Consider the following 57671-nt stretch of genomic DNA (forward strand, 5'->3'; position numbering starts at 1 on the left):
CCAACACCCCGTCCATCGAAGCCTTGACCGCATTCAGCGCCTGTGCGGACAAGCCCTGTTCGACGGCATCGGCGCCTACGCCTTTGGCCAGTCGTTTGTTCATTTCCTGAACGCCGATATGGTAGATACGGTAGATGGATGAACCGGCGAAGGCCGCATGGTTACCGGTCAACGACAGCAGCAACGGTGATTCGTCGAAGTCCGCTTGATCTTCCTCGTCGTGATGATCGAGGTTGGTAAGGTTTTTGGAACCGAGCTGACTGAAGGCTTCCTCGAACTTTTTATTTTCGCTGCGGGTACGGTTCAGAATAATCGCCTTGCTGACGATCACCAGAAAACTAATGATGAACATCACCGCCAGAATGCCGATGATGACCCAACCGTCCAACGTGACGTTGTCCAGCGTCGCTATCAGATAGGATTCGCCGCCCTCTTCGCTGTCCGGCGTGCTGTCCTCGCCGTAGTTCAACAACGCCGAAGACTGGCCCTGCATCAACGCGGCGAATTGCAAATAATTCTGGTCGCGGGCGACTTTGGCGATGCCGAATTCGTCGATCGCGCCGGCAAAGCCGCGGGAACCGTCCACCGCCGCGCCGATGCTGCTGTCGCCGAGTAGAGTCGGCACGCTGGCCGGTAACACGCCCATCGGCTTGCCGTCGACGTATAAGGTAAAACCTTCTTTGGTGGCGCTGACCGCCAGGAATTGCCAGGTCGCCAGATTCAGATCGGTCGGGCTGACCAGTTCCTTACGGTTAAGGTCCAAGACCGGGGTCTGACCTCTAACGGACAATGTCAGGCCGTCGCGCTGAAAAATCACGCCGTCGGGTTGGGCTTGGTCGATCTTGACCCAGGCCGACACGGTCCAGCCGAATTCGACCGCCATTTGCACGGCCGGCGTCGCGGCGATCTTCAGCGACTGACTACCGTTGAATGCACCGGCGTCGCCGACGGCACCGCCTTCGATTCGGGTCGAGGTCGCCGCAGACGGTTGATTGGCGTAAGCCGTGGCGTCTTTCACCGCATCGGCGTCGAAGTGGTAAGCCACAGCCTGGGCCACGTCGAAAATGCCGGCGCCGTCCTGGGCGTCTACCGCCTTCGGGTTACCGTAATACATCCAGAACATGGCCTCGTCGGCGCTTGCGATGTCTTTTGGTAGTTTGACCCAGATCAGGGCCATCTCGTTGACGGTATCGATTTTCTCGATGAAATATTTCAGCGGTGTCTTGTCGTCGGCCGCCAAAAACCGCAAATCCTTGCCGTTCTCGGCCAGATCGGCAAAGAAGCCGAAATTGCCGGTATGCAACCGCACCGGCACCAAGCCCTCGGCCACCGGCTTAACGCCGTTTTGCTGCAACTGCTGCGCGTCGATGGTGATTTTCTTCCGATAGCCCCAGTCGTCGTTCCACCAGGCTTGCGCCAATCCGGGCATCATCGACAAGGCCAACATTAACAAGGCAATCCGCTTCATTTTCTCTCTCAAAACAAGGTACTTAGCGAATTATCCCGACTTTTCTTTACATTTTTATGACATTTTCGTGAAATTTACTGACCAATCCGGTTGCGACCGGATTCCCCTCGTTCCGACGTTACGGCGTGGGAATACCTGCGGGCCGGTCAACTCGGTACGGGTTTCCAAGGGGGACCGTGGGCACCAGCGAAGTGCCGTCATGCCGGCAGGACTCGGGCATCCAACACCATGGAAGGTAGCTTCGAGCTATCCTTGCAGCCTGGATTCCGGCGCCCCCTGCCGGAATGACGGTCACCAAACAAACATGCGTATAACAATGAGCGAAAAATCGTTGGAACCGGCCAATTCCGCCGGCTTCGGCTAGTCGCCGAAGCCCAACAATTCAACACTGAGCATGCCCAATATCGCCTTGGCGATGGAGTTGCCGTTGTCCTTGCCGACGCTGTTGTTGACCGAGCTTTCCGCCATCTGGCTGACGCCGGCGTTCAGGTTGCTGGTTCCGGTCAAACCGGCGGCGACGCTGCCGGTGGCCGCGACCGGGACGCCGGTGCCGACGCCGCTGACCTGAATGTTTTGCGCGCCGAGTACTGCTGTCGCGGCGATGAACACGTTTTTGCCGCCGATCCCGGCTTCGCCGGCGTCGACCACGCCTTTCGGCGCGAACAGGAACACGTCGCCAGCTTCCATACCCTCCGAACTTGCAGCCGTCCGAATACCACTACCGGAAACGACGGGCGGAAACTCGATTTTCATATTACCTTTATCATCGAAACTGATTACCGGAGGCGGCGCGGCGATTGCCGACTTCGCGCCTCGTCCCGCGTCGATATTTCCATTTGATGACCAAACCATAATATCGCCGCCATCCAGAGAGAACACGCGCGAGGTATTCACCATGAAATCTCCGTCGACCATGACGTTAACATTGCCTTGCCGTTGCACCACAATCCCTAGCTCCGACGGTGGCTTTGCTCCCGCGAAAGAAGTAGCCAAACCTACGTTGACGAATCCACCGGGCACAACCAAGTTGACGTTACCGCCATCGACAGTTTGAATTTTGCTGAAGAACATACTCAAATCGCCGCGCCAATCGCTGTCCGAAAATAAATGGCTTATCGCGTCGTAACCTCGTTGGCTGTTGGTACTAGTCTTTCCGGCGGATGCTTTACCCGACTCTTTAATTTCGTTAAAGAACACCGGCAACAAAATGGCATTAAGCTTGGGCTGAATCTCAACAAAATCCGACGACTTCAATTTGGCAAACTCGGCCAACGCAGTTTCGTCGGTTACGGATTCGTCATTCAGGCGTTGACGCATAAATCCTGTAATCAGCGATTTCAACTGCGTATTTGCTTGGGCATACAGTGGATTTCCAGTCAAATAGGTCTCGATAAAGCCGCCATAATCCAATTCGCCGTTGGCACCGGTTAAGATTGTCAAGTTGGCGCCATGCTCGGCCAAACTGGTATTGACTAGGTTACCTACCGTCGAAATACCGCCGGATGCGCCGAGATCGACGTTGCGACCGGCTTTTACCAACAGCTCACCCGGACCGCCCACTGCGATTTTTGCAGAATTATCTAGCAGACCACCCGTTTTGGGGTCGCGATCGCTGGTATAACGCACGTCGCGGCCGGCTTCGATTAGCGTAGTGTCATCGTCGTTAACATGTTGCAGCGATAACGATAAGTTGACTATATCGTGCCCCGCCTTCACCAGGGTTTTCTTCGGAAAATTGAACTCGACGTTTTTGATATCGCCTTGCAAACTTACCAAGCGTGCCGCCTGATCATCAGCGAGATGAACCGGAATTGTGGCGTGCAACAATTTAGGCTGCGCGCCGAAAGGACTGACCCGGCCTACAACATCGGCCATATTATTCCGAGCCACCGGTGTTTCAGCGTCAGGCAACAAACTCCGATCAGCATCGGACATACCGAATCGAATACCCACCTCGCCGCTGATATCCTGCTTCGCGAATAAATTCAAATTGCCTTGCGCCGACGGAAACAAGACAATTTCATTTGCAATCCGCAAACTACCACCGTGGGCAACCGCATTCAGCGACGCCGGATAAATAGGCGTCAACGCTTGCTGGTTCGAATTAGGGTTGGTTCTTGGGAAAATAGTACCGTCCGCACCCAATACCACGTCGCCTGACAACGAACTTACGTTTAACCTACTGGATTCGCTGTAGCTGAAGAAATTGACATCGGCCTTGTGCGAAATCATCGGGTCAGATGCACCGGTAATGCTGACCCCGTTTCCGGCACTGACGTTGAAACCGGAGTCGCCCATCAAAAGTGCCGGACCGTTTTTGAAACGGTCACCACCGGTGATTTGGCCGCCTGCCGTCAAGCTGCCGTCGCCTTTACCCAAGAAATAGCTACCGCCGGCGATGTTGCCACCGGCCACAACTGTCATCGTGCCGCCGCCATTGACCTGAACCTGATTGGATAAGAAGTCGAAACTGCCGGCGGAACTATTGTCCGCGATGCCGACTTGTTTGCCGGTGGTCGGCATCATCACATCCAGATTGCTAATATTGCCACCCGCTGAAACTTTGACATTGCCGCCGCCGAACGAGCCGACGTTTTGCTGGAAGAACGATTTTGTGCCTTTGGCCGCGTTTAGAGTATTGCTGGTGATGTAACCAATGGTTACACCCCAGGCTGTCGGCCGCTGCCCACTATGGTCGGCGGTGTCGGCTTTCCAGTTACCGATACGGAACAACCAGTCGTTGAAGTCGTTATTCTTGACGACCGCCCCGTCGATATTACCGCCAGCTTTCAACGTCAAATCGCCCCCGGCCACCGGATATTCGCTATAAAACAACTGACCGACGAAACGATCTTTCAGCGTGCCGTAAGGCGAATCCTGAGTCGGCCGACCGGCGTTGTAAATCGACGACGAACCATCGGTGAAGGTAATATCCTTGCCCGCCACAACATGCATATCGCCGCTGCCGGTCCTGATCACGGCACCGGAGCTCAGTTTCATCGTGCCCGTGCTGCCGGTAGCATTGATATCCGCGCTGGTTTTATCGGCTCCCGCCACCAAATGGTAGGACCACGATTCGCCACCCTGCAATTTATCGACGATGGTTGCCGAACCGCCGCTATAGGTGAAGGTTACGTTTTTAAAGCCGTCGGACAGTGATTTTTCCACGTTAAAATCGCCCGTGGTTTTAATCACCAAACCGCCGGCAACATCGTCCCAGAGGTCGGTATCGGCCACGTCGTCGTAACGCCATCCCATCAAATCCCATTTATCCTTGAGCGCCAGATCACCGGTGTAATTGATTTCAACGCCGGCTACCAAACGCAAACCGTCGGCCAAATCCGCGACGTTGTGCATGTTCGCAGCCGTCATGTAAGCGGAAGTCTGGTTTTGAATCTTGGTAATATCGGCTGCATTGATTTGGCCATCGTTGCCTAAATCAGCATTGGCGTATTTTTTGACCCCTTCGGCGTAGAACTTGCTGAAGCCTTCCACCTTGCCGGCAACCGGTTGCACATTGATGCCGTTAGCAGTACGCAAGGCCCGCAATACTACCGAACCGCCCTCAGCGCCGTTGCCCCACACCGAAATGTTCGAACCAGCCTGAATCTCGATGCCGCTGATATTGTCGCCATCGGCGTCCACAGCCGACAGCAACACCTTACCGCCCTTGGCACCAACCTGGCTACCGTTTGCGGTTAGATCGGCACCGGTCGCCAGTACGATCCGGTCACCGGCATACAGGTTGACATTGCCGCCCTGACCGGTGCCATCGGCATGAACCCCAGCATCCAGATTGATCGAGCCACGATCGGCGACCAACGTAATTTCCTTGGCATTAATCGCCACACCCTTTTGCAGAATATCATCGCCGCGCGAACGCAGATAAATCGACTGGTTTACCCCGGCGCCGGCCACTACCGACATCAACTGATCGAAACGGATCGCAGGGTCGAATCCGCCGACATCGAACGCCGCACTACCCTCCTTGGCTTGCAATTTACCCAGCAATACCACCGATTTTTCGGCAGCGGCAAACTCCACGCTGCCGCCAGCCGCGCCATTGCCGCCGCTGTTGACATTAACCAGCGAATCCGCCCCGGTCTTGACGATACCGTGATCGGCGACGGCCCGGAAATGGCCGCCCGACGTATAAACCGCCTTATCGGCAAAAACGACCTTGCGTCCGGCCAAATCGATACTGGCCTGGTTACCCAAAATCACGTCACCTTTCAACGCTGTAAGCCCCAAACTACCGGAAGGCAACAAAGCCTTGGCATTGAAGCTTATCGTATCCGCTGTAAATTCGATCGCCCCGCCGAAACCGTTGGCGGCGGTCGCGCCGCCGCTCAAACCGATGACATTCGCTTGGCCGCCGACATTGACCGTCAACTTGCTGCCGCCGTCCGCCGTCAACAGGCCGGCATTCAGGTTCAAATCCTTGCCGACTTGCAACGAACCGACGTTGCTGGCGGTGAAGACTTTATTGGCAGTCAGGTTGGCTTTATCGAACCCGGCCAACGTGAACAGGCCTTTACCCATCACCACGGTATCGGCGCTGAGATCCAGATGACCGTTACCGTCGGCGGTTTGGTGGTTGCCGGCGCCGGCCAGATTATGCAAATCCAGCCTGCCGGCCGCCAATTTTGCATGGTTGGTGCCGCTGCCGTAACCGGCAAGACCTGCAGCGTTGATCGCCAAATGGTCAAAGTAAATCGCCCGCATATCGCCGTTATCGTCTCGTTGAAATTCGCCGTCCGCCGCCAATCGGCCAACGTTACCGTACACCCCGATACTATCGCGCGCGGTCAAAATCAGTTCGTCGACGGTCAGGTCGGTCAATTTGCGATTGGATAAATTCAACGCATTGCCGGTCAATCCGCCAACTTCGCCGATATTGATGACGTTGGCCGCCAAATTTAACGAGCCGCCGGTCATATCGATGTCGCCAAGCAATTGCGACGACTGGCTGGCATCCAAAAGAATCGAACCCTTATCCGTTTTCAATACGGAACCTTCTGCCAGATTCAACTGGCCGGCCGTTCCGTCCGTACCTGTGCGATTCAGGGCCACTTGCCCGCTGCTGGAAACCCTTAACAACGCGCCATTGCCGCTGACGTTGAATACACTATCGCTGCTGCTTAGGGCCCGATCTGCAATCAATTTGGCACCACTTTGCAATTCGACGTTTTCGGTCGCGGCCACGGCAAATTCGCTACCGTGAATCTCGGTATCTGCGTCGAACACTACTTCCTGTGCCGTAACAGCCAAATCGGTTTCGTTGGCGTTGCCCTTGTTGCGGCTACGCGCGCCGCCCAACAACAAGCTACCGACGCGTAATTTGTTCAAATTCTCGGCCAGAATTTCCAACGTTCCGGAAATCGGCGTATCGCTGAGTTGGTTGGTCACAACGATACGATTCGCGGCAATATCCATTTTCGAACCGCGCCCGCCGGCCAGCGCGTCGCTGATGAAAAGGCCATCCATGACCAGACGGGTCTGCGCCACCAAAGAGATTTGGCCGGCATCAATCGACAACCCGGGACGCGGCGCATCTTTCTTCAAGGCGTTCCGGGTGAAAAACTGATCCCCCCGATTGATGTCATAGCTGGAATTTTGCCGGACATCCGCGCCGTTTTCGATTTTGAAGCCACCGGTCCTGGCATCAGCCGCACGGCTACCGGCATGAATAAAGTAACCGGACACGACGGATAGGCCATCAACAGTGGACTGTCTGACAGTCAGGTCTTGGGTTCCAGCTTGCGGTGTAACCAGGAACGCACCAGGCAACAAGGCGTAATGGCTTGGCAAAATCGCGTATTCACCTGCCGGCAACTCGTCACTACCGCTCAAGTAAATAGTGGAACCTGGCGCATACGGAAAATTTTGCGACTCGTAATGGTCGTAGGGCGCCAACTGGCTACCCAAAGTCGGCAAAATCGCAAAACCGCCTTGGTAAGAGGAACTGCCCGGCTGCAGATAATCAAACGAACCGCCCGCGCCGGGCTGGAATTCATAAGCCTGAAGATCGCCGCCACCCGACACGTCAATGCGGCTGCCGGTTTTGATATCAATTTCCGGAGCATCGAAAATCACCCGTTTTTCCGGCGCGGCTTCGAACACCAGATTACGTAAATCGTCCAACGGGTAAAGCCAATCCAGGCCGCCCTGTGTCGCGCCAAACGGAATCACCATGCCCTTGGCGGATACCGAGGTCACGCTGTTGTCGCCCACTGTCAATTTCGATGTGGCTTGCAGGTTGATAGTCCCCAACGGCGCCTTCAATACGCCGTTCTGGTTGATCTGCGCCGCCTTAAAAGTCAAGTTACCGCCGGCAGACAACGGCGGTGCGTCGGTATTGCTACCGGAAATCGTGATTGTGCCTTCAGGATTATTAACGACCGCAAACGTGAAATCGCTCAACGTGGTCGGATAAATCTGCGTCGCCCGCAAATCCAAATTCGCTGCGGTCACCAAGCCGCCGACAAAATCGCGTTGCTCGTCGCCGTTACGCAAACCGACGCCCCGAATATCGTGAGCGCTATTCAACGCAATCCGGTTAAAACCGTTCCACTGGGTAGCGCCGTTCAGTTGAATCCAACGCGCGTTGGCAGTGAAACGACCTTCGCCCGCATCGGCGTTGCTTGCCAAGTTGCGATCCAGACTGGAGCCGATTTGCAAGAAACCGGTGTCCAGACGGATAGTACCGGCGGCACCGCCATCGATGCCCACGGCATTGATGGCCGAGGCATCAATCCTAATGCGCTCGGCGGCTTTAAGCTGCACGTCCCCCAAAAATCCGACGCTGCCGATACTGCTCAAGGACACGTCAGCAAAACCGGCGGCATCCACCAAATCCGCCCGCAACAGGGCTTTGCCGAGTAGATCACCCGCAAAATCGTCGCCGAATTTAGCCGTTCTGGACAATGATCTTGGCGCCGACTGTACGATATTTATCACCAATGGATCGGTCGGAAACGGTATATTCGGTTGGTCAGGCAAAAACCGCCGGGAGCGGTTCAGTGAAACCGCCAGCGAACCGCCCAACAGCTCCGGCGAGCCGGCCCGTGCCGACATCGAACCGTCCATGACCACCCCCTCGGCGGCGGCGATTTTTATCGAACCGGCGTTGGAACCGACGATTTTTTTGGCGTACGTGAAACCCAACCGGGTTGAAGGTTGCAAAATATCAACGGGCGCTCTAGTGCCGGACACGTTGAGCTTCGAGCCTTCTTCCAGGACCACCGCGCCGCGCTCGGCATAGAAATTGATCACACCGCCGTCCAGTACTTGGCCGCTTTGATAGCCGAATTGGTCGACCGGATTCAGGCGTGTCGTGCCGGCAACGGATAAGTTGGCGTTGCCGCCAACCCATATCGCCTGACTCGCCGAATACTCTTGAGCTATGGTTGGACGTATTTCCAGGGAAATTCGCCCGGCCAGGGCTTGCAATAGACCATCGACAAAAATGTTGCCGCTGTTACTCAGCAAGGTTATTGACGAACCTTTGTCGGCGATGACCGCGCTGCCGGTTTCGATGCGGGTATCCAACTGGGAGCTCAACTCCAAATTGAAAGCTTGCCGCAGGTTTTCCGGCAATAACTCTAAATGGGAAAAATCCCGAAGACTATGGCCGGACGACCGGCTCAGGTACGAGGCATCCAGTACCAGATTTTTGTTTTTTAAATCCAATTGAGTTCCGGCAGCGACCGTCAACCCGGCAAAATTACTATTCAGCTTAATTTCCGAGAACCCTGATTCCTGATCGAAAGCAAAACCGCCGTTAGTGACCGTCAGACGCATAGGATCTGTCAAAGCCGATACGAGTACATCTCCAATCAGTATTTCACCGCTGCTGATCGATAAACTACCACCTTTAGTCAACGACGCCGCACGCACTAGACCATCGAGGTGTACGGTCGAAGCTTGCCCCACTGGCCCTTTGGCGCTCAAACCGATACTGCCGCCCTTACCGGCAACAATATCGCCATCCAATTTCAGTTGAGCACCGCCATCCGCAGATATCGAGGAACCGGCCTTCACATAAAGATTACCGACCGCGCTAAGTTTGATGCTGCCGCCGTCCAAGTAAAGCGGATCCGTCTGCGCCGCATCGAAACCAGCCTGAAGATCGTTAACCCAGCGCCCCGATACGTCCAGAACCGCCTTCGAACCGATATGCAAGTCGCTGGGCAACTCCAGCACCTTATTCCCTTCGCTGTCCGTTAGCAGGCCGCTGTTCAAGGTTATCGAGCCTCCGGCCGCATGAACTTGTCCGAGCACGTTAATTGCCGCGCCGTCGCCGTTGGCGGACATGGGGTGACCACTGCCAAGCGCCTGCACAGAAAACTCTGCACCCGGCACCATTCGAATATTGGCGTCCTCAGCGACCGTCGCGCTGCCGTTTACTCTGACAACGACATGCTGCACATTGGAACGATTGGTTAAATCGGTAGAAAGCACCAGATCAACTGGTTTGCCCTTGTCATTCGTCGGAAACAATTGATTCAGGCCAATGCTTACCGGGTCTTTGCCGGTTTGGAAACGCACGTTCGAAAACGAGTTGGCAAATGCCGCTGAATCGAAAATAAAAGTTCCACCGTCAGGACGCGCGCTTGGCGAACGCTGGTACAAGCCGGCGTCGCTACCGGCGATCAAACGCCCATTCCAAGCCATATTTGGCGATTTAATATTCAATGATCCGGCGGCATTGGCTTCACGATAACCCTGCTCATACGTACCTTGACCCAATTGTCCGAGCGAATTCCAAATCTTTTCCACCCCCCACTTCTTGTGGGTCTGGGTGACTTGGCCGATTATGGCAATGTAGGTCTCTTTGGGATCGGCGTCACTGATATCCACAATCCGCCCATAGTCGGTCATCAGTTTGGTGGTATTGATATAACCGCCCTGATAATCCACATAACCGCCGGAGATATCGAAAGTTGCGCCATCGTTAACAATGATGTCGCCGCTGGATGATAAATTGATTTGCCCGCCTTCTCCCAGCCGTTCGTCGATTCCTCGACTTACCCTTGCCTTGGCGCCACTGGTATCGACAATTTTCGAACCTTTTCTCAAATCGACGCGAACGGTCTCTCCCTTCAAAATACCGCTTCTCTGAACCGGCGCGTCGCGTAACTCAAAACTTTGTACGGAAATTTCAGCTACATTGCGCTCGATAGGCGCTACGACACCTTTAGTCCCGGAAACATCGACCACAGCTCCTTTTTCAAAATAAATCCGGCCCTTGGTTCCTAGCGTTGGAGTGGCTAAATTGTCCGTGGCTTTGATATTGACCTGGCCGGAGGGCGCTTTGACCGTTGCCCCGGATTGCATATGCACGGTGTTGCCGGTAATTTCGATATAAGCATTCGGTTGCGCTTGCTCGTCGATAGCGCTCCCTCCGGCTTGATCCGCAACCACTTGAGTGACGCTACCCGCGGCCAAAGTGGTTTTGGCCTCGGTTCCCAGACCGTCGCCCAGGTCCGTATCGCGGCTGGTTTTGGTGGCTACCAACGTATTGCCAAGCTTACCGTGCTGTTCCTGTGCAAGTAGACGAATCGAGCCGTTAACCTTAACCGAACTGGTGGCGTTGATGCGGCCTTGCTGATTCACGGCAAAACCGGCCATGGTCACGTTGCCTTGTCTGGCGACAATATCGCCAAAATTGGAAACCTTACCGCCGGTATCCACTTCCACTATCAAACCGGCAAACGGACTGTTTTTGTCGGCTGGTTGTAGATAAACCTTGTCCTGGCTCGCAGCGAGAATCACCTGACCCTGCTCTTCGGACGTTAGAGTGCCTCTATTCTCGATTTTGGGAGCGGCAATAATGATACGCCCGGCTTTATCCGTATGAATTTTGGCGCCCGCCTCAATGAGTATTTGTACCGTCTTAGGGTCTAAGGCGTCGCCGGGTTGCATCGGTTCGATAACAAGCGCTGCTCCACCGTCTTCATCGTAAACTTTCGCTATACCTCGATTGAAAATCTGATCGGTAATGTTCAAGGTACTCGCCATGAAGCTATTGGCATTAACGACCGCTTCCTTACCGAACACGAAACCGTTTTTGTTGTACAGGTAAATCTGGCCGTTGGCGATGATCTGGCCGAAGATCCGGCTGGGGTCTTGCTGATTGATCCGATTCAAAGCGATCGATTGGCTGTTCGGCTGCACGAATTGGACGGTCTTTCCCGCATCGACGTTAAACTTGTCCCAGTTCAAAATCGCTTTGTCGGTCGTTTGATCGATGCGCAGGGTATTGCCGATAATCTGGTTGGTCGCGGCGCCGCTGGTGACCCACGTTGCCGCCGGAATCGGCAGACCGGTGTCCGCCCAAGCCGCACTGGCACTGCCCACCAGCATGCCGCCGGTCAGCGCCAGACGGACGCAAGCCACCAAAGGATTGAGTCGGAACGGTTCGCAGGATGTCTGCCGTGGAAATGCCGCGGATTTGGCCATGTCTAGGTTGCCTCGATCAATTAAGGTACACCAGCGCTCTGGCGGCAACCCGGCTGTCTTAGCAGAAAGACCCGTAGCTTTCCGTCCCCGCTTCGCAACGGGTTTGGCTTTAGAATGAAATTTAACTACTTCAATTTATTTTCAATAAATTCGCGTCGTTATGGGTAAGTCGATCAAAAAGTTATTCGGCACCGCGCAATTTAATTACCAGATAGACCCAATTATCAAACGACCCCTAATTGCGCATATTCGACAAAATTTATTAAAAACCAACAAACCTCAGTTTAATATTTAAACCTGAATTAATAATTGTACCAAGGTATTAAATAAAATTAATGTCAATATTATGACAACAACGAATTTGAAAACCAAAACCCAATTAAATAAATATTACAAATAAATTACAAAATACTGCTTCGTATTATTTTAAAACTCGGTCGCGATATTAAAATGCACGCGCGGATCGCCGCTTTGCACCGGCGCCAGGGTCGTGAACGGAATGCCGATATCCAGCGCGCCGCTGAGTTTGCGCCAGATTTGAAACCGCACACCGAAGCCGCCGCCGCTGAGGAAATTGCTGCGGACGTTGCCCGGCAAGGCGTTCTTGATCCAGCCGCGGCCGACGTCCAGGAAACCCAGCAGCTTGAATTTGTTCAGAAACTCCCAGTCGCTCGGCCCCAGATGCGGCGAGCGCAGTTCCACCGAACCGAACACGGCATCGTCGGCCAGCGCCTGGGTCTCGAAATAACCGCGCACGCTTTCGTCGCCGCCCAACGAGAATTGCTCGTTACTGATCAGCGGCGTATCGGCCACTTGCGCCGCGACGTGGCTGTAAACTTCCATGCCCAGCGGCAGGTCGTGCTGGAATTTCAAATCGCCGGTCAAAAACAGGTAGTTGGCTTTGGCCAGATAGCGCTTGTTCTCGAATTCCTTCTGGTTATTGCCCAAACCGCGGAAGGAGAAATGCGCGCCTATATCAAAACTGGTAAACGATTCAGCGCCGCGCAGGCTACCGCTGTATTGCGCTAGAAACGGTGCGTAGCTGATCGGCGTCTTGATCGAATCGGCGCTGAGCAGATTCACGTCTTCCTGAAAGTCCTTGTAATCCATGCCCAAGGTCGCGGTATGGAAGTAATCCGCCAAGGGTTTCAAGGGCTTGACCAGGCGGGCACCGTAGATGTTACCGATACCGATCACCGACAAGGCGCCGGCGTTGGCGATTTGCGCGTTGGAAGACGAACTGACCGCATACAGTGCTAACCGGCTGTCGCTATCGAACAACGGCATGGCATAAGTACCGGCCCAAACGTCTACTTCCTGATTGTTTTCCGGCGAGACTTGGTACATCAGCGACGCGCTATGCATCTCCTGCCACAGGTTGTCGTAACGCAGCGACGACACCAGCCGCAAGCGCGAGGTGCTGGAGGTATTGCGGCCGTTCAATTCCACCTTGCCGTGAACCGGCAGTTCGTCCTTCACGTTCAAATCCACTTCCAGCGTGCCGGGGGTCTCGCCGGCGCGCAGCACCGGCACGATTTGCCGGTCCGGGCTTTGCCCGGCCAGTTGCGTCAATTGCTGTTGCATGCTCTTGAAGTTGGGCACGTTGCCTTCCGCCAATTCCGGCACGCCGGCCTTGATTTTGCCCAGCGAGAAATAGCGGCTGTCTTTGACCCGCAAGCGCGATACCTTGCCTTCCACTACTTGCAGATAGACCACGCCGTTCTTGACATCCTGTTCCGGAATGTCGACCGCGACGGTCTGATAACCGTTGGTGCGGTACAAGTCTTCCAAGGCGCCGCGGGCGGCTTCGACGTTGTCGATGCTCTTGTTGGGGCCGAGAAAATGGTAGACCGTGCGTTCCAGTTGTTTTTTATCGAGCAAGGTATTGCCCTTGACCCGCAATTCCAGCAAATCGAAGGTTGCCGGCGCTTGCGGCTCGGCCGCACCCTGCACCGCTGCGGCTTGCTCCGGCGCTGCCTGTGCCGCCGCCCCATTTGCCTGTGCAACCGTCATCAGGGTTGCTGCGGCGCAAACCAGCCTGAGCCATGGCTTGCGCGCTATCGTTCCGGTGTCCTGCATAAAAATGATGTTGTTTCCTAAAGCCCGGTTTTCCCGTTGAAAGCCGGTAGCCTTAAATTCTATTTCTGCCACGTTAAAACTTTATGACAGTGCTGTTACCGTTGCTTACCGCCGTAACAGCCCCTGAAACAGCAAAACCAGCCGTCCGAAAACGGCTGGTTTTGCAGGTTTGGAGCCGTCCGTGGCTCCGGCCGGGATTGCCCCGAGCTGAATTCCTTACAGTTGTGAGTCACCGAAGACTGCAGCACTGTCGTTATATACCGCGGGCAAACGGCAAGCGTCCGTGCCGGCGCTGGAGGTAGCATGGGTATAAGGGTTTACCGGTCTGCTGAAGCTATATGCGCCGTTGGCTTGTGGCGCATAGTTAGTAGGTACGGCCAGGAAAGCACCTTTCTCACTGACAGTTGCACCAGCGTTGTGGAAAGTGTGAGAGAACGTATTCAATTTACTCATTACCGTTGGTGAAGCTGCAGATTTGATCAACGCGTCAACTAACGGCAAGCTTTCGAATGAATGTGAAGGCCAGTATTGGAAAGTGTTTTCCGCCCAATCTTTGTATCTGCCGTTTACGACGTTAACCAATTTTGGCGCAACACCGTCAACTTTGACGAAACGATACTTGGAAGAAGTGGTGGTGGATTTTTCCAGAGATTGGATACCTACGGCCCAACGTTTACCGAAAGTATTATCGAATGCGGTACCCAAGTTGTTCACACCGTCATTCAATTCATTCAAGCACTCGTCTACGCGACCAGAAGTCGAGTTCTCATGAATCATTGGGTAACCGTCACCCTCTGCAGCGCCAACCACTGCAGCGTCACCAGCTGGCGCTAATGCGCTCGCATTGCAAGGATTGCTCAAGAATTTGATGTTAGATTGTGCTTGAGTGCCTGAGCCGTTTTCGCGGCGGCAGGTATGCAGAAAACTTTTACCGGCCGCTGGCAAATAAGCAGTCAAACTGCCCTGCGCCACGGCCCAATCGTACAGACCTTGAGTACCTACTTTCAACTGATTCCAATCGGCCAACTGACCACTGTGAATTGAAGCCACCTGGGCACTGGTCAAACTGGGCATACAGGCTTCGGTTTCGTCACCCACTGCGCATGTGGACGGAACTTGGCCGGTCACTTTTTGAGCTGCTTGCAGGGTGAAGTACAAACCTTTGGTTACAGGTACGCCAAACATAACCGCAGCGGCAGCTTTAACGGTGAGTTTCGACACGTCGTCGGTAGAGACGTCGGGATACGGAGCGCCGGTTGCCGAATCGATCGGCGCGTTATAACCTTTGAATTGACCAGGATCGACATCGGAAACGCCAAAGTCTGGAATTTTCTTTTCATGTCTGGCTGGGTTGGCCGGATCGTAAGCGCACTTCACGACGCCTAAAGTACCGTTAGTGCTACTGGTGCCCGCAACCGGGTTAGAAACCACATCGCAACCGCCGTTAGCAAAGGTGGTTGAGCTGGAGATTTTCAAGAACTCGATGGAAGCGCCCGCAGTATCGCCGTTAGCTTCGGCAACGATAGGGCTGACACCGAACGCAGATCCGCCGGCGCTACGTTTGTAGATCAAGATGTTTGCTTTACCAGTCGGCAGCGAGGTGTTTAACGGTGCTCTTTCACACAGATAAGCATATTGCTCTGTCGCTGCAGGATCTTGAAATTTCCAGATCGGCTTGGTCGTATCGCAGATTTGCTCGCTATCAACGATAGTTGCGTCTGTGAACAGCTTTTCCAGGAATTTTTCCGCTGCAGAAGCACCAGACAAATGCACCGTGTAGGTGGTGGCAGAGTTAATTACAGGGACGCCGGTTGGACCGAATGTCCAAGCAGCTTGCGCACCTGCCGAAGACAGCGTCGCGGCGATAGCGACGCCTAATACTAACTTTTTCATAAAATTGTCTCTCATTGAACGTAATAAAGGTAATCGGGGCGGAAAACGCCCCGATTCGAGTCTTATGCAGCGTATTTACGGCGAGTAGAACGCAAAACGCCCATCAAACCGGCGCCAAACATCCAAACCGCAGCAGGCAGAGGTACTGGAGCAGCGTAAGTCAATTTCCCTGCAGCCAAATTCATATGCCAGCTTTGCAAGGTTTGGCTGTTGCCGTTGTTTTGGTTGTAGAACCAGAATGCACCATCTGCACCATTGATATCCGCATCGGCCGCTGAAACTTGGCCAAAAATGGTAGCGAAAGGCAGGTTTTGATTATGTTGACCGGTACCGGCTGTATCCGAATCAACTACGATAGAGCTATTGTTGGTTGACGCTTGGTTAGCGTTGGCAACGCCAACGTTGTCAGCTAATGCACCTGTGTTGACTTGGCTAACATGATTTCTAATTGCACCAGCAATTGCGTTAGCTGATGCCAGGTTGGCAAGCTTAGCTATAGGCTTCTCACCAGTAACAAACATCTTTGCAGCGTTAGTGGTCATTACACCCCAAGAAGTATTGGCGGCATCCATATTGGCAGCGAAAGTGCTCCATTTTGCATTTGGAGAACCAGCAGTCAGAGCGTTCAAATCAAAAGACAATGAATAAGCAGCATTATCCTTGTTGTTGAAGAAGTCGTTGTAAGTTACACCCAAATCCAGCGTAAACGTGGTTTTTTGAGTTTTGTCGTAAACAGACAAAAACGCTTCATTTGCACCGGTGGTTGACGACGCCCAAATCGCCGCATTCGCACCCGCTGAAGATGCCAAAAGAGCTGTAGCTAATAACGCTTTGTTCAGATTTTTCATTTTGTTTCCTTGATGATTTAAAAATTAAATAAATACACAAGGTGACAACCCGGCCATCTTGCCTGGCGGCAACATCCGTAGCTTTCCGTCCCCGCCTCGCGACGGGTTTGGCTTTTACACACTTCCTTAGTCTTACCAATGCACCGAGATGGCGCCGCTCTCCCCGCTACCATTTTTGTATCCACCGCCGACTCCCTAACCTCTTCCCTCGCCGCTCCGTCTGCGTGCCGTCCCTGCTCCCTGTCCAATCCCTAACTGTGCGAACCATCGCGCATTCCGGCGCTGTTCCAGTTGCGGCAAATTATTTCAGTTGAAATCGAGGTTTTTCGTTACGCGTCGGTTACAGTTTGATGAAACGTAATACATTTGTATTACACGGCCGCGCGAATCCGGGATTCAGGCCATGGCTATGCTGTTGTATTGGTTGCAAAATCTTCCTAATCGCTCAGACTCGGCGGAGCGAGCGCAACAAGACAAGCAAGGCTTGCCGGTCTGGTTACGCGGCTGCTACAGTGGCTGAACCACTTGGCCCCGCGCCGGCAGACTCAAACCAGAACCTTCCCGCATGACAGAAATCGACCTTTTGCACCAGGCCTTTGCCGGCGCACAGCCGCCGATCGGCGACTTAGCCGGCCTAACCTCGGCGTTGAACCGTTGGTATCTGCAGCACCCGGATTGCAATTTTCTGCATCCCTGCCAAATCGGCGGCCGCCCGGCCCTGGTCTGCCAAGCCGACCTGAGCCGGAGCGAGCCGGCGGCCTTCGCCGAATTGCAAGCCATCGCCGAACGCTATGCGCTGTACCTGAAGGAAGATGCCCGCCGCCGCGAGCAAACCTGGGCCGACGCCAACCGCCGCCGCGGCATCGGCCTGGTATTGAGTTTTTGTATCGGCCTCAGCGCGGTCTCGCGTAGCATCGGCGCCGATGAACTCTTGCCGGTCAACGTGGTGGCCGGCCAGCATTTGCCAAGTCCGCTCGGCGCTAGCGCCAACACCGGCGATGGCGTGATTCGTTTGCGCCACTGGCATCCGCCGTCAGCGGCGCAAGTACTCGCCGCCTACAGCCAAAAACAGACGAACGTGCAGGTTGATTCCGCCGCGGCAGCCGACATCGCCGAGTTCCTGCAATCGCTCTACCAAAAAAAATCAGGCGACCCACCCACGGTCAACGCCGATCTGCAAACCATCGCGGACTATTTTTCGCGTTATCCGCAGGCAGTAGCGCTGATCGGCGAATTACGCGGCCAAAAAATCGGGTTGGATTACCAGGCCGGCGCTTGGCAAACCGTGGCATTCGGTAACCAATTCGGCATCAGCAGCGTGACGATCCGTTTCGATACCCGCCTCGGCGCGCAATTGCTCGGCGACCCCGGCTGCGACGCTACCCCGGCGTGCAGCATCGCTCCGGCCGACGCTTTATTGCACGAATTACTGCACGCCAAATTGATGCTATTGGATAGCGAACACTTCATCGCCGGCGGCGGCTTGGCGCCGGGGCTGTATCCTTTCGAACACGAACATGAAGTGATCGCCGAGGAAAACCGGCTATTTCAGGCCATGAACCAAACCGACGGCCGGGCCCGGCCGATCCGCCACCGCCATAGCGGCGAGTTGCTGCAGGTATCCTGCCCCGCCTGCATTCCGGTAAAACAAGTTGCATCGGGCGAATTAAGCCTGTGAAACCGGCGAAATTCCTGAACCTCGTTACAAGACAACGCTTGCAGGCGGTGGTTTGGGGAGACAAAAGTCAAGGCCGGTTCGACGCAGCTCAATAGCCTTGTGCCAAATTGGGCGGTTTCGATCAAGGCGAGTGGAGGCGAGCAATCTTCCGGCGCGGCCGGAGCTGGACCGGAGACGACGGTCGGATTCCGGCGCAAGGGGTGTCGGTAGCGGTCGGTTGGGCCAGTGGGGTGCTGAAAAATCCTGGCCGTCGGGTGTGATTTACGATCGGGCCGCGGGAAGGCTGGCATTGCCAGCCTTCCCGGACCAAGCCGATGCCGCGTCAACGGCGACGGTATACTCCGGCCGAAACCGCACCGGTCACGGCGCAATCATGCCGTTGTGCAGATAACTTTCTTCGTAACTGAACACGATATCGGCGTCCGGCAACACCAGTGCTTCGTTCTTGCCTTTGTAGTCCAGCCGGAACAGCAAATCCTTGATCAAATTGATTCTGGCCAGCTTTTTGTCGTCGGCTTTGACGATGGTCCACGGCGCCGATAAGTGGTGGGTTCTGGCGAACATGATGTTGCGCGCCTCGCTGTAGGCTTGCCAGTGCTTTTGGGCTTCCTTGTCGATCGGGCTGATTTTCCATTGTTTTAACGGGTCTTTCTGGCGTTGGCCCAGACGTTTTTTTTGTTCGCCTTTGCTGATGTCCAGGTAATACTTCAGCAACTTGATGCCGGAGCGTACCAGCAGTTGCTCGTAATGCGAAACCGTTTCGATGAACTCGTGGTATTCGTTGTCGCTGCAAAAACCCATGACCCGCTCCACCCCGGCCCGGTTGTACCAGCTGCGGTTGAACAGCACCAACTCCTGCGCCGCCGGCAAATGCGCGGTATAGCGTTGAAAATACCAGGTACTGTTGTCGCGGTCGGACGGCTTGCCCAACGCAACCACCCGGATTTCGCGCGGACTGAGATGCTGGATGATGCGCTTGATGGCGCCGTCCTTGCCGCCGGCGTCGCGACCCTCGAACAAAATCAAAATCTTGTCGCCGTGCTTGATGATGTGATTTTGCAGCTTGACCAGTTCCACCTGCAATTCGTGTAGCACGTCCTTGTAATCGGGTGCCTCGGCCTGTTTTTGATGTTTTTTGCTCATGTCCGCCGCCTGTTCCGGGTTGAAGGGTTTACTGGAAAATAGCACGCTCCCGGAGTTTTTGCCGAAACCGGGCTAAGTCGAAGCACCGCCGGCAAACAAGCGGTAGGCCGGGTTCCCGGTCTCCTGCCGGTAAAGCAGTTGCAACGCGTTCAGGCATTGTTCGAAATGCACCGCTTCCGCATCGCCGAGCTGCAAGCCGATCAACACCTTGCCGAATGCGGCGCCGTGGTTGCGGTAATGGAACAGGCTGATATTCCATTGGCTGCCCAACGCCATCAAAAACTTCAACAAGGCGCCGGGCCGCTCCGGAAATTGCAGACTGTAAACCCGTTCTTTGACATCGTACGGCGCATGGCCGCCGACCATGTACCGGATATGGTCCTTGGCCAACTCGTTACCGGTCATATCCGTCACGGCAAAGCCTTCTGCGGCCAAATGCTCCAGCAATTGCTGCCGGTCGGTCTCGGCGCCGCTACTGCTGATGCCGACGAAGACCTGGGCCATGGTCGGGTCGAAATAACGGTAATTGAACTCGGTGATGTTGCGTTTGCCCAGCGCTTTACAGAATTTCAGGAAACTGCCGGGCGACTCGGGAATGGTCACCGCCAGCAAAATCTCGCGATGCTCGCCGACTTGGGTCCGCTCGGCAACATAGCGCAGCCGGTCGAAATTGATGTTGGCGCCGCTGTCGATCGCGATCAGGGTTTGTTGCTGCAAACCGTTGAGTTCGGCGTATTTTTTCAGGCCGGCCACGGCCAAGGCGCCGGCCGGCTCGGCCATCGAGCGGGTATCGTCGAAAATGTCCTTGATCGCCGCGCAGATTTCGTCGGTGCCGACCGTAACCACCTCGTCGACGAACTGCCGCGCAATCCGAAACGGTTCCGCGCCGATTTGCTTGACCGCGACGCCGTCGGCGAATAGGCCGACCTGCTCCAACACCACCCGCTCACCGGCGCGTAAGGCCTGATTCAGGCAATCGGCGTCGTCAGGCTCGACCGCGATGACTTTGATCTCCGGCCGTACGAATTTGACGTAGGCGGCGATGCCGGCAATCAAGCCGCCGCCGCCGACCGGCACGAAGATGGCGTGAATCTCGCCGTTGCGCTGGCGCAAAATTTCCATCGCCACCGTGCCCTGGCCGGCGATTACGTCCGGGTCGTCGTAAGGGTGGATAAAGGTCATGCCTTTCTCGGCGGCCAATTCCATGGCGTGAGCGTAGGCGTCGTCGTAGGAGTCGCCGTGCAACACGGCTTTGGCGCCGCGCGCCTTGACCGATTTGACTTTGATTTCCGGCGTGGTTTTCGGCATCACGATCAAGGCTTTGATGCCGAGCCGTTTCGCCGCCAACGCGACGCCCTGGGCATGGTTGCCGGCCGAGGCGGCGATCACGCCGTTGGCGGTCTGCTCCGGCGTCAACGACGCAATTTTGTTATACGCGCCGCGCAGCTTGAAGGAAAACACCGGCTGCAGGTCCTCGCGCTTCAGATAGACCCGGTTGTTGACTCGCTCAGACAAGGTCGGCGCATAGTCCAGCGGGGTTTCCTCGGCCACGTCGTAAACCCGGGCCCGCAATATTTTTTCTATGTAATTCAGCATCGCTATCCTCGGCGCCAGCATCCTGTCGCGCCGCGCATTCCTGGCCTTAAAAACTGCTGAGCGATCAGCGTTAATCGGGTATTATCCCACACAATGACGGGTTGAAAGCCGTGTCAGGATTCATAAGAGCATAACCATCAGGACCATCACACATGACTCAAGACGAATTAAAAAAACAAGTCGCCGCCGCCGCATTGCAATACCTGAAAAACGTACCGATCATCGGCATGGGCACCGGCTCGACGGTGACGCATTTGATCAACCAACTGGCCGACTGCAACTTTAAAAACGATATCGAAGCCGCCGTGTCCAGCTCGATCAAAACCACCGAGCACCTCAGATCGATCGGGATTAAAGTCATTGAATTGAACGACAGCGGCGACCTGGACATTTATGTCGACGGCGCCGACGAAGTCACCCCGCACCGCAAAATGTTGAAAGGCGGCGGCGGCGCGCTGACCCGCGAGAAAATCATCGCCGGCGCCAGCAAGAAATTCGTCTGCATCGTCGACGAGACCAAGTGCGTCGACGTGATGGGCAAGTTCCCGCTGCCGGTGGAAGTGCTGCCGCTGTCACGCAGCTTCGTCGCCCGCCAATTGGTCAAACTGGGCGGCCAACCGATCTTGCGCATGAACAAGGAAACCGGCCAACCTTACATCACCGACAACGGCTGCGAGATTCTGGACGTGCACAATATGAGCATCGTCGACCCGGTCGGCACCGAACAAGCGATCAACAACATCCCCGGCGTCATCACCAACGGCCTGTTCGCGATGCGCGACGCCGACGTGGTGTTGGTCGGTAAAGGTAGCGAAGTCATCAGTTACTGATTGCCGCCTGTCTAAGCAAGCTTGCCGCCACCGGGCGGCAAGCGTTAGTTGTTCCGCCCTGCCCTCGGCAGGTCATAAAAGACGCCGCTCCGCCGATTTTTTCTGGCTGCTGCGGCCGTTGCCCTCTAAAATAGCCGCCATTTCCGCCGTCAGCCGGTCTCCTCGCCGCTTCGAGCTTTAATTTAGTATCCAGGATATTCAACATGTCAGACATCGAAATTGCCCAACAAGCAAAAATGCGCCCTATTATCGATTTGGCCGGAGAAAAATTCGCCATCCCGGCCGAACATCTCGACCCATACGGCCATTACAAAGCCAAAATTTCCCTGGAATACGTCAACAGTCTGACCGATAAAGCCGACGGTAAATTGATACTGGTCACCGCCATTTCGCCGACCCCGGCCGGCGAAGGCAAAACCACCACCACGGTCGGTTTGGGCGATGCGCTGAATCGCATCGGCAAGAAAACCATCATCTGTTTGCGCGAGCCGTCGCTGGGCCCCTGCTTCGGCGTCAAGGGCGGCGCAGCCGGCGGCGGCTACGCCCAGGTGGTGCCGATGGAAGACATCAACCTGCATTTCACCGGCGACTTCCACGCCATCGGCATCGCCCACAACCTGCTGTCGGCGCTGATCGACAACCACATCAACCACGGCAACAAGCTGGACATCGACCCGCGCCGCATCCAATGGAAGCGGGTGATGGACATGAACGATCGCGCCTTGCGCAAGATCGTGGTCGGCATGGGCGGCGCGGCCAACGGCTATCTGCGCGAAGATGGCTTCGACATCGTCGTTGCCTCGGAAGTGATGGCGATTCTGTGCCTCGCCACCAGCCGCGCCGATTTGAAAGAGCGCCTGGGCCGCATCGTCATCGGCTACAAATCGGACAAAGTCACCCCGGTTTACGCCCGCGACCTGAACGCCCACGGCGCGATGGCGGCGGTGTTGAAAGACGCGATCAAACCCAATCTGGTGCAAACCCTGGAAAACAATCTGGCGATCATCCACGGCGGCCCGTTCGCCAACATCGCCCACGGCTGCAACACCGTCACTGCCACCAAAACCGCGCTGAAACTGGCCGATTACGCAGTCACCGAGGCCGGCTTCGGCGCCGATTTGGGCGCGGAGAAGTTTCTGGACATCAAATGCCGCATGTCCGGTCTGAAGCCGTCGGCGGTGGTGTTGGTGGCGACAGTACGGGCGCTGAAATTCCACGGCGGCGTGGCTAAGGACGAATTGAACCAGGAAAATCTGGCCGCGTTGGAAAAAGGCTTCGCCAACCTGGAACGCCACCTGAGCAACATCAAAAACCACTACGGCCTGCCGTGCGTGGTCAGCATCAACCATTTCACCTTCGACACCGACGCCGAAATCCAATGGCTGAAAAACCAATGCGAAAGCTTGGGCGCCAAATGCGTGATCGCCAAGCATTGGGCGCACGGCGGCGCCGGGGCGGAAGAGCTGGCGCGCGAGGTGTTGAACATTGTCGATAACCGCGAGCCGGCCTTCAATTACGTTTACGACGACGAGCTGCCGCTGTGGAACAAGATCGAAGCCATCGCCACCAAGCTTTACGGCGCCGGCAGCGTCAGCGCCAGCCCGAAAGTCATGGCCGACATCAAGGCCTTGCAAGCTAACTACGGCCACTTCCCGATCTGCATGGCCAAGACGCAGATGTCGTTCTCGACTAATCCCAACGCCAAGGGCGCGCCCAGCGGTCATAACGTAGAAATCAGCGAAGTCCGTCTCGCCAACGGCGCCGGCTTTATCGTCGCTATCGCCGGCGACATGATGACCATGCCCGGCCTGCCGAAAGTCCCGGCCGCCGAACGTATCGATATCAGCGACGACGGCGTGATTAGCGGATTGTTCTAGCCCTATCAACCAGCGGGCCCGTCTATCGGCGCGGCCCAGAACACCAATTCGACAATCCGGCGAATCCCTCGCGCCCCCTCGGGGATTCGCTATTCTTGGCTCCCAGCGTGGTCTCAACGGCCCGCCCTGTGGTCATGCCGCGGGACGACTGCTCGAATCGGGTAACGGCTTATCGCGGCTCACCCCAAAAAACCTGCAATGATCAGTTCTCCGGCCCAAGCATAGAGTGCGGCACGCTATCTGGGTCCAGCCGTCTCGGACCGTCGCAGCGGCGCACCATGACGTGAGACAACACCCCATTGAGGTTGTAGAAATCTCGTTCCAGCAGTATGCGAAACCCCAGCCTCCGGTACAACAGCAAGGCTGGAATGGTGGTGCGCACTGCCAGACAAAGCGCGGCGTGGTGCTCGGAACCGGCGACGATCAAGCGTTCCAGTAAAGCGATACGCAGACCCATGTGCCGAAATTCGGGTAGCACCGCAAGCGAAAGCTTCGGCGTTGTCGCGTCGATCCAACCCCAACCCGGCGCCTGCGGCGCAAACTAACGGCACCAAGCAGCGCCGACCGGCTGGTCGCCGCTTTCGGCAACGACACCGATATCGCCATCCCGGCCCCAACCGCCTACATAGCAAGCCAGACGCGGGTCGGCCCTAACCGCCGCCACCGGTTCGTCCTGCTGGTTGAGCAAGGCTGCGAAATACTGTGCTTGCCATAAGAACGGCTCATCCGAGGCGGACGCGGTTCGAAACGATATAGGTGACATAGGCCTCACTTAGGGTTAATTCCATTTACATTGCTTGGTCGAGTAAAATCGTCCCGCTGCTGCCTGACACGTGGCGTGTTTCAATGGCGACGATCAAATCATTACCAGTCATAGCCGCCTATCATTGATGTTATACAGAACTTTCTAATTGCTAATTAGCTTCTAAGGTAAAGACTTATGGTAATTCGTGGTTGGGGAAAATGCGCTACCTGCGATCATCCTCATACTCTCCGGGCTGGAGTAGGTATTGAAACCTACCAGGAGCATTACTTCGACTGCGGAGAATGCGGATCGAGTATTACTGTTGCAGTACGCACCGACGCTCCACGGGCTTGGTTTACAGCGGAGGAAAACTTTTCCTTAATGCGAAGCGAGCAAGATAATTCGACGCTTATCAATTTACACCCAAACTTCGCATTTACTGAAGCTGAATACCACTCTCCAATGAGTTTTGTGTCTCTGAAACAAGGCGCAAAGATTATTCCGCATGTCAGACCAACAATTGGCAAATATCAGAATGACCTTGCAGGTACTTTCGAGATTCCAAATTGCAAGCATATCTGGAGCTTGGTGAAGCGAGCAGTGGCACTTGAAGCCAAGCATGACGCAGACAAGAAAATCGAAAGACTACGGTCTGACTTCTTGCGGCAACGACAAGAATATCGGCCGGAGACGACAGCTGAAAATACAGATGAAGTGCTCATCAGTTTTTTTACTGACCTTCTATACCCTCAGATTACAAATATCCTTCAACCATCTATCACTCTCATCCAGAACATAAAAAAGAACTACCCTCAGGAGGTGAAGCGGTTTTCTGCATACTACAACGCGGAATTGAAAGAAGAGCGAACAGCTGCTTATTTGAACACTTTTTCAGATTACTTCAGATACCACGGACAGTTTACTCAGCTGCTGAGTCATGCCCGGTTAGGTGACGACGATGTCCAGGATCGTATAATCGGTTCAAAGTCTTTTGATCAGGTGAAGCTTTATTATGGTCAAGCCTTCGAGGTATTAACAACTGCTATATCCACATTGGCCGCTTTTAACAATATGAGTCTTGGTCGTCCGTACGATCAGTTCCAGACGATGAGCTGGAGTAAATACACCAAAGATGTGGAGAAGGCAAAAAGAGCTAAGCCGTTTGAGACAGTCCCGGAGTTTTCAGCATTCACTGATTGCTTGGATAGTACCCTACGCAATGGTTCTCATCATGCGTCAATTTGGCGTGATGGTGAAAAAATAATTTATCGAAGTGGTGGGTCGGGGGCGCGCCATGAAATTCCTTACAGCGCTTATATTCACCTCTGTAATAAAGCCACTATTTCCCTTGCAGCAATTTGGCTGCTAGAGGTCAGTGAAATTGAAAGCTAACAATGCAAATTCACTCGGACTGCCAAAAGCCGCGCCGGTTCGCTTTGCGTCTTTTGGCATCCGGAGATTTACAGCGTTAAGCGGCCAATTTTTAGCCCGTAGCATTCCATTCAAATACCCTTTAGTCCCGCCTCGGCTTCAGGCTAAATTATCAATAGTGGATACTTCAAAACCAAGGGAATTTAGATGATCACGCTTTACGACATGGCCTTATCCGGCAATTGCCACAAGGTCCGGCTGCTGTTGAGCCTGCTGGGGCTGCCTTACCAAACCCGGCCGGTGGATTTGCTGGGCGGCGAGCAACGCGGCAGCGACTTTTTGCAAGTCAATCCGTTCGGTCAGGTGCCGGTGCTGGAGGACGACGGCCTGACGATTCGCGACAGTCAGGCCATTTTGGTGTATCTGGCCAAACGCTACGGCGGCGAGACCTGGTGGCCGGGCGACGCTTACCAACTGGCGCAAATCGCGGCGTGGCTTTCGACCGCCGCCAACGAGATCTTCAATGGCCCGGCCATACTGCGGGTGCATCACAAGTTCGGCCGCGCCATCGATACGGCGCGGGCGCAACAAGTCGCCGACAAAGTGCTGGGCATCGTCGAAGGCCATCTGCAAAACCACGATTGGCTGGCCAACGACCGGCTGTCGCTGGCCGACTTGGCCGTCTACCCCTACCTGGCGTTGGCGCCGGAAGGTGGCATCGCCATCGGCGATTACCCCAACATCGTCGCCTGGTTTCAGCGCATCCGCGCCCTGCCTGGCTACGTCCCGATGCCGGGCCTATGGCAAGCCTAAGCGGCGGAACGATGAGGCGGCGGTTGTCGTGACGGATTTTGATTGGATTAAATCGGTGACGATGCGCCGCGCTACGGTCGCCGACGCCGCACCTATCAGCCACTTGATCGCGGCGCTGAGCCGGCCTTTTCTGCTATCGGCGGACGGCGCAGGCGCGGAAGTGTTTCTGGCGGCCGTCGGCGAGGCGGCGATTGCCGGTTATATTGAAGACGCCGATTTCCGCTATTGGCTGGCGGAAGCCAATGGCGAACTGGCCGGCGTGATGGCGATGCGGGAGCATCGACATTTGTATCACCTGTTCGTAGCCAAAGTTTTTCAAAACCGGGGATTGGCACGCCATTTGTGGCAATGGGTCAAAACCGGGGCACTCGACGCCGGTAATCCGGGCGAATTTACCGTCAACGCCAGCTTGAACGCGGTCGCAGTGTATCGGCGTTTCGGTTTTGTCGAACTCGGCACGGCGGTACAGGCCAACGGCGTGGCGTTTCAGCCGATGCGAGCCGTATTGGGTGCCGGTAACGCTTGACTTACCATGCCCTACAGCGATAACCCGGCACGGGCCTTGGCGGAGTCGGGCCAAAGCCGGCCTTTTCGCCCTACCTGTTTCCTTTAAACGGACAAGTCCTGCTCCACACTCAATCTCAATCACAGCCTGCCGCTGGTTTTTCAGCGTCTGCCAAGCGACAATAGCGCGCCGGGATAGCCGGCAAAAAGACTTGCCGAGTCGGTTAACGCGCTTAAGGCATTGGCCTTGAATTGGATTCCGGGATGTGTTTTTGGAGGCCAGCGTTTGCGCAAATCGATACCAAAAACCTACACCCAATCCGGTGCTCAACACCAAATGCCGGGCAAGTTTCGGCACGCACCATCAGCACCGGAACAAAGAACGTTTTCAAGATATTTCATTAACTTAATCAATGAACAGCCCAGAAAAACAATCGTCTAAGCCAGCCAACGAATCTCCCCATACGCCGATGATGCAGCAATACCTGCGCATCAAGGCGCAGCATCCGGAGATTTTGTTGTTTTACCGGATGGGCGATTTTTACGAGCTGTTTTACGACGATGCCAAGCGCGCCGCAAGGTTGCTGGACATTACTTTGACCGCGCGCGGCGCCTCGGCCGGCGCGCCGATTCCGATGGCCGGGATTCCGTACCACGCCGCCGAGAACTACATCGCCCGCTTGTTAAAACAGGGCGAGTCGATCGCGATTTGCGAGCAGATCGGCGACCCGGCAAAGTCCAAAGGCCCGGTCGAGCGCCAAGTGGTACGCATCGTCACCCCCGGCACGGTCACCGACGAGGCTCTGCTGGAAGACCGCAAGGATAATCTGCTGGTGGCGCTGGCGCGCTTCGATAAGTTAATCGGTCTGGCTTGCCTGGATTTGAGCAGCGGCAAGTTCGTGTTGCAACAACTGGAAAACGACAGCCAGTTGCTGGCGGAAATCGAGCGCTTGAATCCGGCCGAACTGCTGTTCAGCGAAGACCAAGCCCTGCCCGCCGCGATCAAGGAGCGCAAGGGCCTGTGCAGGCGGCCGCCCTGGCATTTTGAATTGGACAGTTGCCGGCAATTGATTTTGAAGCAATTCAACTGCCACGACTTGAAGGGCTTCGGTTGCGAGCAACTGCCGGCGGCGATTTGCGCGGCCGGCTGTCTGTTGCAATACGTGCGCGACACCCAGTTCAACGCCCTGCCCCACATCCAGGGCATCGCCGTCGAGCACGCCGACGACAGCATCAGCCTGGACGCCGCCAGCCGCCGCAATCTGGAGTTGGACAGCCACCCCAGCGGCCAATTGCAATACACGCTGCTCGGCGTATTGGACAAAACCGCCACCGCAATGGGCAGCCGCTGTTTGCGGCGCTGGCTGCATCGGCCGTTGCGCGACCAGGCCGTAGTCAACGGCCGTTACGCCTGCATCGCCAGCCTGATCGACCACGAGCTGCACCGCGATCTGCAAACCAGCCTGCGCCAAGTCGGCGACATCGAGCGCATCAGCTCGCGGATTGCGTTGAAATCGGCCAGACCGCGCGACCTGTTGACCCTGCGCCTGACCTTGGCGGTGCTTCCTGAGCTGCAACAAAAACTGGCCGGCAGTGACAATCCTCATTTGGAAGCCTTACGCCTGCAACTAAAAGAACACCCCGAGTTGGTCGATCTGCTGCAACGAGCGATCATCGACAATCCGCCGGTATTGATCCGCGACGGCGGCGTCATCGCACCGGGCTTCAATGCCGAACTCGACGAACTGCGCAACCTGAGCCAGAACGCCGACCAGTTTTTGATCGACATGGAGCAACGCGAGCGGGCCGCCACCGGCATCGCCAACCTCAAGGTCAATTACAACCGGGTGCACGGTTATTACATCGAAATCTCCAATGCCCAAGCCGACAAAGTTCCGGTGCATTACACCCGCAAGCAAACCCTGAAGGGCGCGGAACGTTACATCACGCCGGAATTGAAGTCGTTCGAGGACAAGGTACTGAGCGCACGGGAAAAATCGCTGGCTTTCGAAAAAGCCTTGTACGACGACTTGCTGGACACGCTGGGCGAGGCTTTGCTGGATTTGCAGCAATGCGCGACGGCACTGGCGGAACTGGACGTGCTGGTCAACTTTGCCGAGCGCGCCGAAACCTTAAACTGGAGCCAGCCGGTATTGACCCAGGAACCCGGCATCCACATCGTCGCCGGTCGCCATCCGGTGGTAGAGCAACTGTCCAGCATCCCCTTCGTCGCCAACGATCTGGATTTTTCCGGCAACCGGCGCATGCTGGTCATCACCGGTCCGAACATGGGCGGTAAATCGACCTACATGCGCCAAGCGGCGCTGATCGTGTTGCTGGCCCATATCGGCTGCTACGTGCCGGCGCAAACGTTGACTTGCGGGCCGATCGACAAAATCTTCACCCGCATCGGCGCCTCCGACGACTTGGCCAGCGGCCGCTCCACCTTCATGGTGGAAATGTCGGAAACTGCCAACATCCTGCACAACGCCAGCGCCAACAGTCTGATTTTGATGGACGAAATCGGCCGCGGCACCAGCACTTTCGACGGTTTGTCGCTGGCCTGGGCCTGCGCCGATTATCTGGCCCGCAACGTCAAAGCCTTTACCCTGTTCGCCACCCACTACTTCGAGCTGACCACACTGGCCGAAGAACAAACCGGCATCCATAACATTCATCTGGATGCGATGGAACACGGCGACAAGATCGTGTTTCTGCATGCGGTGAAAGACGGCCCGGCCAGCCAGAGCTACGGCCTGCAAGTCGCGGCCTTGGCCGGCGTGCCGCAGTCGGTGATCGCCAATGCCAAACAAAAACTGGCGCAACTGGAAAATACCGCTTACATCGAGCAACAGGACCGTAGCGAAATCAACCAATTCGATTTGTTTACCAGTCAGGAATGCCATCCGGCACTGGTGTTACTCGCCGAACTCGACCCTGACCAACTCAGCCCCAAACAAGCTTTGGATACTCTATACCGTCTGGCCGGTCTGATGAAAAGCTACGGCAACCGATAGGCGACGAACCCGGTACGCCCGGAGGGCGAAGTCAAACGCGCGCTAACAGTCGCTGGCATTACTCGCCTTAGCGCTATCGGACTATAATTGAGGCTCTGCCGCTCTTTAGACGATCCCCATGGCGAAACGCCGCTGCGACAAACCAGTGTTAATTTCCATTTTGACGTTGTTGACGGTCATATTGACCGCAAGCGACGCCTTGTGGCGTGTCGATCGCTGGGTCTACGACCTGCAACTGCCTTTGTTGGCCTCGCCGGCTTCGCCGGAGATCGTTATCATCGAAGTCGATCAAGAAAGCTTGGCCGAATTCGGCCGTTGGCCATGGCCACGAGACATCCATGCCCGCTTGCTAGAGTTTTTGGCGCAGTCGAAACCGCGCGCAGTGGCGCTGGATTTCATTTTTTCCGAAGCCGACAAATCGCACCCCGAAGCGGATGCCCATCTGGCGCGGGCGCTGGCACAAGCCCGGCCGGTAGTACTGCCGGTTGTGGTCGAATATAACGGCAAGACCTTAGTGGAAACCTTGCCGCTGGCCGACTACGCCAAACATGCCGCACTCGGCCACGCCAACGTCGATCTGGATAAAGACGGCGTCAGCCGCAGTATTCTGCTGGAAGCCGGTTTGGGCGAAAGGCGCTGGCCGGCGATGCCGTTGGCGCTGTACGCGCAACAGCACCCGGAGTTTCTCGAAAATCTGCCCGGCTTGCGCACCGAAAACGGCCACGACTCGTTGGAGGGCGATTTTAGGGTTTGGCTGCCGTTCTTCGATCCCAGCACCGATTTCGTCCGCCTTTCCTACTCGGCGGTTTTATCCGGCAAAATCCCGGCGCGAACATTCGACGGCAAATACGTATTGGTCGGGCTGACCGCCAGCGGCCTGGAACGCGAATTGCCGGCGCCGCTGGCGGTTGGCGGCCGGCCGATGACCGGAGTCGAATTTATCGCCGCGGGCCTGGACGGCTTGTTGAAACAAACCCTGTGGCAGCCCTTACCTGGAATTTGGCAATTTATCGCCAGCCTCGCCGTCGCCGGCGTTTCGGTTTCGCTCAGCACCCGTTTCTCGCCGCGCTGGTTGCCGCCGGCGGTATTGGCGCTGTCGGCGCTAATTCTACTTTGCAGTTGGCTGCTGTTACGATTGAGCCACTATTGGTTCGCGCCATCGGTCGCGCTGTGCGTCCTGTGGTTCAGCTATCCGCTACGTAGTTGGCGCCATTTCGAAAAGCTGATTCAGTCCTTGTTTGCCGAGCGAAAACGCGCGTTTATCACGCTGAACGCGATCGCCGACGGTGTGATCACTACGACGCCAGACGGCGTCATCGATTACATGAACTCCGCCGCCATCGACATCGTCGGCAATAGACCGCCCAATTCCAGCAGTCAGCAGATAGACCGGATTTTCGCGCTGGAAATCCGCGACAAACCTGTTGCCATGGCCGACCTGATCCGAAAAAGCATTGCCGAAAACGCCCCGATGAAATTCAGCCATTGCAGTTTGACCGTATCGGGCCAGCACCAGATTACCGCCAATCTGGCAATTGCGCCGTTGATGGCGGGTAAAAATGGGCCTAGCGGGGCCGTAATCAGCATCAACGATATCGGCGAAAGAATGTTGATGGCGAAAATGTTGTTGCAAAAGACCGAAGAGCAGGCCGTGATGCGCGAGCTGATCAACCGCGCCGAGCAGGTCAGTCTGGCTAAAAGCCAGTTTTTATCGCAAATGAGCCACGAGTTGCGTACGCCGTTAAACGCGGTAATCGGTTTCGCGCAACTGCTGCAGATGGACGATCCCGAACATCCTTTGGATCCTTACCATCTGGATTCGGTGAACGAGATCCTGAAAGCCGGTCAGCATTTACTAGGCTTGATCAACGAACTGCTCGATCTCGCCAAAATCGAATCCGGCAAAATCGCGATGAATATTCAAAGCGTGGCGCTACAGGACTTGATCGGCGACTGCGCTGCGCTGATCACGCCATTGGCGCGTAGCAAAGGACTGGACTTGACCGCCCGGAATTCGTTACCGCAGGACCTTTTACTGAAGGTCGACCCGAAACGGGCAAAACAGATACTGCTGAATTTCCTGTCAAATGCCGTCAAATATAACAGGCCGGCCGGCCGTATCGATTTGCACACCCAGCGTATCGGCAGCAACCGCATCCGCATTTCGGTCGTGGATGCCGGAGAAGGATTGGCGACACAAGAGCAGAAATTGCTGTTTCAATCGTTTCAACGTTTGGGCGCCGAGAATAGCGAAATCGAAGGCACCGGTATTGGCTTGGCGATTACCAAACAACTGGCCGAGCTGATGGACGGAAGCGTAGGCGTTAGCAGCACGCCGGGCATGGGCAGCACCTTTTGGGTGGAATTTCCGATCGAGATTGAAGACGTCACGACACCTGACCGCTAAAGACGCCCCGTTTCTCGGCAAGCCGCCAATACCGACTATACTTGGCCGATACCTCAAAGCCGCTACCGCGGTGAGTTTTTACCACCCTTTTTTTGAATCTCGAGGCTCTTATGAATCGTTTTGTCACGCTGCTATGCCTAGGGCTTGTCCTCACGCTCTCTACCGCCGCCTTCGCCGACGATAGCATCATCGGATACATCAAAACCTCTACCGACGAAACCTCAATCATCGAAGCGGGCGCTACGTTAAAAGCGGGCCTGGGATCGGCCGTGCGTATCGGCGATACGATTAAAACCGATGCGAATGGCTCTGCCGGCTTAACGCTCAAAGACAATACGGTGCTTTCCATCGGACCTAACACCGAATTAAAAATCGAGGCTTACCAGTTTTTGCCGGAGCAGGACAAACTGGAACTGAACGCCAGTCTATTGAGGGGAACTCTACACTACATCTCCGGAGTCATCGCCAAGCTTAAGCCGGAGGCAGTCAGGCTCAACACTCCGACCGGCGTGATCGCCGTCAGAGGGACACGTTTTCTAGTCAAAATTGCCGAATAAACCGGGTACCTGCCATGACCAAAATGCTTACTTTGAGAAAACCCCTGACACTTGCCGCTGCAATGGCTTTGGGCGGCTGCACCGAATCTTACTTGGTTCTGCTGGAAGACCACGACGGCAGCACTGGTAAAGTCACTTTCAGCAGCCCGGCCGGCGAAACGTTGATCGAAACGGCCGGCTACGGCGCGGCGCTGACGAACGATAAGACCGTGTTTAAAGTCGAGCAACAACGCATCGAAAAAGATTTCGGACGGGCGTTAGCGTCCGAGCCGGTGCGCCCCGAGGTATATCTGCTTTATTTCGAGACCGGAGGCGCCAAGTTAACTCAGGAATCTGCCGCGCTGATACCGAAAATCATTGAGGCAGCCGGCAAACATCCGGCCGCCGATATTTCGGTAATCGGTCATACCGACACGGTCGGCAACGCCGATAAGAACGAAAAACTGGCCCGCGAACGCGCAATTGAAGTGAGCCGTTTGTTCGATCCGAGCAAACTGGATGTTAAAGAAGTGACCGTGACCTCGCACGGCGAGAAGAATTTGTTGGTTAAAACCCCGGACGAAACCGCGGAACCGAAAAACCGTAGGGTAGAAGTGACGATCCGGTAAAGCGAACGGCGGTCCGACGACAAACCGGACCGCCTCAGTTTTATTCGCTTGCCAAAATTTTGGCCAACTGCGCGGCCGGCACATAGCCCGGCAAAATGTTGCCTTTTTGGGTAACGATCATTGGCGTTCCGTTCATGCCAAATGCCTCGCCCAGCGCCATATGTTCGTCCACCGGATTTTCGCAATTCTTGCTGTCCAAACTTTCGCCTTTTTTGGCCGCAGTTAGTGCCTTGTTTCTATCGGCCGCACACCACACCGAAACCGCTTTTTTATATGAATCGGAGCCTTTACCGGCTCTGGGGAAGAACATGTAGCGAACGGTGATGCCTTGCGCCATATATTGGTCGATTTCCGAGTGCAATTTACGGCAGTAGCCGCAATCGATATCGGTAAACACCGAAACCGTGTGTTTGGAAGACTCGGGATTGAAGATGATCATCTTTTGTTCGCCAAGCTTGTCCAATTCGGCTTTACGAGCGCCGGCCAACTTGGTCTCCGTGATATTTTTCTTGGCTTGAACGTCGAACAATTGCCCTTGCACCAAGTATTTGCCGTCTTCTGAGGCGTAAAAAATATTGCCGCCCGAAGTCACTTCATAGAGTCCGGGAATTTCGGACGGTTTCACCGCATCGATTTTGCCTTCCGGCATAAAATTGCCGAGCGCCTTTTTTATCGCAGCTTCGTCAGCAAGCGCTTGACCGCATAAAATCGTGGCCGACAAAGCCAATAGGTGTGAGATTTTTTTCATGCTAATACCAATGGAAGATAGTCAAGGAAAGCGGTTGACCGGGATTGCGCCGTTTCGTTCAGCGTTATTGAAACAACCGGTCGATATCGAGAAACATAGCCAACGCCATCAACAGCATTAGCAGCACCATGCCGACCTGTTGAAAATATATCTGCAATTTCTCGGGAACCGGGCTGCCTTTGACCGCCTCCACGGCGAAAAACAATAGGTGCCCGCCATCCAAAACCGGCACCGGCAACAGATTCAACACGCCGAGACTGACGCTGACCAAACCGAGAAACTTCAAGAAGGCGGTCAGCCCCATATCGGCCGATTGTCCCGCATACTGGGCAATACTGATCGGCCCGCTCAGATTTTCCACCGATGCCGAACCGACCAGCATTTTACCCATCATTTTCAAGGTATTGACGGCATAGAACCAGGTTCTTTCAAAAGCAGCCGGCACAGCGTCGAGCGGCGACAAGGAGTGCTTGACCAACAATGAATCCAACACATCTTGCGGGGTCTCAACTCCGGCACCGATCTTACCGATGCTGGTGCCGTCTTTCTGTTGTTCTCTGCGCGGAGTCAAACTGAGTAACGAACGCACGCCGCTCCGCTCTATCGTCAAATTGATCGCAATTTCCGGACGCGCCTGCACATAATCGACCCATTGTTGCCAATCGCTGATATCAATGCCATCCGCATTGACCAAGAGGTCACCGGTTTGCAAACCGGCCTGTTTGGCTACGCCGTCTTCCATCAATTTGCCGACCACCGGTTTGATCTTCGGCGACCAAGGCTTCAAACCCAAACGCTTGTGCAAGCCTTCCGGCGTCGCCGCATCCTGGTCGGTCAGCTGCAGAATGTGGGTTTGCCGACTATCGTCCGCAGATTTGGTAGTGATGCTTATTTCACGTTGGCCAACGATTGCCGCCGAAAGCAGCACGTCGAAAGTTTCGATCCAGGTTGGGGTAGTCTTTTCGTTGATCGCTACAATTTCCTCGCCTTTGATCAAACCGGCTTGTTCGGCCAGTGATCCGGGCTCGACTGCACCAATCAACGGCTTGACGCCCACTTCGCCGATGACGAGTACCGCCCAGAACAGCAATACCGCCAGCAAGAGGTTAAACAAGGGACCGGCCGCGACTACCGCGGTTCTGGCCCATAAGGGCTGGCGATTGAACGCAAACGGCAGATCCGCTTCCTTGACGGCTTCCTCGCGCTCGTCAACCATTTTTACATAACCGCCCAACGGCACCGCCGCGATGACGAACTCCGTATCTTCGGCGCTTTTCCGCCAGGCCAGCAAAGGCTTGCCGAAGCCGATGGAAAAACGGATGACTTTCACCCCAACCTTGCGCGCGACCCAAAAGTGGCCGAATTCATGAAATGCCACCAGTACCGCAATGGCGACGATGAAGTAAAACAAGGTATGTAGGGTATCCATCTAACGCCTAGTGCTGCAATTGAGCAATGACGGTTTCGGCCACCTCTCTGGCGCGCCGGTCGGCGTCCAGAATATGATCCAAGGTATCGGCGGCTTCGGGTTCGAAATGCGCCATGCTGCGCTCGATAATTTTGGCGATATCGGTAAAACGAACGCGTTCGTTCAAGAAGGCGTCTACCGCGATTTCATTGGCGGCATTCAATACCGTGGGCATGATGCCGCCGGCCTTGATTGCCAAGTACGCCAACTTCAAACAAGGAAAACGTTGCAAATCAGGCTGCTCGAAATCCATGTGCTTGACCTGAAAGATGTTCAAGGGCTCCACTCCCGAATCGAAACGTTCCGGCCAGGCCATCGCATGGGCGATCGGCGTACGCATGTCCGGATTGCCCATTTGCGCCAACACTGACCCGTCGACGTAATCCACCATGGAATGAATGATGCTTTGCGGATGAATCACCACCTGAATGGCATCGGGGTCCATATCGAACAGCAGGCAGGCTTCTATCAGTTCCAAGCCTTTGTTCATCATCGTCGCCGAATCGACCGAAATTTTCCGGCCCATGTCCCATTTGGGGTGAGCTACCGCCTGCTCGGGGGTAACGTGCTCCAAATCGGCCAGCGGCGTCTGCCGGAACGGTCCACCGGAAGCCGTCAGTAAAATTCTACGGGCTTGTTTGGCGCGATGTCCGGCGGTGTATCCGGCCGGCATACACTGGAAGATGGCGTTATGCTCGCTATCGATCGGCAACAGGGTCGCACCGGAATCGGCCACCGCCTGCATGAAGATTTGGCCGGACATCACCAGCGCTTCTTTGTTGGCAAGTAGCACCGTCTTCCCGGCTTTCGCGGCGGCGAGGGTCGGCAACAAGCCGGCGGCGCCAACGATCGCTGCCATCACCGCATCGACGCTATCCAGTGTCGCGACCTGAGCCAAGGCATCGGCGCCGGCCAGGACCTTGAGGCCCGCTATCGGCGTGCCAACCAGTTTGTCCTTGAAAGCCTGGAAATTATCCGGGTTGGCAACCACGGCATATTCCGGCCGATGCGTAAGGCATTGTTCGAATAAGGCATCGATATTGCCGTTAGCGGTTAACGCAACCACTTTGTACTGATCCGGATGACGCGCGACCACATCCAGGGTGCTGACGCCGATGGAGCCGGTCGCCCCGAGTATGCAAATGCCTTTCATGAGTAAAAAATCCTGCCGATCAACAGTATGCCGGCGTAAAAGAATGGGGCTGCGGCGATCACGCTATCGACTCTATCCAAAATGCCGCCGTGTCCCGGCAACAAGTTCCCGCTGTCTTTCACGCCCTTTTTGCGCTTGACCAGACTGAAAAACAAATCGCCGTAAATCGAGATCAACACTGTCATCACTGACAAGATCAGCATATCGGTCCAAACCAAGCCACCTAAAAACCTCAGACCGCTGTCTTGGGCTTCGGCCGGTTCGGCGGCGGTCAGCCAACCGTAGACGGCGAAGCCCAGACCGCATAATGCCGCCGAGGCCAGAGCGCCGTACATACCCTGCACCGTTTTGCCGGGGCTGACTTCGGGGGCCAGTTTGTCTTTGCCCCAGGTTTTGCCGGCAAAGTAAGCGGAAATATCGGCGGCCCAAATCAAGATCAAAAAGTAAAGCACCATGCCGGTTCCGTAATAGGCGCGCAGTTTGCTCAAAAACATCCAAGCGCCAAGCAGCACCATCCAGCCGACAAACGCTTTGAATCTGGGTTTGAACTCCAGAGCCAACAGCTGCGGACTGGTCTTTCTGATTAAGACCATCGTCAGGATCCAGAACGATACCGGCAATATCACAAACCACTCCAGGGCATCGGAATAATCCTTGATTTCCGGCCACTCCATCGCTTCGCTGGCCACTTCCAGCAGTACGGTCCAATAGGTCACACCCAACATAGGTACGATTAGAGCGATCAGAAACAAAATCTTGCTGCTGAGTTTGGTGACGTCAGTCAACAGCATCCATTCGTAAGCCGCTGCCAATGTGATCAAAGCGATGAACAACGAAAAATAAGTGGCGGGCAACAAGAACACCGCCGCCGTGGCGACCGCTGCCAGAACCAGTGCGGTTAAAATACGTTTTACTAACATGTCGATTTTCTAGTTATTATGGTTATGGAAATCTTCCCTAGACAACTCTGCCGGCAATGACTTGCTCGCCGGTGTGGCCGAAACGGCGCTGCCTGCGCTTGAAGCTGTCGATGGCCTTCTGCAAGGCGTTTTGGTCGAAATCGGGCCAGAGGGCGTCGGTAAAATAGAATTCAGTGTAGGCCAACTGCCAGAGCAGGAAATTACTGACTCGTTCCTCGCCGCCGGTGCGAATGAACAGATCCGGTTCCGGCAAACCAGCCGTTTGCAAATACCGTTCTACCAAATCCTCATTGACCGCCTGTTCGTCGATTGTACCTGCTTTAATACCGGCTACGATTTGCCGCATGGCATTGGTTACGTCCCAGCGTCCGCCGTAATTGGCGGCAATCAGTAAGGTCAAACCGGTATTCTGGCCGGTTTGCGCCTCGGCCGAACGGATTTTATCTTGCAATTTGTCGTTGAACGCGGATTTGTCGCCAATGATTTTCAGGCGGATATTGTTCCGGTCCAATTTGTCGACCTCGGCTTGCAAAGTCGACATAAACAGTTCCATCAACAAGCTCACCTCGTCCTTGGGTCGACGCCAGTTCTCGCTGCTGAACGCAAACAACGACAACACTTCGATATTTTCCTTGGCACAGTGTTCGACGATTTTACGCACTGTCTTGACCCCGGCATGGTGCCCCATAATCCTCGGCATCAGGCGTTTTTGCGCCCAACGGCCGTTGCCATCCATAATGATGGCAATATGGCGCGGGTTGCCGTTATCAATCACCGGTTTGTCGTCAATAACAGTCATGTTTATCTCGATTACATGGACAGCAAATCAGCTTCTTTTTCTTCCAGATGCTTCTCCACTTCCTTGATGTATTGATCGGTCAATTTTTGGATCTTGTCTTCGGCCTGGCGCGCGTCATCCTCGGAAATCAATTTCTCTTTCAGGGCGTCTTTGATCGCGGCATTGGCATCGCGGCGAATGTTGCGGATCGCTACCCGGCCTTGCTCGGCTTCGTTTTTGACGATTTTCACCAGATCGCGGCGGCGCTCCTCGGTCAAAGCCGGCAAAGGCAGGCGAATCACGGTACCCTGCGTGGCCGGGTTCAGACCCAAACCGGAAGACATGATCGCTTTTTCAATCGCTTGTATCATGCTTTTTTCCCATGGCACGACCTTCAATGTCCTGGCGTCTTCAACCGTAACGTTGGCCACTTGGGACAATGGAGATTCGCTACCGTAGTAGGACACCGAGATTTGATCCAGCAAACTGGGATGGGCACGCCCGGTTCTAATTTTGGTGAATGCTTTTTGCAACGCTTCGATGCTTTTTACCATCCGCGCCGCAGCATCCTGTTGAATATCGCTAATCATTTTGTTATTTCCTCACGATCAGAGAACCGATTTCTTCACCGCGCATCAGACGCATCACGGCACCCGGTTCAAATACATTCATAACCCGCATCGGCAAGTTGTTATCCCGGCACAGCACTAGCGCAGTAGTATCCATGACGTTAAGACGCTGATCGATGGCTTCGTCGTAGGTCAAACGCGGATAAAATACCGCATCAGGCACTTTCACAGGATCGGCTGAATAGATGCCCTTGACCTTGGTGGCCTTGATCATCAGTTCAGCGTCGATTTCGATGGCGCGCAGACTGGCGGCGGTATCCGTGGTGAAAAACGGATTGCCGGTGCCTGCGGCGAAAATGGCAACCCGGCCTTTTTCCAGATGGCGGACTGCCCGGCGGCGAATATAATCTTCGCAAACCTGATTGATTTTCAGCGCGGTCATAACCCGCACCGGCTGGCCCAGATATTCCAACGCATCCTGCATGGCCAAGGCGTTAATCACGGTGGCGAGCATCCCCATCTGATCGCCGGTGACCCGGTTCAAACATTCCGACGCTTTTTCGCCGCCGCGCAAAATATTGCCGCCGCCAATCACCAACCCTACTTGGATACCGGCGTCGCAAAGCTCTTTCACCTCTTGAGCCAAGCGTTGAACGATATCCGGGTCGATACTGCCGCCCCGCTCGCTCATCAGTGCTTCGCCGCTCAACTTCAGTAAAATTCTCCGACAAATCAATTGACTCATATTCAAATATCCAACGTAAAGGGTAAAAGCAACGGATTATCCAGAAAAATAAACCCGGATGACCGGGTTTATTGATTGGTTTGGTTAACCTCTGACTTGCGCCATCACTTCGGCCGCGAAGTCCTCTTCTTTCTTTTCAATGCCCTCGCCGACTTCGAAACGGGCGAAACGTACCGCCGCATTGCCTTTCTCTTTCAATAGCTGGCCGACGGTTTTGCTGTCGTCCTTGATGAAAGCCTGGCCTTGCAGCGTGATTTCCGCCAAAAATTTGTTAACGCGGCCGGAAACCATTTTTTCCACGATGTCGGCCGGTTTACCTTTGATTTTCTCTTCTTGTTGCGCCAAGAAAATTTCTTTCTCTTTTTCGATGGTTTCCGCAGCAACTTCATCTGCCGAAATGCAAGCAGGTTTGCTGGCGGCAATGTGCATTGCGACGTCTTTACCCAGATCCGCATCGGCTTTAGCCAACTCGACGATTACACCGATTTTGCTGCCGTGCAGGTATGCCGCTTGACCGCCATCGGTGGTGGTGTATTTGACGAAACGGCGTACGGTGATGTTTTCACCGATTTTAGCGATCAAAGCCCGGCGAGTTTCGTCTACGCTGACGCCGGTGCTCAATACCATCGTTTGCAACTCTTCGTCGCTATTGACGTTGCTATTCAACAGGCTGTTGACGACGTCGTTGGCGAAACCGATAAAGTCGTCGCCTTTGGCTACGAAATCGGTTTCGCAGTTCACGTCAACCATTACCACGGTTTTGCCGTCGTCGGATACTTTAACTCCGATTACACCTTCAGCTGCGATACGACCGGATTTTTTGTCTGCCTTGGCCAGACCCGATTTACGCATGTTCTCGATCGCCAGCTCCATGTCGCCATTGGCTTCGACCAAGGCTTTCTTGCACTCCATCATGCCCGAACCGGTACGTTCGCGCAGTTCCTTGACCATCGCCGCACTAATACTCATCTCTTTTTCCTCAAATTTATCAACTAAAAAAACGCCTCACAAAGGAGGCGTTTAAAAGACATTCTGTTCTGAACGCTAAGTCCAGGCGCCCGGCAGCAGCGCCGGGCACTTTAAAAATACTTAAGCCTCCGAGGCCACTTCTTCGACAAACTCGTCGGCTTTAGACGACGCGTCCATCCGCAAGGCTTTGGCTTCCAAAATAGCTGCCGAAGCGCTTTGGCAGTAAAGAGTAACCGCACGGATAGAGTCGTCATTACCCGGAATCACGTAATCGATTTTTTCCGGAGAGTTGTTGGAGTCAACCACGCCGACCACCGGAATGCCCAATTTTTTGGCTTCCATGATCGCATTCTTTTCGTAACCGACATCCAACACGAAAATCACATCTGGGGTACCGCGCATGTCTTTGATACCGCCCAAGCTACGCTCAAGCTTTTCCAGCTCGCGCTCCATACCCAGTGCTTCTTTTTTGCTGAAACGCTGGTACAAGGTACCGTCGGCTTTCATCGCTTCCAGTTCTTTCAGGCGATTGATAGACTTCTTGATGGTTTTGAAGTTAGTCAGCATACCGCCCAACCAACGATGGTTGACGTAGGGCATGCCACAACGTTTCGCTTCGTCGGCCACCGCTTTACGCGCGGCTTTTTTAGTACCGACGAACAGGATGGTTCCTTTATTCGCGGTCATTTGGCCCAGATAGTTCATCGCATCATTGAACAACGGCAAAGTTTGCTCTAAGTCGATGATATGAATTTTGTTGCGGGCTCCAAACAGATATGAAGCCATTTTCGGGTTCCAGTAGCGGGTTTGGTGTCCGAAGTGAACACCCGCTTCCAGCATTTGACGCATTGACACTGCTGCCATTTACTTCTCCTAAAATTGCCGAATAATTCGGCTTTGGGTTACGCCTCCACTCGCCCCGACCAGTGACCGAAAACCAACGGTTTCCAGCACCCCACCGACCGTGTCGACAAGTGTGAGTATTGATTACATAGTGAACTTACCTTTATACCATGATTACAATTTCACAACAACTTCAAGTCTGATAGACTCCCCAAATCGTTCGCAGGGCGTCAGTCCGATTTTGGCGCAAACCCGGCTCGATTGAACCCGCTATCCAAACCATTCTCCGACCCGATGACCATAATTATCAAAACCGCCGACGAAATCGAGAAAATGCGCGTTGCCTGCAAACTGGCGGCAGATGTGCTGGACATGATCGCTCCGCATGTCGTCGCCGGCGTCGCCACGGAAGAGCTCGACCGGATCTGCCACGAATATATCGTCGACGTCCAAAAAGCGATTCCGGCACCGCTGAATTACAGGGGCTTTCCGAAATCGATATGCACTTCGATTAATCACCAGATCTGCCACGGCATTCCCAGCGATAAAAAACTAAAAAACGGTGATATCGTCAATATCGATATCACCGTGATCAAAGACGGCTACCATGGCGATACCAGCAAAATGTTCTGCATCGGCGAGGTGAGTCCGCATGCCAAACGCTTGGTGGACATCACCCGGGAAAGTTTGTTTTTAGGCATCGAACAAGTCAAACCCGGCGCGTATTTCGGCGATATCGGCCATGCCATTCAAAAACACGCCGAAGCCAACCGCTATTCGGTCGTGCGCGAATTCTGCGGCCACGGCATCGGCAAAAAATTTCACGAAGACCCGCACGTCATGCATTTCGGCAAGCGCGGCGAAGGCGCGATGATGGAGCCGGGCATGATATTCACGATAGAACCCATGCTCAATCTCGGCAAGCGCCACATGAAAATCCTGCCCGACGGCTGGACTGCCGTTACCAAGGACCGCAGTTTATCGGCCCAATGGGAACACACGATTCTAGTGACCGACCAAGGTTACGAGATACTTACCTTAAGACAGGAAGAACTGTGAGCCCATTTCCGTTCACGGAAAACGACTTTTTAGGTTGTTTCAAGCATGAAAACCCGATTACGGCGTTTAAAAACGCTATTAGCGCGGAAAACTCCCATTTAAAACTGCGATTCAACCCGGACCAGGCGACGGCCGGCCTGCTTACGGAGAAAGCTCGGTTCATCGACAATATCCTTACCGCCTGCTGGTTGCATTTTCTCGGCCCGGCAGCGGATATACACGCACTCATTGCAACCGGCGGCTATGGCCGTAGCGAACTGTTCCCTCATTCGGACATCGACATTCTCGTTTTACTGGCCGACGCCGACGCCGCCGATTATCAGCATTCGCTATCGGGCTTTTGCAATTTTCTGTGGGATATCGGCCTGAAACCGGGTTTAAGCACGCGCGATGTCGACGACTGCGTCATAGCAGCCCAGGATGATCAAACCGTGTTTACCAGCCTACTGGAAATGCGCCTGATCGACGGCAACACCGAGCTTTTCGAAAAACTAAAAGGCAAAGTCAGCTCGGATGCCTTATGGCCTTCCGACCGATTTTTCCCAGCCAAGATGCTGGAGCAACAAAAACGGTACGCCAAATACCACGATACGGCTTACAACCTGGAACCGAATATCAAAGAAGGTCCAGGCGGGCTGCGCGATTTACAGGTTATCAGCTGGGTATTCAAACGCCACTACAATGCCTCGTCGCTAAGGGAATTGATCAAATACGGCTTCCTGCCCAAGTCCGAATACGACAACCTGATCAGGGCGCGCGACATTTTATGGCGACTGCGGTTTGCCTTGCACAATTTGACCAACCGCTGCGAAGACCGCTTGGTATTTGACTATCAGCGGGAACTTGCCAGCCAATTCGGCTACGTCGACCGCAACGACCAGCCGGACGTAGAACAATTCATGCAGTTCTACTTCAAAACCGTGGTCGACATTGAACGGCTGAACGAAATGCTGCTGCAATTGCTTAACGAGCGCCTGATCAGCAACAAGGAAAGCCTGGCCCCGATTCCAATAACGGCCAACTTCTCGTCGATAGACGGCTACCTGGAAGTCAGCAATAAAGACGTTTTTCAAAAACAGCCACTGGCTTTACTGGAAATATTCCTGATCCTGCAGCAATCGCCGTCACTTAAAGGCATTCGCGCCAGCACGATTCGGCTGATCCGCAAAAATTTGCCATTGATCGACGAAGATTTTCGCAGCAACAAACAGGCTAACCGCCTGTTCATGGACATCCTACGCCAGCCGCGCGGCATCACCAGCCAACTAAAACGCATGAACCGCTACGGCGTGCTGGCAGCTTATCTGCCGGACTTCGCGAATATCGTGGCCCGGATGCAATACGATTTATTCCATATTTACACTGTTGATGAGCACACGCTGTTCGTGATCCGCAATCTGCGCCGCTTCTCACTGGCCAAGCACAACAATGAACTACCCTTTTGCAACAATATTTTTTTGCTGATCGCCAAACCCGACATCCTATATTTGGCAGCATTGTTCCATGACATCGCCAAAGGTCGCGGCGGCGACCATTCCACGCTGGGCGAAACTCTGGCGCGTAATTTTTGCCTGCAACACGAACTATCCAACCACGACACCAAAGTCATTACCTGGCTGGTGCGCCACCACCTGCTGATGTCGATGACCGCCCAACGCAAAGACATCAGCGATCCGGAGGTGATCCATACCTTTGCCCTGCAAGTCGGCAGCATCGAATATTTGAATTACTTATACCTGTTGACCGTGGCCGACATCCGCGCCACCAACCCGAGTTTGTGGAACACCTGGAAAGATGCACTGCTGAAGGAACTTTACATCTCGACCCACCAAGCACTGCACCGGGGCTTGCACAACCCGGTAGCCCGTTCCGAACGGGTGCAGGAAAACAAGAAGGAAGCACGCGAAGAACTGCTGAAACTAGGTATATCGAAAACCACGATTAAACATTCCTGGCAACACCTCAGCGACGATTATTTTTTACGCTACTCTGCCGACGAGGTCGCCTGGCATACCATCGCGATTGCCGCCTGCCAGGAAAGCGAACTACCCCTGGTGCTGCTGAGACCGCAAACACAACGCGGCAGCGCCGAAATATTCGTCTATACCCGCAACGAAGACTTATTGTTTTCGATCTGCACGGCAACCCTTGACCAACTAGGCCTGACCATCCTGGACGCCCGGATCATCACCACGGCCGACCAGTATGTTTTGAACAGCTTTCAGGTACTGGAACAATCCGGCGAAGCAATCAACGATCTGTACCGGGAGGTCCATATCTGCAATGCACTGCGCCAAGGACTGATTGCCAAAAAAGTGAAAACCTCTAAAAACATCCACAAACAATCCCGACAGGCCCGTCATTTCCCAATTGAAACCAGCATTACCTTTTTGGACGATCCTTCGCACAAACACACAATCGTGGAACTGGTGACAACCGACCGCGCCGGCCTACTATCGACAATCGGCCGCGCCTTTACCGAACTCGACATCCAGCTGCACGACGCTAAGATCACGACCATAGGCAGTCGCGCTGAGGATATGTTCTACATTACCGACCAGCAATCGCGTCCGATCGACGACGAGAACAAAAAACAACAATTGCGCACTACGATGCTCAGGTATCTGGAACTGAAAAACTGAGCACGACTAACCGGCGGACAGCCGCTGGCCGCGCGCCAATTTTGGCAAACGTCCTTCCAAGCCCATAGCCGCCTTCATGACTTTATTGCGCGCCGGCGTGATGCGCTGAGCCAAACCCAGGCCGAGATTGCGCAACAACTTGACCGGCAGAATGTCGTTGCTGAACGAGCGGTAAAACACATCCATCACGGTCATCATTTTCAAGTTTTCGTTACGCCGCATCGCCTCGTAACGCCGTAGCACCGAGACATCGGCAAAGTTTTTGCCTCGGCCGTGCGCATCCACCACCACCTCAGCTAAAGCCGCAGCATCCAGCAACCCGATATTGACACCCTGCCCCGCCAGCGGATTGATCATATGCGCCGCGTCTCCAACCAAGGCGACGCCTTGTTTGACGTAGGCTTGCGCATGCTGACGCCGCAACGGAAAACTTGCCACACCCAGCACCTGTTTCACTTCGCCAAGACAATCCGGAAACGCTGCGACCAACTCCGCCTGCAACCGCTCAAATGGCAGGGCTTGTAAGCGTCTGACCTCATCCGGCGATTGGTACCAAACGATGGAGCCGTAATTCCCGGTCAACGGCAGAAACGCTTGCGGCCCGGACGACACGAAGCGCTGCCAGGTAATATCCTGTTGCGGATAGGCCGTTTCGATGTAAATCACCAGCGCGTGCTGGTTATAATCCCAACTGGTAACGCCCAAGCCAACTGCCTGCCTTACTCTGGAGTGACCACCATCGGCCGCGACCAACAACTTAGCTTGCAGCTCCCGACCATTCTCCAAAACCACACGAGATTGAGCGCCGTCATAATGAATGGCTTTGATCGCTTGCGGCATTAATAGCTCCACATTATCAAAATCACGCAATCTATCGAGTAATGCTAATTGCGTAACCCGATTTTCGACGATATAACCTAATTCGGGATAGCTGATATCGGTACTATCGAACAGAGTATCGCCGGAATTTTCCCAGACGCGCATCCGGCGAAACGGACAAAAGCGCCGCGACGTCACTCCGTCCCAAGCGCCGACGGTTTCCAGGATATTTTTCGAGGCGATACTAAGGGCGGAAACCCTTAGATCATGCGGCTGATCGGCAGAGAAGGGCTGCGGGGTTTGCGCTTCTAACACGGCGACCTTCAAGCGGCTACCGCCCAAACTGCATGCTAACGCGGCACCGACCATACCGCCGCCCACAATAACCACATCGATTTGTTCTTTCATAATTGATCACAAAGTTTTAAAACAGAAGCCTGGAGCCACACTCAGCAAAGTTAAATGCGCGAAATGACAGGGACAGGCCTACATGGTATGATTGGAAAGTTTCGCCGACTGAAATTCGGAAGTTATTGCGCGTTTTTCCCCGCTCGTTGAGACGACTCTAACACGCAGCAGGCAGAAAAACCATAAACAGCGTTTTCGGCAAGGAAAACACCGGTAACGCATCAATCAGTAGACAGGATCTGGATAGCTATGATTAAAAACGCCCAGAAAATCAATTCAGTACACATGCTTTACGACGCCGACTTGTCTCAGGACAGTTGCGGGGTCGGCTTCATTACCCGCAAGGACAGCAAACAGACGCACGAACTGCTGCTGAAATCGCACGAAGCACTCTGTACCATTCCGCACCGCGGCGGCATGAGCGCCGAGGGTATCGGCGACGGCGCTGGGGTCAATATCGACCTGTCTTTGAAGTTTTTCCGCAAAGTCACCGGCAACCCAAGCTTGATATTGGGCCAATTCGGCGTAGCCAACTTCTTTTTTCCGGAAGACCACACCCATTACGACTCCGAAGCGCAAAAACTGGTCGAAGAACACCTGAAAGAATTCGAGCTACCGGTTTTGAAATGGCGTGAAGTACCGGTCGATACATCGGTATTGAACGCTGCCGCGGTCAAAGCCCAACTACCGATCAAGCAGCTGATTTTCGGCCGGCCGGCGTCGTTGCAAGACGCCAGCCACGAGGCATTCGAAAAACACATCCAGCAGGCCCTGCTGGCCATCGAAGCCGACGGCTTCAATCGTCCGGAATTGCAGGGCTTCTACCCGCTATCCATGAGTTCGCGCACTCAGGTGTATAAAGGCCGCTTGAATTCGTTCGAGGTCATCCCTTACTTCGTCGACCTGTACGACGCCGACCACGAAATCAGCACGCTGTTCTTCCACACCCGTTTCTCGACCAACACCGCGCCGGCGACGATGATGGCGCAGCCGTTCCGTTACATGGCGCATAACGGCGAGTTGAACACCGACAAGAAAAACCGCTTGAGCGAAAACGCCATCGCCCGGCAAAATAACAAGCACATCGTGTTTCCGTGCGGCCAGTCTGACTCCGGCCGTCTCGATCAAACCCTGACCCGTCGCATCAACGAAGACGAACTCGACATCGTCACCGCAATCCTGGCGATGATGCCTCCGGCCTGGGAAAACGACCCGACCCTGTCCGACGAAGTTCGCGCCATGCTGGAATATTTCAGCTTGTACGAAGAAAAAAACGACGGCCCGGCAGCGCTGATATTCAACGACGGTACCCGCGTCGGCGCCCGCCTGGATCGTTTGGGCCTGCGGCCGCTGCGTTCGGTCGAAACCGCAGACTATCTGGCCGTAATGTCGGAAGCCGGCCAAATCGACTTCCCTCCCGAACAAGTATTGCGCCGAGGCCGGATTGAGGCCGGCGGCATGCTGTATTTCGACCACAACACCGGCGAGTCTTACGACAGCCACCAGGTCATGGCGCGTCTGGCGAGCGAAAAAGATTACAAGGCGATGTTGGCGCAGCGCTGCGTGCACATGGATCAACTGCCGAAAGTGGAACTTTCCGAGATCGGTAGCGACCACTCGCTGAACACAGAACAGTGCCACACTGCGTATTCTCTGAACCAGGAAAGTTTCAAATTCCTGCTGGATCCGATCCTGCAAACCGGCCTGGAAAAAGTCTCGGCGATGGGCTATGGCCTGACCCCGAACGCACTGAGCTCGGCCGAGGGCGGCATGTCGCGTTATTTCAGCCAGCGCTTCGCTCAGGTCACCAATCCGCCGCTGGATTCGCTGCGGGAAAGCGACGGCATGACGCTGCGCGTCGCGCTGGGTGCCAAACCGACCTTCGCACCGCCGACCAGCAAACAGTTGATGATCGAATCGCCGATTCTACAGCGTACGCAACTGGAACAAATCCGCCGCCAAACCTTGGTCAAAACCGTGACCCTGGATATGCTGTATACCCCCGACTTCGACGATGCCGCGCGCAACGAACAAGCACTGGAACACGCATTCCTGGCTGTGTGCGAACAAGTCGAGCAAGCCGCGCGCAACCATACCGGCATCATTGTTCTAAGCGATGCCAACATCGGCCAAACCCGCGCAGCGATCCCGGCCTTGTTGATGATCGCCGCCGCTAACCAGCATCTGGTCAAACAGGGCCTGCGCTTCAATTCATCCATCATCATGGAAACCGGCCAGGCCGCCAGTCCGCACGATGTAGCGACCATTTTGGGTTTCGGCGCTTCGGCAATTTGCCCACTCAGCGTGCATAACCGGGTCATGACCGAATATGCCGACGAAGCCGGCCGCAAAAAAGCCCTTTACAACTTCCAGAAAGGCGTCGAAAAATCGCTGATGAAAACCATGGGCAAATTCGGCCTCTGCACTGTGGAAAGTTACATCGGCGGCGAGTTTTTCGAATCCAACTATCTGGACACCGACGAGCCGAAATTAAAACCCTATTTCCCGAACATCAACTCATCGGTCGGCGGTGCGCGCTACGCCGACATCGCCGCCAGTTCCCGCGAATGGCACCATAAAGCGCTGTCGGTGCAAAGCGAAAACGACATCCCGTTCCTGGGCCTGTTCAAAGAACGCCAGGACGGTGCTGGCCACACTTTCGGCAATACTGCGGTGCGCGAATATATCGCGATGACCGACGAGCCGATTCTGTATATCCCGCAGCAACAGGCTAACGAAGCCAGCGATAATGCTTACCGCGATTTCGGCTACGAAAAACGTACGCCGGCGCAAATCGACGCTTTCGGCATTACACCGGCCTATCGCAGCTTTACTCGCAATCTGGCTCAAGAGCGTGCCAACCGGCCAGCCGCATTGCGTGACGTGATGGAATTCCCGGTCGATATAGCGGACGCCGAGACCCAAGCCGATTTCGATCGCCTGCTCGGCAGCCAAAACCTGCATGGTAATAACAACTTTCTAGTCCGCGGCTTGAAAGTTTCGCGCACCAACGGCGCCGTGTTCAAAATCGAATTGACCGAAAACTCGAACAAATCTCGGCTGGAGCAACTGGCGGAACATCTCAAATCACGTTTCGCCGACCAGGATTTCTCGGTCGCCATCGAAGCCGACAGCCTAAATGCACGGATCAACGATACCGACAGCATACTGTATTTTTACCTGAGCAATCTCCGCAGCAGCCGCGAGCGGCTGGACCTAGCGAAGGTACAACCGGCGCACGAAATCACCCCAACTTTTGCATCCGGGGCCATGAGTCACGGCGCATTGTTGGCCGAGGCCCACGAAGCGGTCGCGCAAGGTACCAACATTGCCGGCGGTATGAGCAACTCCGGCGAAGGCGGCGAACACTCCAGCCGCTTCGGCACGATTCGCTCCAGCAAAATCAAACAATTCGCGTCCGGCCGTTTCGGGGTTTGGGCCGGTTATTTGGCCGACCCGAATCTGGAAGAAATCGAAATCAAAATCGGCCAAGGCGCTAAACCGGGCGAAGGCGGCCAATTGCCGGCTCCGAAAGTCTCGGTGGAAATCGCGGCCTTGCGCGGCGGTACGCCGAAAGTCGAACTGGTCAGCCCTCCACCCCACCACGACACGTACTCGATCGAAGACTTGGGCCAATTGATTCACGACGCCAAAGCCGCCCGGGTTAGGGTCGTCGTCAAACTGGTTTCCTCCGAAGGTATCGGCACGATCGCCGTCGGCGTCGCTAAAGCCGGCGCGGACGTCATTAACGTCGCCGGGAACACCGGCGGCACCGGCGCCGCGGCGGTCACCAGTTTGAAAAACACCGGCCGCTCGCCGGAAATCGGTATCGCCGAAGTCCACCAAGCCTTGGCAGTGAACGGATTACGCGATAAGGTCACGTTACGCTGCAGTGCCGCGCACCAGAACGGCACCGACGTGGTGAAATCGGCCATCCTCGGCGGCGATTCGTTCGAATTCGGCACCACCGCATTGATGATGCTGCGCTGCGTGATGGCAAAAAACTGCAACATCCGCTGCCCGGCCGGCCTGACCACCGCCCACGAGGAATTCAAAGGTGATCCGCGCGTGTTGGCGCAGTTCTTCATGAATCTGGCCCACGAAGTGCGGGAAATTCTGGCCGACCTGGGTTACACCAGCCTAAAAGAGATTCGCGGTAAAACCGAGCTGCTGCATTTAATCAACCATCCGAGCATGATCGGGCAGTTGCATCTGCAAAAACTGTTGGCGGAAGTACAGGAAATCAAAGTCGAAAAGCCGATATACCTGGAAAAAGACTTTACCATCGACGATCTGATCTTCGCGCAAGTGAAAACAGCTTTGTTCGAACAAGGCCACAAACAAGTCGTGATCGAGGGCAGCGAGTTCAAACTCAACAACCGCAACAAAACCGTCGGCGGCCAAACCGCGATCGATATCGAGCGCTTATTGCACTATGAAATGAGCGCCGAGCAAATCGCCGCCAGCCAAATCGTGTACACCAATCAACACGGCCGCCGTTATCTGGCGGACGATACCGTCATTGTTCGCACCCACGGTTCGGCGGGACAAAGTTATGCGGCATTCAATAACGACGGCATGCGCATGGAACATACCGGCACTTGCAACGACGGCGTCGGTAAAACCGCTTGCGGCGGCGTAATCGTGATCAAGTCACCCGGCGGCGGCTCGAATAAACCTGGCGAAAACGTATTGATCGGCAACTTTGCCCTGTTCGGCGCCTCCGGCGGCAAAGCCTTCATCGAAGGCGAGGCCGGCGACCGCTTCGCGGTGCGCAATTCCGGCGCGATGGCGGTGGTCGAGGGCGTCGGCGATTTTGCCTGCGAATACATGATCAACGGCGCGGTCCTTAACCTGGGAGGTTTCGGTAAAGGTTTCTGCACTGGCATGTCCGGCGGCAACGCCTACCAATACGACCCCGAAGACCGACTGGAAGAACTGTACGACGACAGCTCGGTCAGTATCCATCGATTGACCGACGGCGGCGAAGTCGCAGCCAGCCACGAACAGTTCATCCGTTATATGCTGGAGCAACACGTCGAGCATACCGGCTCGACCAAAGCCAAAGCGATTCTCGCCGATTGGGAACAACAACGCGGACATTTCAAATTCGCGCTGCCGCTGTGGCTGAATCGTACCCAAACCGCGGAGTATTTGAGCAAATCTCTGGACCGAAAAGCGATGATCGAAGAGTTGTCGGTGGCATTCGCGCAAAACCAGATCGAACAGATCAAGCAAGCGCACAAAACCGGTAATGCTTTGTTCAACGGCGCCATACCCGGCTACGGCGAAACCGACAGCGAGTTGACGCTGAAACTGATCAACAGCTATGCGGTGGTTGACAAGGCCCAGCAAATCGCTCGCGACCAGCTGATCAAAGCCAATATGCCTTTGACCCAAAGCTTGATCGATAAATACGCGGAGAAACTATTGATGGAGCGTCCACGCAAATTGCAAGACGCCTTGGTGAAAAACATTCGCGAGGCCTACAGCCAATACGACGATCAACAATTGGCGACGCTGATGGCGGAAAAGCGCTTGAACGACTATAAGACCACGTTGAAACTGCGCGACGTCCAAAGCATTTATTCAATAGGCTCCACCGCCTGGATTATCGAGCAGGACCGCTTCAACCGCCAAGCGCTGGCGGGCGTGCCAACCATCGACAAGAATTTGGCCAGCCTGGAAAGCCTGAGCATCGTCAAGGAAATGCTGGAAACTGAAGCCGCATAACCTTGGCCGGTCGGGTTACAGCGCATCCGCGCTATGAATTAAACACCCGGCCAAACTGGATTAATAGTTTAACGGGCCGCCGTAGTGCGGCCCAAAGTTGGTAAAGAAATGAAATCACCTTTTATCCCCGAAAACGCGCCTTATTCCGATATTCAACGTGCCTGGCTCAGCGGATTTTTTGCCGGCATGCATAGCCATATGGTGCAAAACTCGAATAGCAGCAACCAGAGCAATAGCAGAACCTTACATATTTTGTTCGGCAGCCAGACCGGCAATTCCGAGGGTGTAGCTCATGACGCCGCCAACCGCGCCAAAAGCCACGGTTTGGTACCGGTAGTCAAAGGCATGGACGAAATCGATATCGGCCAGTTGGCCAAAATGGAATATCTGCTCATCATAACCAGTACCTATGGCGAAGGTGCGATGCCGGATAACGCCGAAATGCTCTGGGAAGCCGCCAAAGCAGAGTCCGCCCCCCGTTTGGAAAACATCAAATATTCTATCTTGGCGTTGGGCGACACCAGCTACGACTTGTTCTGCCAAGCCGGCAAGGATTGGGACGAGCGCTTAGGGGCATTAGGCGCGCAACGCTTGTTCGACCGGGTCGATTGCGACGTCGATTTCGAGGCCCCCGCCGAGCAGTGGCTCAGCGAAGTAATACCCTTGATGGCCGAAGGCGCCGCCACCGTCGCCGTGCTGGATACCGATAATCGCGCCGCAGCCAAACCGGCTTATAACCGCAAGAATCCGTTCCCGGCCAAATTAATGGTCAACCGCTTGCTGACAGCCGAAAACTCGTCCAAGGAAACCCGCCATTACGAAATCTCCATCGCCGGTTCCGGACTCAGTTACGAAGCCGGTGACGCGATGTGCGTCATACCTAGCAATTGCCCGCAATTGGTTGCCGATATCGTCAAAGCCCTGGGCTGCACCGGCGGCGAAGACGAGCCGGTCAACGGCGAATTGATGACACTATCGGAGGCGCTGCGGACCCATTTCGAAATCAAAACTCCAAGCAAAGAATTCGTCGAGGAAATCGCGAAGCGTTCCGGCGACCAGGAACTTAACGGCATCCTGCAGGCCGGCGACAAAGAGAAAATATCCGATTATTTGTGGGGCCGCGATACGCTCGACCTATTATTGCAATTTCCGGCCGTCGAATTTTCCGCCGCCGAATTTCTAGGCCTATTAAAACCGCTTCAACATCGGGCCTATTCGATCTCTTCCAGCAGCAAACTGACTCCGGACACCGTGCATCTGACCGTGGCCAGCGTGCGTTACGACGCTCACGGCCGCCATCACAAGGGTGTCTGCTCGACCTATCTGGCCGACCTAGCCGACAGCAACAGCGACGTTAAAATTTTCTTTACGCCGAACAATAACTTCCGGGTTCCGAGCGACGATAGCCTGCCTATGGTCATGGTCGGCCCCGGTACCGGTATCGCACCATTCAGAGCCTTCCTGCAAGAACGCCAAGCCCGCAATGCCAGCGGCAAAAACTGGCTGTTCTTCGGCGACCGCAACGCCTCGACCGATTATATTTACCGCGACGAAATCGAAGCGATGCAAGCCAGTGGCCTGTTGACCAAGCTCGATCTGGCCTTCTCCCGTGATCAAGCCGAGAAAATCTATGTTCAAGACCGGATGAAACAACACGGCGCCGAATTGTTCGCTTGGTTGGAACAGGGCGGCTATTTTTTCGTTTGTGGCGACGCTTACCGGATGGCAAAGGATGTCGATCAAGCCTTGCACGACGTCATTCGCGAGCACGGCAAAATGAGCTTGGTTGAAGCTGTTGAATACGTTAACGGCCTGAAGAAAGACAAACGTTACGTCAGAGACGTTTACTGATCGAACCAACCAATCCAACTCGGTTCGTTTCCACATTTTCCTCCGACAATCCGCCTAGGCAAACTCTACTTACCTAGGTGGATTGTACGCCAACCATCCTATTTTTACTTTTCCAACCGATTGGCCTACCCTACTGTTTGAGGCGAATAAATATCGCTCTATAGCGGTCTTGACATGCCTCCGATTACGACAAGGACAGCGCTACGGCATGTTCAGCATTGGCATCATTACTGCTAATCTAACTCAAGCCTTTTTCAGACAAAGGCTGATATTTCGCTTCGGACAATCAACAATGACATTAATCGATGAAGCTACGATTTCCGCAACCGGAAACGACGTGATCGACGACGATCACGTCGAATTTATTCAGCTTGTCAATCAATTGGAAAAGGCAGACAACCCCGAGTTTGCACAACTGTTTCGGCTGTTACACGAACACGTAGTGGCACACTTCGAACGCGAAAACCAATTGATGGCACAATGCGGATTTCCGGCGGAAAGCGAACACAAAAGCGAACATCAACGAGTATTGTCCGAATTCAAACAATTTCAAGCCAGAGTCGATAAGGGACTAGTCGGGTTCGGCCGTGCCTTTGTCCGGGAGCGCTTGCCGGGATGGTTCGCCGTACACGTAGCAACGATGGATAGCGTATTGGCGAGTTATATTCGGCAATATCAGGCATAGCCTGTTATGGATGCGAACGGCAGTCTGCAAATTATCGAGCGGTTTTACGCAAAGGCTGAATGCGAGGAGATTTACCGGCGTTTCATGCTCGACCACGATTGGCCGGTCAACGTCTACACCGTCGGCGGACGCCGTTTTGCGCTACCGCGCTTACAAACCTGGCATGCCGACTCGGGCATTCGTTACAGTTACCGTTACAATCTGTTGGAAACCCGAGCATGGACGCCGCTTCTAGTCGAGATCAGGCAACGAGTCGAAGCTTATCTGAATATTTCGTTTAATTCGGTATTGGCCAACCTCTACCGCGACGGCAACGATTACGTGGGCTGGCACGCCGACGACGAGCCGGAACTGGGAGAGCGACCCTTTATCGCCTCTTTAACGTTCGGTACGGCGCGCAACTTTGCGTTTCGCCATAAAAAACTCGATCAGCAAGGCGAGGTTAAATTGGCCGACGGTGCATTGCTGATTATGCATCCCGAATTTCAACGCGATTGGCAGCATAGCTTACCGCCGGATTCCGGACTTGACAGCGGCCGAATCAATTTGACTTTCCGCAAGGTTATCTCGCCTTGACCGGGGCTTCCAGCTTTTGCTAATCGCATCGCCGTTCAAGAATGTTCGGCGGGGGCCGCTTGCGCTTGTTGAGCCTCAAACTTCTTTCTTTTATCGCACTTCTCGGTACAAATACAGTTACCTGTCCCGCCGCAGGAACCTTTGATCGCGTTTCGGCCGAAAATGACCCCAACCGCCATGATAGCGATCACGACCAGCATGAATAAAAACGTCGCAAGAAAATAACCCATATCGATTGTCCAGTTATATAAGCCTTAGAAACGAAAAAACGAGGGACGACCCTAATCGCCCCCCGTTTTTGTCTACCCGATCAAGCTGCGGTTAGCCGCCGAAGTCGTCCAAGAAAATGTTTTCTCTGTCGACGCCGTTAGCCACCAGCATATTGATCACCGAGGAGTTCATGATCGGTGGACCGCACATGTAATACTCACAGTCTTCCGGGGCCGGATGGTTTTTCAAGAACTCTTCGTACAGAACGTTGTGGATGAAGCCGGTATAGCCTTTCCAATTGTCTTCCGGAAGCGGATCGGACAATGCCACGTGCCATTTGAAGTTTTCGTTCTCGGCTTGCAGCATGTCGAAATCTTCAACGTAGAACATTTCGCGTTTGCTACGCGCACCGTACCAGAAAGTAATTTTGCGTTTCGACTTCAATCTGCGCAATTGATCGAAAATATGCGAACGCATTGGCGCCATACCGGCACCGCCGCCGACGAAGACCATTTCGGCGTCGGTATCTTTGGCGAAAAATTCGCCGTACGGACCCGATACCCAAACTTGGTCGCCCGGTTTCAGGTTGAAGATGAACGAAGACATGATGCCGGGCGGCACGCCTTCCGGCGCACTTGGCGGCGGCGTGGCGATACGCACGTTCAGCATAATTTCTTTCTCTTCCGGATAGGAAGCCATCGAGTAGGCGCGCAAAGTCGGTTCTTTTACATCCGACACATAGCGCCACAGATTGAATTTATCCCAATCCGGCCGGTACTCGTCAGCAACATCCATATCCGCATATTTGGAAACGTGTGGCGGACACTCGATTTGAATGTAACCGCCGGCGCGATAGTTGATCGCTTCGCCTTCCGGCAATTGCAATACCAGTTCCTTAATGAAGGTCGCGACGTTGTCGTTAGATTTGACGGTGCAAAGCCACTTTTTGACGCCGAATACGCTGTCTTCGACCTCGACCGCCATATTGGTTTTCACCGCGACCTGACAAGCCAGGCGCTCGCCGTGGGCCGCTTCACGCTTGGTGATGTGCGACAACTCAGTTGGCAGAATATCGCCACCGCCGCTATGCACTTTTACTTTGCACTGACCACAAGAACCGCCACCGCCACAAGCCGACGATACGAATAACTGGTTGTCGGACAACGCATTCAATAATTTTGAACCGGCCGGCACGTGAATCTTCTTCTCGTTGTTGATCAGAATTTCCACATCCCCGGCGGCCACCAGTTTGTTTTTCGCGCCGATGATCAGGAACACCAGCGCAATCACGATAGCCGTGAAGAAAATAACACCTAATGCAATTTCTAGCATTACGATACCCTTTTACAATTGAATTCCAGAGAAAGCCATGAAGCCCAAGGACATCAAGCCTGCTGTGATGAAGGTGATGCCCAGGCCTTGCAGCGCGGCAGGCACATCGCTGTATTTCAGTTTCTCGCGAACACCGGCCATCAAAGTGATAGCCAACGCCCAACCAAAACCGGAACCGATACCGTAAACCACACTCTCGCCGAAATTGTAGTCGCGTTCGATCATGAACAAACTACCGGCCAGAATAGCGCAGTTAACGGTAATC

General features: G+C 54.6%; 38 protein-coding genes and 2 riboswitches (2 of these 40 cut by a window edge). Of the genes, 16 read left to right on the forward strand and 22 right to left on the reverse strand.

Translation table 11 applies throughout. From position 1 onward, the window contains the following. The 5 genes from AC0IM9_RS09130 to AC0IM9_RS09150 form a co-directional block, all read right to left on the reverse strand. Positions 1-1468, reverse strand: the 5' portion of a protein-coding gene (locus AC0IM9_RS09130; RefSeq protein WP_482803795.1) for a DUF2341 domain-containing protein. The gene continues 320 nt to the left of window position 1, outside the view; the window shows 1468 of its 1788 coding nt (coding positions 1-1468); the start codon lies at positions 1466-1468; its stop codon lies beyond the left edge, outside the window. A gap of 360 nt (positions 1469-1828) precedes the next feature. Further along, complete coding sequence (locus AC0IM9_RS09135) at positions 1829-11932, reverse strand: filamentous hemagglutinin family protein (protein ID WP_482803796.1); 10104 nt, start codon at positions 11930-11932, stop codon at positions 1829-1831. 40 nt (positions 11933-11972) lie between these two features. Next, a riboswitch (cyclic di-GMP riboswitch) is annotated at positions 11973-12050 on the reverse strand. Between the two features lie 308 nt (positions 12051-12358). Then, positions 12359-14083: a ShlB/FhaC/HecB family hemolysin secretion/activation protein gene (locus AC0IM9_RS09140; protein ID WP_482803797.1), complete on the reverse strand. Its 1725-nt coding sequence runs from the start codon at positions 14081-14083 to the stop codon at positions 12359-12361. A gap of 144 nt (positions 14084-14227) precedes the next feature. Next, positions 14228-15904: a hypothetical protein gene (locus AC0IM9_RS09145; RefSeq protein ID WP_482803798.1), complete on the reverse strand. Its 1677-nt coding sequence runs from the start codon at positions 15902-15904 to the stop codon at positions 14228-14230. Between the two features lie 62 nt (positions 15905-15966). After that, on the reverse strand, positions 15967-16752 hold the full coding sequence (locus AC0IM9_RS09150) for a VPLPA-CTERM sorting domain-containing protein (protein ID WP_482803799.1): 786 nt from the start codon (positions 16750-16752) through the stop codon (positions 15967-15969). A gap of 40 nt (positions 16753-16792) precedes the next feature. Next, positions 16793-16874, reverse strand: a riboswitch (cyclic di-GMP riboswitch). 443 nt (positions 16875-17317) lie between these two features. Here AC0IM9_RS09150 and AC0IM9_RS09155 point away from each other — a divergent pair. Then, positions 17318-18430, forward strand: a complete 1113-nt coding sequence (locus tag AC0IM9_RS09155; RefSeq protein ID WP_482803800.1) for a hypothetical protein — start codon at positions 17318-17320, stop codon at positions 18428-18430. A gap of 360 nt (positions 18431-18790) precedes the next feature. On the opposite strand, the gene ppk2 is transcribed toward AC0IM9_RS09155, so the two are convergent. Continuing rightward, complete coding sequence (gene ppk2 / locus AC0IM9_RS09160) at positions 18791-19573, reverse strand: polyphosphate kinase 2 (protein WP_482803801.1); 783 nt, start codon at positions 19571-19573, stop codon at positions 18791-18793. A gap of 72 nt (positions 19574-19645) precedes the next feature. After that, positions 19646-21169 carry a threonine ammonia-lyase, biosynthetic gene (gene ilvA / locus AC0IM9_RS09165; protein WP_482803802.1) on the reverse strand — a complete coding sequence of 508 codons (1524 nt, stop codon included), beginning with the start codon at positions 21167-21169 and terminating at the stop codon, positions 19646-19648. A 152-nt stretch (positions 21170-21321) separates the two neighbouring features. On the opposite strand from ilvA, the gene rpiA reads away from it, so the two are divergent. Further along, positions 21322-21999, forward strand: a complete 678-nt coding sequence (gene rpiA / locus AC0IM9_RS09170; RefSeq protein WP_140912831.1) for a ribose-5-phosphate isomerase RpiA — start codon at positions 21322-21324, stop codon at positions 21997-21999. Between the two features lie 203 nt (positions 22000-22202). Beyond that, positions 22203-23876, forward strand: a complete 1674-nt coding sequence (locus AC0IM9_RS09175; RefSeq protein ID WP_278211697.1) for a formate--tetrahydrofolate ligase — start codon at positions 22203-22205, stop codon at positions 23874-23876. A gap of 202 nt (positions 23877-24078) precedes the next feature. Here AC0IM9_RS09175 and AC0IM9_RS09180 read toward each other — a convergent pair whose 3' ends face one another. Both AC0IM9_RS09180 and AC0IM9_RS09185 read right to left on the reverse strand, forming a co-directional pair. Continuing rightward, positions 24079-24333 (reverse strand): GNAT family protein, encoded by a 255-nt coding sequence (locus tag AC0IM9_RS09180; RefSeq protein ID WP_482803803.1) that lies wholly within the window; start codon positions 24331-24333, stop codon positions 24079-24081. Positions 24334-24417: 84 nt separating this feature from the next. Further along, positions 24418-24639: a hypothetical protein gene (locus AC0IM9_RS09185; protein WP_482803804.1), complete on the reverse strand. Its 222-nt coding sequence runs from the start codon at positions 24637-24639 to the stop codon at positions 24418-24420. A 177-nt stretch (positions 24640-24816) separates the two neighbouring features. On the opposite strand from AC0IM9_RS09185, the gene AC0IM9_RS09190 reads away from it, so the two are divergent. The 7 genes from AC0IM9_RS09190 (at position 24817) to AC0IM9_RS09220 (ending at position 33898) form a co-directional block, all read left to right on the forward strand. Next, positions 24817-26013, forward strand: coding sequence for a hypothetical protein (locus tag AC0IM9_RS09190; protein ID WP_482803805.1), 1197 nt, complete (start codon positions 24817-24819; stop codon positions 26011-26013). Positions 26014-26199: 186 nt separating this feature from the next. Further along, positions 26200-26805, forward strand: a complete 606-nt coding sequence (locus AC0IM9_RS09195; RefSeq protein ID WP_482803806.1) for a glutathione S-transferase family protein — start codon at positions 26200-26202, stop codon at positions 26803-26805. A gap of 28 nt (positions 26806-26833) precedes the next feature. Further along, positions 26834-27331: a GNAT family N-acetyltransferase gene (locus tag AC0IM9_RS09200; RefSeq protein WP_482803807.1), complete on the forward strand. Its 498-nt coding sequence runs from the start codon at positions 26834-26836 to the stop codon at positions 27329-27331. Positions 27332-27722: 391 nt separating this feature from the next. Then, on the forward strand, positions 27723-30326 hold the full coding sequence (gene mutS, locus AC0IM9_RS09205) for a DNA mismatch repair protein MutS (protein WP_482803808.1): 2604 nt from the start codon (positions 27723-27725) through the stop codon (positions 30324-30326). A 118-nt stretch (positions 30327-30444) separates the two neighbouring features. Further along, a complete protein-coding gene (locus AC0IM9_RS09210; RefSeq protein ID WP_482803809.1) occupies positions 30445-32733 on the forward strand; it encodes a CHASE2 domain-containing protein in 2289 nt (762 codons plus the stop codon). A gap of 110 nt (positions 32734-32843) precedes the next feature. Beyond that, positions 32844-33290: a FecR family protein gene (locus AC0IM9_RS09215; RefSeq protein ID WP_140914013.1), complete on the forward strand. Its 447-nt coding sequence runs from the start codon at positions 32844-32846 to the stop codon at positions 33288-33290. Positions 33291-33304: 14 nt separating this feature from the next. Further along, positions 33305-33898: an OmpA family protein gene (locus AC0IM9_RS09220; RefSeq protein ID WP_482803810.1), complete on the forward strand. Its 594-nt coding sequence runs from the start codon at positions 33305-33307 to the stop codon at positions 33896-33898. Positions 33899-33938: 40 nt separating this feature from the next. Here the strand turns inward: AC0IM9_RS09220 and AC0IM9_RS09225 are convergent, their stop codons facing one another. The 9 genes from AC0IM9_RS09225 to rpsB all read right to left on the reverse strand — a co-directional run bounded on the left by AC0IM9_RS09225 (position 33939) and on the right by rpsB (position 42112). Then, on the reverse strand, positions 33939-34646 hold the full coding sequence (locus AC0IM9_RS09225; RefSeq protein WP_482803811.1) for a DsbC family protein: 708 nt from the start codon (positions 34644-34646) through the stop codon (positions 33939-33941). Positions 34647-34710: 64 nt separating this feature from the next. Continuing rightward, positions 34711-36075, reverse strand: coding sequence for an RIP metalloprotease RseP (rseP, locus tag AC0IM9_RS09230; RefSeq protein ID WP_482803812.1), 1365 nt, complete (start codon positions 36073-36075; stop codon positions 34711-34713). 7 nt (positions 36076-36082) lie between these two features. Further along, positions 36083-37267, reverse strand: a complete 1185-nt coding sequence (ispC, locus tag AC0IM9_RS09235; RefSeq protein WP_482803813.1) for a 1-deoxy-D-xylulose-5-phosphate reductoisomerase — start codon at positions 37265-37267, stop codon at positions 36083-36085. Continuing rightward, complete coding sequence (locus AC0IM9_RS09240) at positions 37264-38187, reverse strand: phosphatidate cytidylyltransferase (RefSeq protein ID WP_482803814.1); 924 nt, start codon at positions 38185-38187, stop codon at positions 37264-37266. The genes ispC and AC0IM9_RS09240 overlap by 4 nt, the downstream gene beginning before the upstream one ends. Before the next feature lie 37 nt (positions 38188-38224). Further along, positions 38225-38986, reverse strand: coding sequence for an undecaprenyl pyrophosphate synthase (gene uppS, locus AC0IM9_RS09245; RefSeq protein ID WP_482803815.1), 762 nt, complete (start codon positions 38984-38986; stop codon positions 38225-38227). Positions 38987-38997: 11 nt separating this feature from the next. Further along, entirely contained in the window at positions 38998-39555 is a 558-nt protein-coding gene (gene frr, locus AC0IM9_RS09250; RefSeq protein ID WP_140914006.1) for a ribosome recycling factor, read from the reverse strand. A 4-nt stretch (positions 39556-39559) separates the two neighbouring features. Next, a complete protein-coding gene (pyrH, locus tag AC0IM9_RS09255; protein WP_482803816.1) occupies positions 39560-40279 on the reverse strand; it encodes a UMP kinase in 720 nt (239 codons plus the stop codon). Positions 40280-40363: 84 nt separating this feature from the next. After that, positions 40364-41248, reverse strand: coding sequence for a translation elongation factor Ts (gene tsf, locus AC0IM9_RS09260; protein ID WP_482803817.1), 885 nt, complete (start codon positions 41246-41248; stop codon positions 40364-40366). Between the two features lie 120 nt (positions 41249-41368). Next, positions 41369-42112 carry a 30S ribosomal protein S2 gene (gene rpsB, locus AC0IM9_RS09265; protein ID WP_445370785.1) on the reverse strand — a complete coding sequence of 248 codons (744 nt, stop codon included), beginning with the start codon at positions 42110-42112 and terminating at the stop codon, positions 41369-41371. A 240-nt stretch (positions 42113-42352) separates the two neighbouring features. Between rpsB and map the strand changes: the two genes are divergently transcribed. Beyond that, positions 42353-43150, forward strand: a complete 798-nt coding sequence (gene map / locus AC0IM9_RS09270) for a type I methionyl aminopeptidase (protein ID WP_260839403.1) — start codon at positions 42353-42355, stop codon at positions 43148-43150. Further along, a complete protein-coding gene (gene glnD, locus AC0IM9_RS09275; protein ID WP_482803818.1) occupies positions 43147-45792 on the forward strand; it encodes a [protein-PII] uridylyltransferase in 2646 nt (881 codons plus the stop codon). Before map ends, glnD begins: the two co-directional genes overlap by 4 nt. Before the next feature lie 6 nt (positions 45793-45798). On the opposite strand, the gene AC0IM9_RS09280 is transcribed toward glnD, so the two are convergent. Continuing rightward, positions 45799-47019 (reverse strand): FAD-dependent monooxygenase, encoded by a 1221-nt coding sequence (locus AC0IM9_RS09280; RefSeq protein WP_278211677.1) that lies wholly within the window; start codon positions 47017-47019, stop codon positions 45799-45801. A 249-nt stretch (positions 47020-47268) separates the two neighbouring features. On the opposite strand from AC0IM9_RS09280, the gene AC0IM9_RS09285 reads away from it, so the two are divergent. The 4 genes from AC0IM9_RS09285 (at position 47269) to AC0IM9_RS09300 (ending at position 55864) form a co-directional block, all read left to right on the forward strand. Further along, a complete protein-coding gene (locus AC0IM9_RS09285; RefSeq protein WP_482803819.1) occupies positions 47269-52752 on the forward strand; it encodes a glutamate synthase-related protein in 5484 nt (1827 codons plus the stop codon). Between the two features lie 108 nt (positions 52753-52860). Continuing rightward, entirely contained in the window at positions 52861-54603 is a 1743-nt protein-coding gene (locus tag AC0IM9_RS09290) for a diflavin oxidoreductase (protein ID WP_482803820.1), read from the forward strand. Positions 54604-54895: 292 nt separating this feature from the next. After that, positions 54896-55288: a bacteriohemerythrin gene (locus AC0IM9_RS09295; protein WP_445370789.1), complete on the forward strand. Its 393-nt coding sequence runs from the start codon at positions 54896-54898 to the stop codon at positions 55286-55288. A 6-nt stretch (positions 55289-55294) separates the two neighbouring features. Continuing rightward, entirely contained in the window at positions 55295-55864 is a 570-nt protein-coding gene (locus tag AC0IM9_RS09300; RefSeq protein ID WP_482803821.1) for an alpha-ketoglutarate-dependent dioxygenase AlkB family protein, read from the forward strand. A gap of 35 nt (positions 55865-55899) precedes the next feature. On the opposite strand, the gene nqrM is transcribed toward AC0IM9_RS09300, so the two are convergent. The 3 genes from nqrM to nqrE form a co-directional block, all read right to left on the reverse strand. Then, positions 55900-56094 (reverse strand): (Na+)-NQR maturation NqrM, encoded by a 195-nt coding sequence (nqrM, locus tag AC0IM9_RS09305; protein WP_140913992.1) that lies wholly within the window; start codon positions 56092-56094, stop codon positions 55900-55902. Between the two features lie 91 nt (positions 56095-56185). Further along, on the reverse strand, positions 56186-57406 hold the full coding sequence (nqrF, locus tag AC0IM9_RS09310) for an NADH:ubiquinone reductase (Na(+)-transporting) subunit F (protein ID WP_482803822.1): 1221 nt from the start codon (positions 57404-57406) through the stop codon (positions 56186-56188). Positions 57407-57418: 12 nt separating this feature from the next. Next, positions 57419-57671 carry the end of an NADH:ubiquinone reductase (Na(+)-transporting) subunit E gene (gene nqrE, locus AC0IM9_RS09315; protein ID WP_140913990.1) on the reverse strand. Its footprint extends 356 nt past the window's final position, so 253 of the gene's 609 nt are visible here — the last part of the coding sequence; its start codon lies off the right edge, out of view; it ends in the stop codon at positions 57419-57421.

The organism is Methylomonas sp. Uni0011, assembly GCF_056850255.1.

Excerpts from the sequence above, each read along its gene's own strand:
- ilvA (WP_482803802.1), bottom strand. The coding sequence starts at position 21,169 with ATGCTGAATTACATAGAAAAAATATTGCGGGCCCGGGTTTACGACGTG.
- uppS (WP_482803815.1), bottom strand. The coding sequence starts at position 38,986 with ATGACTGTTATTGACGACAAACCGGTGATTGATAACGGCAACCCGCGC.
- AC0IM9_RS09175 (WP_278211697.1), top strand. The coding sequence starts at position 22,203 with ATGTCAGACATCGAAATTGCCCAACAAGCAAAAATGCGCCCTATTATC.
- AC0IM9_RS09290 (WP_482803820.1), top strand. The coding sequence starts at position 52,861 with ATGAAATCACCTTTTATCCCCGAAAACGCGCCTTATTCCGATATTCAA.
- AC0IM9_RS09210 (WP_482803809.1), top strand. The coding sequence starts at position 30,445 with ATGGCGAAACGCCGCTGCGACAAACCAGTGTTAATTTCCATTTTGACG.
- frr (WP_140914006.1), bottom strand. The coding sequence starts at position 39,555 with ATGATTAGCGATATTCAACAGGATGCTGCGGCGCGGATGGTAAAAAGC.
- ispC (WP_482803813.1), bottom strand. The coding sequence starts at position 37,267 with ATGAAAGGCATTTGCATACTCGGGGCGACCGGCTCCATCGGCGTCAGC.
- AC0IM9_RS09185 (WP_482803804.1), bottom strand. The coding sequence starts at position 24,639 with ATGTCACCTATATCGTTTCGAACCGCGTCCGCCTCGGATGAGCCGTTC.
- AC0IM9_RS09300 (WP_482803821.1), top strand. The coding sequence starts at position 55,295 with ATGGATGCGAACGGCAGTCTGCAAATTATCGAGCGGTTTTACGCAAAG.
- AC0IM9_RS09215 (WP_140914013.1), top strand. The coding sequence starts at position 32,844 with ATGAATCGTTTTGTCACGCTGCTATGCCTAGGGCTTGTCCTCACGCTC.
- mutS (WP_482803808.1), top strand. The coding sequence starts at position 27,723 with ATGAACAGCCCAGAAAAACAATCGTCTAAGCCAGCCAACGAATCTCCC.
- AC0IM9_RS09220 (WP_482803810.1), top strand. The coding sequence starts at position 33,305 with ATGACCAAAATGCTTACTTTGAGAAAACCCCTGACACTTGCCGCTGCA.
- AC0IM9_RS09180 (WP_482803803.1), bottom strand. The coding sequence starts at position 24,333 with ATGGGTCTGCGTATCGCTTTACTGGAACGCTTGATCGTCGCCGGTTCC.
- AC0IM9_RS09150 (WP_482803799.1), bottom strand. The coding sequence starts at position 16,752 with ATGAAAAATCTGAACAAAGCGTTATTAGCTACAGCTCTTTTGGCATCT.
- rseP (WP_482803812.1), bottom strand. The coding sequence starts at position 36,075 with ATGGATACCCTACATACCTTGTTTTACTTCATCGTCGCCATTGCGGTA.
- AC0IM9_RS09145 (WP_482803798.1), bottom strand. The coding sequence starts at position 15,904 with ATGAAAAAGTTAGTATTAGGCGTCGCTATCGCCGCGACGCTGTCTTCG.
- AC0IM9_RS09295 (WP_445370789.1), top strand. The coding sequence starts at position 54,896 with ATGACATTAATCGATGAAGCTACGATTTCCGCAACCGGAAACGACGTG.
- AC0IM9_RS09285 (WP_482803819.1), top strand. The coding sequence starts at position 47,269 with ATGATTAAAAACGCCCAGAAAATCAATTCAGTACACATGCTTTACGAC.
- AC0IM9_RS09155 (WP_482803800.1), top strand. The coding sequence starts at position 17,318 with ATGACAGAAATCGACCTTTTGCACCAGGCCTTTGCCGGCGCACAGCCG.
- tsf (WP_482803817.1), bottom strand. The coding sequence starts at position 41,248 with ATGAGTATTAGTGCGGCGATGGTCAAGGAACTGCGCGAACGTACCGGT.
- nqrM (WP_140913992.1), bottom strand. The coding sequence starts at position 56,094 with ATGGGTTATTTTCTTGCGACGTTTTTATTCATGCTGGTCGTGATCGCT.
- AC0IM9_RS09280 (WP_278211677.1), bottom strand. The coding sequence starts at position 47,019 with ATGAAAGAACAAATCGATGTGGTTATTGTGGGCGGCGGTATGGTCGGT.
- ppk2 (WP_482803801.1), bottom strand. The coding sequence starts at position 19,573 with ATGAGCAAAAAACATCAAAAACAGGCCGAGGCACCCGATTACAAGGAC.
- AC0IM9_RS09190 (WP_482803805.1), top strand. The coding sequence starts at position 24,817 with ATGGTAATTCGTGGTTGGGGAAAATGCGCTACCTGCGATCATCCTCAT.
- AC0IM9_RS09225 (WP_482803811.1), bottom strand. The coding sequence starts at position 34,646 with ATGAAAAAAATCTCACACCTATTGGCTTTGTCGGCCACGATTTTATGC.
- rpsB (WP_445370785.1), bottom strand. The coding sequence starts at position 42,112 with ATGGCAGCAGTGTCAATGCGTCAAATGCTGGAAGCGGGTGTTCACTTC.
- AC0IM9_RS09195 (WP_482803806.1), top strand. The coding sequence starts at position 26,200 with ATGATCACGCTTTACGACATGGCCTTATCCGGCAATTGCCACAAGGTC.
- nqrF (WP_482803822.1), bottom strand. The coding sequence starts at position 57,406 with ATGCTAGAAATTGCATTAGGTGTTATTTTCTTCACGGCTATCGTGATT.
- AC0IM9_RS09240 (WP_482803814.1), bottom strand. The coding sequence starts at position 38,187 with ATGTTAGTAAAACGTATTTTAACCGCACTGGTTCTGGCAGCGGTCGCC.
- rpiA (WP_140912831.1), top strand. The coding sequence starts at position 21,322 with ATGACTCAAGACGAATTAAAAAAACAAGTCGCCGCCGCCGCATTGCAA.
- pyrH (WP_482803816.1), bottom strand. The coding sequence starts at position 40,279 with ATGAGTCAATTGATTTGTCGGAGAATTTTACTGAAGTTGAGCGGCGAA.
- AC0IM9_RS09135 (WP_482803796.1), bottom strand. The coding sequence starts at position 11,932 with ATGGCCAAATCCGCGGCATTTCCACGGCAGACATCCTGCGAACCGTTC.